Raw genomic sequence first — 57,671 nt, 5'->3', positions numbered from 1 at the left:
GTGCAGAGCGACTGGGTGAACAGTCACCTCGCCGCCCAGCTGCCCGCGGTCGTCGTCTCGGTCGAGCACCGCCTCCTCGACCCGGATACTCCGCTGTCGGCGGCCGTCGACGACGGCTGGGACGTACTCCGGCATGTGGTGCGGCATGCCGCGCAGTGGGGCATCGACCCGGCGCGGACCGCCGTCTTCGGTGAGAGCACCGGCTCGATGGTCACCGCGCTGGCCGCGATCCGGGCCAGGGAGTCCGGCCTGCCCTTGCGGGCTCAGGTGCTCGCCAACTCCCCTGTCGACCTGACCTCGGCGGGATTCGACCACGCCTCGATGCGCCAGCACGCCAACAGCCCGGCCCTCACCCTGACGCAGATGCGCTTCTTCCAGCAGCTCGCCGTTCCGCCGGGAACGGATCCTCGCGCGTTGTCACCGCTGTACGCCGACGACCTGAGCGGGCTGGCCCCAGCGCTCGTAGTGGTGCCGACCATTGATCCGGTGGCCGATCACGGCCGCTGCTACGCCGAACGGCTGCGGGCGGCCGGGACGCCCGCGCGGCTCACCGAATATCCGGGCGCGACGCACGCGTTCCTCAGCATGCCGGGCGTGGTGCCGCAGGCCAAGGCCGCGCGGGCGGAGATCGTCGAGTTCCTCCGCGAAGCCTTCGCCGGGTGACCGCGCTGGTGAGCAACTTCTCCCTGTTTGTACAGGTCTCTGGGGAATGGGGCAAGCATGTGGGGGTTCTCGTGATCATGATCGTGATCATCATTGCGGTAACGCTGGACGTGGCCGACCTGCCATTCCGGGCCTGACCCACAGCTGGGAAGCTCAACTCCCCCGCGCCCGCCATGGGTGCGGGGGCGTCTGCATGTCACGGAAGCTGCGAGTTCGGCGAATCAAAGAGCTTGAAGGCGGCCACGATGTTGGTGTCGAGAACGCCCCGCTCATGCCAGGTCACAGGCGGGTCCCGTCGAACGGATCGCGTAGCTCGTCATCGATCATCGTGTCCAGATCGGCCACACCTCGTCCCAGTCAATAGCCGGGGCCGTGGCGAAAACGGCCTGCGCATCAGCCGTGGGAACGAACCGGCGCACGCTCACCTCGGTCGGTCGAGGCCTCGGAGCATCCATGGCTCACTTGTACCCCTGCGTTCCACGGCGTAGCACGCCGGGCAGGTGACCGAGATCCGGCCGGACATGACCACACCCCCGAGGGGCCGCAAAACGCTCGATACCATAGCGCTTCAGCCGCCGGCATACATGCGAACGACCTGGAAAGGCGTGATCGAGATGCGGGTGCTCGTCTCGGTGGACATGGAGGGAATCGCCGGGGTGATCCGAGCCGATGAATGTTCACCGGCGGACGTCACAGGTTACGGAGTGATCGGAGCTCGCTGATCACGTCTGCGCCGGAGGGCGCGTGATCCGGGTCCACCAGCCACTGCAGCATCAGACCGGTCAGCAATGCCAGCGGCACGGAACCGCCGAGCCCTTCGCGTCCCTGGCGCTGCCCTTTGGCGAGGTGTTCACGTACCTCTGGTGATCGCTCGGCCTGCACTACGGCCTCGAGTTGGGCCACCCACAACGCCCGATGAGTGGTGAAGCTGTCGATCAGCGTCTGCCAGCGCTCTTCCGGCTCATCGGACGGGGCGCGACGGTCGAGTTCGGCTCCGAGCTCGTCAACCGCTTCCACCAGGGCTTGGGTGAGCAGGGCATCTTTGGAGCCGAAGTGGTAGCCGATGGCGGCGTGACTCACTCCAGCGGCCGAGGCGATGTCCCGGACGGTCGTGCGAGCCCAGCCGCGTTCGATCAGGCATCGCTTGGCCCCGGCCAGCAGATCCTCTCGGTTTCCCATACAGCGCAGCATACCGAAGAACTTGACCAAACGGTCTATCCATTTGGTTTGACCAAATGGGCAAGACGCGATTACGGTCATCTCCATGACCAAGACGACGGTTCTGATCTCGGGCGCCAGCGTGGCCGGGCCCGCCCTCGCCTACTTCCTGCACCGCGACAGGTACGAGGTGACCGTGATCGAGCGCGCCCCGCACCTGCGTGACAGCGGCTACGCGGTGGACTTCCGCGGCCAGGCACTCGGCGTACTGGAGGAGATGGGCATCCTCGCCGAGGTCCGGGCGCACGACACGAAGATGCGCGGCACCACGCTGGTGGACGAGACCGGCGCCGAGATCGGGCAACTGCCCGCGGAGGCATTCGCCGGCGAGCTGGAGGTGCCCAAGCAGGAACTGACCCGGATCCTGCACCGCATCACCGCGGACAACGTGGCGTACGTGTTCGACGACTCCATCAGCGCGCTGACTCAGCATGAGTCCGGCGTCACGGTCGAGTTCGAGCGCGGCGCCACCCGCGACTTCGACCTTGTGATCGGCGCCGACGGCGTCTACTCCAAGGTCCGACGGCTGACCTTCGGCCCGCACGCCGACGCGCTGCGGCACCTGGGCCTTTCCGGAGCCGGGTTCAGCACCCCCAACTACCTCGGGCTCGACCGCACCGGGCTGCTCCAGCAGACCCCGAACACGGCGACCTACATGTTCGGCCTCGACGCGGCGGCCCCTCTCACGGTCAGTCTTTCCTTCGCCACCACCTCCCCCGCGCTGGACCGCCGCGACCGCCAGGAGCAGGAACAGGCCGTGCGGGCCGCCTTCGCCGAGCACGGCTGGGAAGCGCCCCGGCTGCTGAAAGCGATGAGCGAAGCCGACGACTTCTACTTCGGCTCCTCCTGCCAGGTCCACCTGGACCGCTGGTCCCACGGCCGGGTCACGCTGCTCGGCGACGCGGGCTACTGCGCCGCGCCCACCAGCGGCATGGGCACCTCACAGGCATTGATCGGAGCATGGACGCTCGCCCGCAGCCTGGCTGAGGCGGACGGCGACCACAAGACCGCCTTCGCCGCGTACGAGGCGGAACTGCGGCCTTACGTCACGGAGAACCAGGCGAAAGGCCAGCAAGCCGCGGCAATGTTCGGAGGGCACGCCACCCCGGCGGGCTCCGAACCGCACACAACCTAAACCGCCCCGCCTGTCGACGACTCAAGCTCTGACCGGCGGCGGCGTTGTCCACATCAAGGACAGCCGGGGCGAACTCACGAACGCCGCTACCATGACGATTTCACCGCCCCTGGGTCACCAGGGCCGCTACGCTGGGTGTCGACTTGACCACGAAGAAGATGTTCGGTCGGAACAGGATCCTCTGGTGACGCGCCCTCGCCTGCCCTCTGGTCGAAGTCGGGAAGTACGAAGATGGTCATCATGAGCATGAAGCGGCAGGGCGAAGTCTTGAACGAACTGGCCATGGCGATCCGCGACATGCGAATTCCAGACGCGCCGCACATCCAGGAGGCTTCGGTTGAGCCGTACCTTGATGCCGATGGCGAGGCAGCACTCCGAGCTGTGATCATTATGGACACGCCCGACGAGAACGGGTGGCCGGCCGAATTTACCCATGCGTTGCGTAGGGAGGTGAACAAGCTTGCCACTCAACGCCAGATCGATGAGCACGTCTACGTCAAACTGTTCACCCCGGAAGAATTCCAAGCGCGGGAAGACGTCGACGAGCCGCTCGAAGACAACAGCACAGGCGTTATTGACCAGGCCCTGACCAGGGACCAGCAGGACTGGCCGTGAGGCGAGACTTCAAGGCAGACGACTACCTCCATCTAGCCGACACCCTCGCAGGCCGTACCGCCGGGCGCGGACGTCCTCGGACCGCCTACCTGAGGCGTGCTACCTCAACGGCCTACTATGCGCTCTTCCACGAGCTCGTACAGCATGGCGCGGACTACGACCCTGCCGGTCGCCTGCGCCTTTGCCCATGGCATGCACCGCGACCGGTCGGCTCGCCGTCCACCACCGGCAATGCCGCACAGGGGACCGGGACGCCTTGTCGTGATCGCTCACGCTCGATGTCCCGGCCCGCTCCTAACCAGGGTTCGCGGGCGATCCCCGGGCTCACCCCGGCAGGCCGGTCCCGCCGCCGACGCTGATCACCAGATGTGCTCCTTCTGGGTTCCGCCGGCGAGCAGGCCGGTGCCGTCGCACTCGACGATCGGCACCGGGCCGCGGATCACCGCCAGGCTGGCGTGGTATCCGCGTGGCGGGTTGAGGGACAGCAGCGTCGCCTCCCCCTGTTCGGTCAGGACGCGCACGGGCTCTCCCGTGCCGAGAACGTCCACCTGGTCGGGGGCATGGTCGAGGCCGACTCCCAGGGCTTTCAGCACCGCCTCCTTCCTGGTCCAGAGCCGCAGGAACGCCGACGCCCGGCTGGGCGGGTCGAGCGCGGCCAGGGCCCGGGTCTCCCGCTCGGTGAGGGCGACGCCGACGAGTTCGCCTATGTCGAGGGTGTGGTCGATCGCCTCGACGTCCACGCCGACCGCCTCGACCCCGACGCCGACCGCCACGACCAGGCTGTCCCCGGCGTGCGAGACCGACAGGACGGGGGTCGAGGCCCAGGAGGTTGACGGGGCGCCGGTCCCGGGGGGCAGGCGTGGCCGGCCGTGCGGGCGCCCACACCGGTCACACGACCGATCCAGCGGCACCAGCTCGGGGGCCACGTCGAGCATCCGGCCGACGACCAGGCGCAGCAGCGCCGCGGCGGTGAGGAACCTCGCGCGGTCGGCGGGGCGGCGGTACTCCTCGTACCTGGCCCGTTCGGCGGGGTCGAGCAGCGCGGCGAGGCTGTCCCTGGCGTCCGCGACGCGCGCCCACCACACGCTCACGACGGGCGCACCGGGCCGCACGGCCCGCGTCCCGGCGGGCACGGACAAGGCGGCCTGCTTCTCGGCAGGTACGGACAGGGCGGCCTGCCCTTTGGAGGGCAGGACCTCCGGGGTGTCCTCCGCCGGTGCGGCGCTCATGAGTGTTCTCGGCGGAGGAACGTGGCGGGCAGGTCGCGGGTCACCTCGACGCCGCGGTCCGCCAGCCACGCGGGCGCGTACAGCGTCTGCGTGTAGTTGCCGCCGGAGTCGGGGCAGACGCAGACCGGGGAGGTGATCTCCGGGTGTTCGGCCAGGTAGCGGGTGCAGGCGGCGAGTACGGCCCCGCTGGAGCCGCCGAGCCTGATCCCGGTCGTTCCGGCCAGGGCGTGGCAGTGGGAGACGGCATCGGCGTCGTCCACGATGACGACGTCGTCCCAGTCCCCCTGCCGCAGGAACGCCGACGGCCGCGACGCCCCGATACCGGTCAGCAGCCGGGTGCCCGCCGGGTCGGCGAACACCCGGGACCCCGGCACGTCCACCGCGATCACCCGCGCCTTCGGCCGCCGCTGGCGCAGGTACCGGCCGAGCCCGGCGAGGGTGCCGCCGGTGGACACGGCCACGAACACCGCGTCCATCGACCCGGGTGCCTGCTTGTGCAACTCCGGGCCGGTGCCCTGATAGTGGGCCAGCGGGTTGGCCGGGTTGTGGTACTGGTCGGTCCAGACCAGGGCGGGGTCGGCGGCCAGCAGCGCGGCGACCCGGTCCAGGCGGGCCGACAGGTAGCCGCCCTGGGCGTCGCGCCGGCTGACCTCGGACAGTACGGCGCCCAGGCCGGTCATCCGTTCGGCCAGCACGGGCGACAGGCTGGGGTCCACCACGGCGGTGAACGAGATCCCGAGCGCGCGGGCCGCGGACGCCAGGGCGACGCCGAGGTTGCCGGATGTGGACTCGACCAGGGCGGCGCCCGGCTCGTCGAGCCGGTCGGCAACCGAACGCAGGAGGCTGAGAGCGGTGCGGTCCTTGATGGAGCCCCAGGTGCCGGCCCCTTCGAGCTTCAGCCGTACGATCACCCGCCGGCTTTTTACCTCGGCACCCACGCAGACGAGCGGGGTGGGCGGCGTACCGGCCCCGAGCCGCCGCAGCTCCTCCCGCACGCTCCCGCCCCGGACCCCGAGGACCGCCCTCCCGGAGGAGGCGGCCACGGCGGTCGCGGTCGCGGTGGAGGTGGAGGCGGCCACGGTGGACGGCGCGCTCATCGGGCCTCCCCCGCCCTGCCGGTCCGGTGCGCCTGCTCCGTCTGATCCGTCTGCTCCGTCTGATCTCTCTGCTCCGTCTGCTCTGTCTGATCTGTCTGATCCGCTCGGTCGAGCCAGCGCGCGATGTGGGCGGCCAGTTCGTCCACGTGCGGCGGGGCCATCACGTCCAAGTGGCCGTGGCGGAACCGGCCGACCGGCACGTCCCCGCCGCGTAGCCGGCGCCATTCGCGCAGGTACGCCTCGTGCGTGAGACCGCCCTTGGCGTCGTGCCCATCGCCCATCAGGTCGTCGGTGAGCATGATCTCGACAGGCACGGCAGCGGGCCGCGGCCGGTCGAGCTGGGCGGCCTCGGCCATGCCGCGCCAGAGCCGCAGCCGGGGGGCCCAGTCCTCGTGCAGATCCTCCTCGGTGATCGGCCGCCCGTCGTTGTCGTCCACGACGGCCGCCAGCACCTCGGCCAGCTCGGCCCGCAACTTGCTGTCGCCGCCGACGGCCGGCTCGGCCGACATCGTGCCGTCGCCGTTGCCACCGACGCCACCGGCGGCCAGGGCAGCGAGGAGTGCTTCGCCGCGTCTGAGCAGCCGCAGGTGCAGCGGCTCGTCGACGGCGGGCAGGCACGGGTCGAGCAGCAGCAGCTCAACCTCCTCACCCAGGTCACGCAGCCGGGCCGCCATCTCCCACACGGCCCCGGTCCCGCCGCACCAGCCGAACAGCCGGTACGGCCCCGCAGGCTGCGCGGCCCGCACCTCGGTCAGGTACGCCTCCGCGAGCCGCCGGACAGGGGTGGCGGCGGCGTCCTCGTCCACGAGCCCGGGATGCTGGAGCGCCACGAACGGGCGATCCCCCGGCAGCCGCCGGGACAGCTCGTGGTACCAGTGCACGCTGCCGCCGCCCGGATGCACGGCGAACAGCGGCGCCCGCTCCCCCGACGCCCGGAACCACACTGCCGCCCGGCCCAGCCCTTCCCGCACCACGCCCGCGCCGCCGCTCGAGGGCGCCGCGCCTGCGCCGACGCTCGCCCCGGCCAAGACCCGTGGAACGGTGTCCGTGCCGGGCGAGACGGCCGTCGTCCCGGGAAGAGCCGCCGTACCGGGAAGGGAGGCGAGAGCCGCCGCGAGGGCGGCGACCGTGCGGTGGAGCATGATGTCGCGGGCCGTCACTCGGACGCCCGCGCCCGCCTCAAGCCGCGCCGCCGCCCGCATGGCCGCCAGCGAGTGCCCGCCGAGCTGCAGGAAGTCGTCCTCCCTGCCGATCGCGTCCACCCCCAGCACGGCCGCGAACGCCTCGGCCGCCACGCGTTCCAACCCGTCCCTGGGCGGCGCGGACGCGGTGCGCGGGTCGGGACGGTGCCCTCCGGGAGTGGGCAGGGCGGCGCGGTCCACCTTGCCGCTCGCCGTCATCGGGAACGCGTCGAGCGCCACCAGGTGGTCGGGCACGAGGTGCGCCGGCAGCAGCCCGCCGAGGTGGGCGCGCAGCTGTGACACGTCGATGGTGCCCGGCATGACGTACCCGACCAGCCGCCGGTCGCCCGGGGTGATCTCGCGGGCCGCCACCGCGGCCATGCGGACGTCCGGGTACCGGTTCATGGCCGCCTCGACCTCGCCCGGCTCGATGCGGTGGCCGCGGATCTTGAGCTGGTCGTCCATCCGCCCCAGGAAGTCGAACCCGCCGTCCGGCCGCAGCCGGGCCAGGTCGCCGGTGCGGTACAGCCGCGCGCCGGGTTCGGGGCCGTAGGGGTCGGGGACGAACCGGTCTGCGGTGAGCGCCGGCCGGCCGAGGTAGCCGCGGGCCACGCCGGGGCCGCCGATGTGCAACTCGCCCGGCACGCCCAGCGGGACCGGCCGGCTGAGGTGGTCGAGTACGTACGCGGTGGTGTGGGCGATGGCCGGGCCGATGGGGACGGGCCCGGTGACCGGCCGGCCGGGATCGAGGAGACGGCAGGTGGCGAACGTGGTGGTTTCGGTGGGTCCGTACCCGTTCACCAGGCGGGTGGCCGGAAGGGCGCGGCGGGCGCGTTCGAGGTGTTCGGCGGAGACGGCCTCGCCGCCGGTGATGAGGGTGCGCAGGCCGCGCAGGCCGGTCAGGTCGTCGTCCATCATCAGCTTGAACAGTCCGTGCGTGACGAACGTGCAGGTCACTCCGTGCCGGGTGATCACCTCGCGCAGCTCGCGGGCGTCCAGCAGGCCGGGCGGAGCGACGACCAGTCGGCCGCCGTGCAGCAGCGCGCCCCAGATCTCGTACGTGGCGGCGTCGAACGTGATCGGCGAGTGCAGCAGTTGCACCTCTCCGGGGCCGAACTCGGCGTAGGTCTGGCCGGTGACCAGCCGGACCACGCCCCGGTGCGGGACCGCCACGGCCTTGGGTCGGCCGGTCGAGCCCGAGGTGTAGATCAGATACGCCAGGTCGTCCGGCGTGACCGGCGCGAGCGGCGGCCCGGCCGGGCCGTCACCGGTCGTCTCGGTCGTCTCGGTCGTCTCGGTCGTCTCGGTCGTCTCGCCGAGGAGGATCGTGTCCGGGTGCCCGATGGCGCTCGCGAGGTCGGCGGAGGTGATCACGAGCCGGGGCGCCGCATCGGTCAGCAGTTCGGCGAGCCGGACGGGCGGGTCGGTGGCGTCCAGGGCGAGGTACGCGCCGCCCGCCTTGAGCGCGGCCAGGACGGCCATGATGAGGCGGGGCGAGCGGTCCAGGCAGATCCCGACGACGTCTCCCGGCCGCACGCCCCGGCCGGCGAGCCGGTGCGCCAGGCGATTCGCGGCGGCGTCGAGCTCCGCGTAGGTCAACCGCTCCGGCTCGCCTCCGCGGGAGACCGGAGCGAACTCGACCGCGATCGCGTCCGGCGTCCTGGCCACCTGTGCGGCGAAGAGCTCGTGGATCGACAGCCCCGGCAGGGACGGCGCAGCGTCTCCGACTGCCGGGGCGCGGCGATGTTCGGCCGACGGGAGCAGGTCGGCCTGCGCGTCCCCGTCCGGGTCGGCCGTCATCGCGGCGAGCACCGACGCGTACAGCGCGGCCAGCCGCTCCCCCCACGCCGGGCGGACGGCGCGCGGCGAGGCGGACAGCACCACCGCGCCGGGCTCCGTGGACACCACCAGCGCGAAGTCGGTGGCGCTGCGGTCGTCGGTCTCGGCCAGGTCGAGCGCGTCCCGGTCCAGCACGTGGAAGTCGAGATAGTTGAACAGCACGTCGATCAGCGGCTCGTCCGGGCTCCACCGCCGCTGCATCTCCGGCGCGGGGAAGCGGCGGTGCGGCCACAGCGCCGTCTCCTCCGCGAACACCTCCCGCACCAGCGCGCGCCAGGTGGCCGCGCCGGTGCCGGTCACGAACGGGACGACGTTCAGGAACATGCCGCGCGCCCGATCCCCACCGGCCACCTCGGGCCGCCCGTTCACTCCGAGCCCGGTACGGAACGCCCGCTGCGTGGTCACCATGCTCATGACGCGCACATGCGCGGCCAGGAACACGCTCTTGAGCGGCGCCCCGGCGGCCTTCGCCAGCGCACGCAGCCCCGGCATCAGCTCCCCGACCGGCACCCGCAGGTCATAGGGGAACGGATCATCGGCGCAAGCCCCCGACTCGCCGGCCGACGGGAGACCGTCCGCAGCGGGGATGTCAACGCTGGGGATGTCCGCGGTCCACGCTTCGGGAAGCCGGAGACGCTCGAAGCCGCGCACCCGGCTCTCCCAGAAGTCGCGTTGCTCGGCCGAGGCGAGCGCGGCCCGTTCCAGCCCGACGGCGTCGGCGAACCGGACGGGACACGGCGCCGGCTCGGACACCGGCCGGCCGTCGCGGACCGCCCGGTACACCTCCAGCAGCTCGGTCAGCAGCGAGTTGTGGCTCCAGCCGTCGAGGATCGGATGGCATTCCACCCAGCCGAGTCGCCATCGCCGCTCGTCGAGCCGCTGGGCGTACAACCGCCACAGGGGCGCGCGCCCCAGGTCGAACGGCTGCCGCCGCTCCCGGTCGAGCGCGGCGGCCGCGGCGGCGCGCTGTTCGGCGGGGGGCAGCGCGGTGAGGTCCTCGACGGTGATGTGCGCACGAGCTTCGGTGTGTACGAGCTGCATCGGCTCGGAGTACGCCGCCAGGTCGAAGGAGGTGCGCAGCACGTCGTGCCGGGCGGCCAGCGCCTCGGCGGCCTTGGTCAGGGCTCCGAGCGAGAACGGCCCGTCATCGCGTACCAGGTAGGAGGTGACGTTGTGGTATGGGCTCAGCTCGCCATCGGCGGCCAGCTCGACCAGCATGCCGGCCTGCACCTGGGTGAGCGGGTACGCGTCGGCCACCGACGGTGGCAGCAGCGCCCGGTCGGCGGGACGGACGTGGACGAACGGCGCCGAGGTGACGTGTCCGGCGGACGTTCCGGGGGTCATGACGGTGGCCAGGGCGGCGGGGGTCTGGTGCCGGAACACGTCCTGCACGCCCGCCTCCCAACCGGCCTCGCGCAGCAGCCCGATGGCCCGCAGCGCCCGGATGGAGTCGCCGCCCAGCTCGAAGAAGTTCCCGTGGACGCCGACGGCGGGCAGGTCCAGCGCGGCGGCCCAGGCGTCGGCGGCGGCCCGCTCGGCCGGGTCGCGGGGCGCCACGAACGCGTCGTCCGCCTCGGCGGCCCGGGGCGCCGGAAGGGCGGCTCGGTCGAGCTTGCCGTGCGCGGAGACGGGCAGCGCGTCCAGCGTCACCACGAACGCCGGCACGAGGTAGGCGGGCAACCTCCCGACCAGCCACCCCCGCACCTCCCGGCCGTCCAGCCCTCCGCCACCGGCCCCCGCCGCACGAGGACCATCCGCACAAGCACTGTCCTCACAAGAGCCGTCCGTACGAGAGCCGTCCGCACAAGCACTGTCCTCATGAGAGCCGTCCGCACGAGAGCCATCCGCACGAGAGCCGTCCGCACAGGCCGTGCCGACCACGTACGCCACGAGCCGGTCGTCGCGCACGATCACGGCCGCCGCCCCCACCCCCGGATGCTCCAGCAGCACCGACTCGACCTCCCCCGGCTCGATCCGGTGCCCCCGGATCTTCACCTGGTGGTCCCGCCGCCCCAGGTAGTCGAGCGTCCCGTCGGCCCGCCGCCGCACGACGTCCCCGGTCCGGTAAAGGCGCCCCGCCCCGAACGGGTTCGGCACGAATCGCTCGGCCGTCAGTCCCGGCCGCCCCAGGTACCCCCGCGCCAGCCCGACCCCGCCGATGTGCAGTTCCCCCGGCACGCCGACCGGCGCGGGCTGCATCGCCTCGTCCAGGACGTGCACGGCGATGTTGTCGATGGGCCCGCCGATGGGCACCCGCGCCTCGGCCCACCCGGGCCGGCACGCCCAGGCGGTGACGTCCACGGCCGCCTCGGTGGGCCCGTACAGGTTGTGCAGGCGGGCGCTGAGCAGGTCGTGGAAGCGGCCGGCCAGGTCGGTGGGCAGCGCCTCGCCGCTGCACATGACGTCCCGCAGCGAGGTGCACGCCCCGACACCGGGCACGTCCAGGAACGACCGCAGCATGGACGGCACGAAGTGGCAGACGGTCACCTGTTCGCCGACGATCAGGTCGCGCAGGTACGCCCCGTCGCGGTGCCCGCCGGGCGCGGCGACGACCAACCGGGCGCCTTCGGCCAGCGGCCAGAAGAACTCCCACACCGACACGTCGAACCCGAACGGCGTCTTCTGCAGCACCGCGTCGGCCGGGGTCAGCCGGTAGGCGTCCTGCATCCAGTCGAGCCGGTTGGCGATGGCCCGGTGGGAGACGACGACGCCCTTGGGCCGCCCGGTCGAGCCGGAGGTGTAGATGACGTACGCGGCGCCGTCGGGGTCGCGCGGCACCGGCGGCGGTGTCGCCGGGAACGCCGCCAGGTCGAGCCCGTCGAGGACGACGGCGTCCGGCGGGCACAGGTGAGCGTGCGCGGCGCTGGTCAGCACCACGTGGGCGGCCGAGTCGGCGACGAGGTAGGCGATCCGGTCGCGCGGGTACTCGGGGTCGATCGGCACGTACGCGGCCCCCGCCTTGACGGTGGCGAGCAGCGCGGTCACCAGGTCGGCCGAGCGGTCGAGGCAGACGGCGACCCGGCTCTCGGGCCCGGCGCCGCGCGAGCGCAGCAGCCAGGCGAGCCGGTTGGCGGCGGCGTCGAGCTCGCCGTAGGTCATGGTCCCCGCGGGCGTGACAAGGGCGACGGCGTCGGGGTCGCGGGCGGCGCGGGCGGCGAACCTGTCGGGCAGGCAGTGCGCGGGCCGGTCCACGGTGGTGGCGTTCCAGCCGGTCAGCAGGCGTTCGCGTTCTGCCGCGGAGGTGAGGGCGATCTCGCGAACGGGCACACAGGGGGTGCGGCCGGCCCGGCGCAGGAACGTGACCAGGTGCCCGGCCAGCCCTTCGGCGGTGGCCCGGGTGAACAGCGCCGTCGGATAGACGAGCGCGCCGCGCAGCGACCCATCGGGCCGCAGGGTGAGGTCGAGGGCGATGTCCACGCGGGCGGGCGACCAGCCGACCGGCTCCTCCGCGACGGCCAGGGGCCCGGCGGAGCGGGCGGCCGCCGTGTCCTCGCGGTAGGTGAGCAGGGCCTGGAACAGCGGGTTGACGGCCAGGTCGCGGCCGGGGCGCAGCTCCTCGACGATCCGCTCGAAGGGCACGTCCTGGTGGTCGTAGGCCTCGGTGACGGCGGTCAGCGCCCGGCCGACCAGGTCGCCGAACGAGGGCTCGCCGGACAGGTCGCCGCGCAGCACGAGCGTGTTGGCGAAGTAGCCGGGCAGCCGCTCGAACTCCATCCTGCTCCGGCCGGCGACGGGGGTGCCGACGGCGACGTCGTCCGTGCCCGCGTACCGGCCGAGGACCGCCCAGAAGGCGGCCAGCAGCGTCATGAACGGCGTGGCCGAGCGGCGCGCCCCCTCGGCCAGCGCGGCGGCGGCCTCGGCGGCGGGCACGTCGAAGGTGACGACGTCGCCCGTGGCGTCCCACTCGGCGGGGCGGGTGTGGTCGGCGGCCAGCTCCAGCGGGGCGACGCCGGCCAGCCGCCGCGTCCAGTAGCCGAGCTGGCGGGCGGCGGCCGGACTTGCCAGGAACGTTCGCTGCCAGTCGGTGTAGTCGGCGTACTGCAGGGCGGGCGCGGCCGGGACCCCGCCCGCGTACTCCGCGCACAGCTCGTCGACCAGCACGTCCATGGTGACGCCGTCCACGGCGATGTGATGGCCGGTCAGCAGCAGTACGTGCTCGCCGCCGGGCAGCGCGAACAGCGCGGCGCGCAGCGGCCACTCGGCGGTCAGGTCGAAGGGCCGTTCGCCCTCCTGCGCGAGCAGCGCGTCCAGGGCGGGGCGCGGGCGGCGGGTGCCCGCGGCGACGATGCCGCGCACCCGCAGGTCCCGCTCCGCCGACAGGTCCACGCTGGTCAGCGGCACCTGGCCGGGCGGGTCGACGAGCTGGTACGGCTCGCCGCCGGATTCCGCGTACCGGGTGCGCAGGATCTCGTGGCGGGCGGCCAGGCCGTCGAGCGCGGCGCGCAGCCGGGCGGCGTCCAGCGGGCCGCGCAGCCGCAGCGCCACCGGGACCAGGTACTCGGTGCCGCCGGGGCGGATCCGGTCGAGCAGCCAGAGGCGGCGCTGGCCGGCCGACAGTGGCGGCGGGCGGTCTCGGTCGGTGCGGGCGGCGATGAGTGTGGGCTTGGAGCGCCGGCTCCGGTCGAGGTAGCGGCGCACCAAGAGCCCGGCGTCCGGCGGCGTCGTGGTCGTCATGCTTGGTCTCCTTCGGAGAGCAGGGACATCGTCTGCTCCCGCGTCCAGTGGGAGATCTCCTCCGTGATGGCGTGCTCCAAGAGCTCGCCGAGCACGGCGACGGTGCGCGCCTCGAAGATCTGACGCAGGGACAGGGGCAGGTCGAACGCCTCGCGCAGGCGCAGCAGCACCCGCGAGGCGAGCAGCGAGTTGCCGCCCAGGACGAAGAAGTCGTCGTCGCGGCCGACCCGTTCCAGGCCGAGGACCGCGGCCCAGACGTCGGCGACGTACTCCTCCATCTCGGTACGTGGCGGTGTGTAGCGGTTCGCGGGCTGGGGGCGGCTCCAGTCGGGGTCGGGCAGGGCCTTTCTGTCGGTCTTGCCGTTCGGGGTGTGCGGCAGGGCGGGCAGCTCAACCCAGGCGTCGGGCACCATGTAGTCGGGCAGCCGTTCGCGCAGGTGGGCGGCCAGGTCGACGGGGGTGACGCCGGGTTCGGCGACGACGTAGCCGACGAGCCGCAGGTCGCCGAGCGGGGAACGTCTGGCCTCCACGACGCCGGTGCGCAGCCCAGGGCAGGTGGCCAGGACAGCCTCGATCTCACCGGGCTCGACCCGGAAGCCGCGGATCTTGATCTGCCGGTCCGCGCGGCCGACGAACTCGATGATCCCGTCGGCGCGGCGGCGCACCAGGTCGCCGGAGGCGTACATGCGGGCACCTGGCAGTGGCGCGTACGGGTCGGGCAGGAAGCGGGCGGCGGTCAGGGCGGGCGCGCGGTGGTAGCCGCGGGCGACGCGGCTGCCGCCGACGTACAGCTCGCCGACCACGCCGTGCGGGACGGCCGACAGGTTCGCGTCCAGGACGTACGCGCCGGTGCCGGGCAGTGGCCGGCCGAGCGGGACGAGCGTGTCGGGGGGTTCGCCGAGGTCGGTGACGGTGTGGGCGGTGGTGGCGATGGTGGCCTCGGTTGGCCCGTAGCCGGTGTGGAAGCCGGCGGGCAGGCCCGTGGCGGCCCACATCGCCGCGTCGGCGTAGGTGACGGCGTCGCCGCCCACGCTCATCAGCCGCAGCCCGGCCAGCCGGCCGTCGCCGGGGCGCAGCGCGGCGACCAGCTCGCGGTAGTAGGCGGGGGTGACGTCGAGTACGGTGACGCGGCTGCGGGTGAGCTGGTCGGCCAGGTCGCCGGGCAGAGTGGCACGGGGGTCGGCGACCACGACGGTCGCGCCGGCCATCAGGGTCGCGGCGATCTGGTCCAGCGAGGCGTCGAACGTCACGGACGCCATGAGGGCGAAGGCGTCGCCGGGTGCGAGGCCGTAGGCGCGGGCCTGGACGACGCAGTGCTGGGCGTAGGAGCCGTGCTCGACCTGCACGCCCTTGGGACGGCCGGTGGAGCCGGATGTGAAGATCATGTACGCCAGATCGCCGGGATCCGGCTCGGGCAGGGGCACGTCGGGCGGCGCGCCCTCCGCCACGACCGGCACGGCCACGACGGACCCGAACAAGCCGGACCCGTCCGTCACGACGGCGACCGGGGCGATGTCGGCCAGCAGCGCGGCGAGCCGTTCCGGCGGCGAGTCCGCGTCCACCGGCACGTACACGCCCCCGGCCCGCAGGATGCCGAGCAGAGACACCGCCACCAGCGACCCGCGCGGCAGGCACGAGGCCACGCACTCCCCCGGCCGCACCCCCGCCGCCACCAGCCGCGCGGCCAGGTGCCCCGACAGCCGGTCCAGCTCGGCGTAGGTGTAGGTCCCGGTCCCGCCGTCGCCGCCCGCCTCGGTGAGGGCGACCGCGCCGGGCGTGCGGCGGGCCCAGTCGGCGACCGCGGCGGCCACCAGCGGGGTGGCGAACGGCTCGTCCGGCTCGTCCACGTCCACCAGCCGCACGTCCGACGGCCGGGCGGCGGGGTCGGCGGCGCACGCGCCGAGCAGCAGCAGGAAGTGCTCGGCCAGCTGGGCCACGGTGCCGGGCTCGAACAGCGCGGCCGCGTACTCGAACTCCGCCGTCCACTCCCCGTCGCGCCCCTCTCCGAGGGTCAGCGTCAGGTCGCACATCGCCGCCCGCCGCGTCACCGGGAACGGCCCGACGGCCAGCCCGTCCAGCCGGTACGGCGTCAGCGCCGTGTCCTCGACGGCCAGCATCGCGTCGAGCAGCGGCACCCGGGACAGGTCGCGTTCGACGCCGAGCGCGTCCACGAGGTCCTCCAGCGGCACGTCGCGGTGATCGAGGGCGGCCAGCACACCTTCGCGAGCCCGGTCCACGAGGGTGCCGAAGTCCGGCTCGCCGGACAGGTCGGCGCGGGTGAGCATGGTGTTGACGAAGCAGCCGATGAGGTTCTCGACGGCGCGCAGGTCCCGCCCGGCGACGGGTGCGCCGACCAGGAACGACGTGCGGCCGGTGTAGCGGCCGAGCAGCGCCTGGAAGGCCGCCAGCCAGGTCATGAACGGGGTGGCGGCCCGTTCGCGGCCCAGGTCGAGGACGGGGCGGGCGACGCCGGCCGGGATCCGGAAGGCGTGCACGGCGCCGCGCGGGTCGCGCACCGGCGGCCGGGGCCGGTCCAGCGGCAGGTCGAGCGCGGGCACGCCGGCCAGCTCCGCCCGCCAGCGGGCCAGCCGCCGTCGGCGGGCCTGGCCGGCTTCGGGACCGTTCTCCCAGATGGCGTAGTCGGCGTACTGGACGGGCAGCGGCTCGGGGGTCGGCCGCTCGCCGGCGCGCAGCGCGTTGTAGGCGTCGCCGAGCTCGCGGGCGATGACGTCGAGGGAGCGGCCGTCGCAGGCGATGTGGTGGGTGAGCAGCAGCAGCACGTGGTCGTCGGTGCCGATCCTGGCCAGCGCCACCCGCAGCGGGGCCTCCGCGGCCAGGTCGAACGGGCGGGCGACCCACCGCTCGACCAGCTCTGCGGCCTGCCGCTCGGGGTCCGGGCGGCCGGACAGGTCCACGCGGTACGGCTTGAGCGGCGTGGGCGGGTCGACGACCTGGCGGGTCTCGCCGTCCGCGGCCTCGTACCGGGTGCGCAGGACGGCGTGCCGGTCGCGTACGGACTCGACGGCGGCCAGCAGGGCGGCCTCGTCGAGCGTGCCGCGCAGGCGGAGCGCGATCGGGGCCAGGTACTCGGTGCCGGCGGGGTCCATCGCGTACATCAGCCACATGCGGCGCTGCGCGGCGGACAGAGGCACGTGCTCCCCGGCTGCGCCGGGTGCGGATCCGGCGGTCGCGTCCAGGGCGATCTCAACGGTGCCGGCCAGCGGTTGCGCGGCGGCGGGGACCGGGCCGGGCGGCTCGGGCTGGGCGGGCTGGGCGGCCGACAGCCGCCTGGCCAGCTCGGCCACCGTCCGCGCGTCCAGCAGCGCCCCCATCGTCACCGGCACCGTGAACGTCTCCCGCAGCCGCGACACCGCCCGCATGGCGAGCATCGAGTTGCCCCCGGCGGCGAAGAAGCTGTCGTGCACACCGACCCGCTCCAGCCCGAGCACATCGGCGAACACCGAGGCGATCACCTCCTCGGCCGGGTCGCGCGGCGCCATGTACTCTCCGCCGCGCGGGACGAACAGCGCGGCGTCCGGCGCGGGCAACGCCGCCCGGTCCAGCTTGCCGCTAGGCGTGTACGGGAAGCGGTCCAGGACCACGACGGCGTCGGGCACCATCGGCTCGGGCAGCCGCTCCGACAGGTACAGCCGGAGCTTGTCCACGGACAGGTCGGGCCGGCTGGCCGGCAGCACGTACGCGATGAGGCGGGTGTCGCCGTGCGGGTCGGCCCCGGCTGCGACGGCCGCGGCGGTCACGTCGGCGTGGGCGGCCAGGACGGCCTCGACCTCGCCCGGCTCGACGCGCACGCCGCGTACCTTGACCTGGTGGTCGAGGCGGCCGAGGAAGTCGATCGCGCCGTCGGCCCGCCAGCGGGCCAGGTCGCCGGTCCGGTACACGCGGCCGCCCGGCGGGCCGTACGGGTCGGGCACGAACCGGGCGGCGGTCTGGGCGGGGTTGTACAGGTAGCCGCGGGCCAGGCCGTCCCCGGCGACGCACAGCTCGCCGGGCACGCCGACCGGCACCGGGCGGGACTCCGCGTCGAGGATGCGGATCGCCGTATTGTCGATCGGGCCGCCGATGGGCACGGTCCCCTTGCCGGACAGGTGGCCGCCGGTGGTGACGCCCGGCCGGTACGGCCAGGCGGTCACGTCGATGGAGCACTCGGTCGGCCCGTACGTGTTGTGCAGCTCCGCGGGCACCCGGGCGGCGAGCCGCGCGCACAGGTCGGCGGTCAGCGGCTCGCCGGCGGAGAACACCAGGCGCAGGGCTGCGCAGCCGGACAGTCCGGGCTCCTCGGCCAGCAGGCCGAGCATCGACGGGACGGCCTGGAGCACGGTCACGCCGTGTGTGGCGGCGTCGGCGACGATCAGCGCGGGGTCGCGTTCGGCGCCCGGGGAGGCGAGCACGACGGTACCCCCGACGGCCAGCGGGGCGAAGATCTCCCAGCCGGCCGCGTCGAACGCGATCGTGGTCTTCTGCAGAACCCGGTCGGCCGCGGTCAGGGCGTGCCGGCGGACGGTCCACAGGACGCGGTTGACGATGCCGCGATGGGTGATGACCACACCCTTGGGCGTACCGGTGGACCCGGACGTGAAGATCGCGTACGCGGGGGCATCCAGATCGACCTGCGGCGCGCCCGCCAGGGCGGGTGAAGCACCAGGAGCGGGTGCGGGGTCGAGAGCGGGCGGGGCGTCGGGGGCGTTCAGGTTCGGCGGCGGGATGACCAGCGGCGGCCGGGTGGCGAGCCGCGCGGCGAGGTCGCCGTCCGTGACGATCGCCGCCGCCCGCGACTCGCGCAGCACCGCGGTCAGCCGTTCCGCCGGGTGCCCGGGGTCCAGCGGCACGTACGCGGCCCCCGCCTTCAGCACGCCCAGCAGCGTCACCATCAGCGCCGTCCCGCGCGGCAGCGCGACCGCGACGAGGTCTTCCGCCCCGATCCCGGCGGCCCGCAGCCGACCGGCCAGGGCACCGGCCGCGGTGTCCAGCTCGGCGTAGGTGACCGTATGCGTTCCGTCGGCCAAGGCGGTCGCGCCGGGTGTGACCGCCGCCTGCCGCTCGAACAGGGTGTGCAGCGGCAGGCCGGGACGGTCGGCGGCGGTGGCGTTCCAGCCGGTGATCAGGTCGTGGCGTTCGGCCTGGGTGAGGAGGTCGACGGTGTCCAGCGGCCGGCCGGAGTCGTCGAGGACCTGGCCGAGCACGGACACGTACCGCTCGGCGAACGCCTCCATGGTGGCCCGGTCGAACAGCCCGGTCGCGTACTCCAAGCTCCCGGTCAGGGTCCCGTCGCGGCCCTCGGCGACCTCCAGGGTCAGGTCGAACTTCGCGGTCCGCGGCGCGACGGGCACCTCGGAGACCTCCAGGGCGCCGAGCCGGGGAGTGGCGGCGCGGGCGTTCTGGTAGGAGAACATCACCTGGAAGAGCGGGTTGCGCGAGGCGTCGCGTTCGGGGGCGAGTTCCTGCGCCAGCCGCTCGAACGGCAGCGCCTGGTAGGCGAACGCGCCGAGCACGTCGTCGCGGACCCGGTCGAGCAGCTCGCCGAACACCCGGGCGCCGGCCAGGTCGCCGCGCAGCACCACCGTGTCGACGAAGAACCCGATCATGGTCTCCTCGTCCGGCGTGTCACGCCGGGCGACGGGCGTGCCGACGACGGTGTCGTCCTGCCCGCAGTAGCGGCCCAGCAGCAGGTGGAACGCGGCCAGCAGCACCATGTACGGGGTGGCGCCGCGCTCGCGGGCCAGCGCCCTGACCCGGACGGCCAGCTCGCCGGAGAGGCGGAAGCCGAGGGTGCGACCACGCCGGTCGCGCACCGGCGGGCGGGGCCGGTCGGCGGGCATGGCGAGATCGCGCAGCCCGGCCAGCCGGTCGCACCAGTACCGCAGCGCCTCGGCGTCGTCGGGCTGCCCGCGCTGGCCGACGGCGTGGTCGGCGTACTGGGCGGGCAGCGGCGGCAGGTCCGGCGCGCTCCCGGCTGCGGCGGCTCGGTAGCGGGTGTCCAGCTCGTCGGTGAGCAGGGTGAGCGACCAGGCGTCGCAGGCGATGTGGTGGACGGTGAGCAGCAGCACATGCTCGTCGGGGCCGAGCCGCACCAGCGTGGCCCGCAGCGGCCACTCCCTGGCCAGATCGAACCCGCGCGCGGCCTCTTCGGCGAGCAACGCGTCCAGCCGCCGGCCACCACCCGAGGCGGTGTCGCCGGAGGCCGGGCCTTGGCGAGCCAGGTCATGGCGGGCCAGGGGCAGCGCCGTCGCCGGGTCGACGACCTGGCGCGGCTCGCCGTCGCGCAGCTCGTACCGGGTGCGGAGCACGTCGTGCCGGGCGACCAGCCCGTCGAGGGCTTGGCGTAGCGCGGCGGGGTCGAGCCGGCCGCGCAGCCGCCACGCGATCGGGGCGACGTAGTCGGCGCCGCCGGGAAATATCCGGTCGAGCAGCCACAGCCGTTCCTGCGCGTACGACAGGGGTGCGTCCTGACGCCGGACGGCGGGCACCTCGGACGCGGTGGCGGGCGGCGGCTCGGCCTCGGTCCCCCGCGCGGTCAGCGCCTCGAACATCCGGGCCCCGAGGAGTTCGGCGAACCCGGCCACGGTCGGCGCCGCGAACAGGTCCCGCACCCCCACGGTGACGGGCAACCGGGCACGGACCTTGGCGACGGCCTGGGCGGCGGTGAGTGAGTTGCCGTCCAGGTCGAAGAAGGAGTCCTCGGCGCAGCACCCGGTCAGCCCGAGCACGGCCGCGAACACCTCCGCGACCAGCTCCTCGATCGGCGTGCGCGGCGGCGTGCCGGTCCGGGCGGGCGCGAGGGCGCCGTCGCCGGGCTCGGGCAGCGCGGCGCGGTCCACCTTGCCGTGCGGGGTGACGGGCAGCTCGGGCATCGGTACGTACCCGGCCGGGATCATGTGCTCGGGCAGCCGTTCGGCGAGGTAGGCGCGCAGCCGGGCGGCGTCGGGCGCGGCCCGGCCGGGGACCGGCACCAGGTACCCGGCCAGCCGGCCGGCCGCGTCGAGGCGGGCGGCGGCCTGGGCGACGTCCGGGTGACCGGAAAGTACGGCCTCGATCTCGCCCAGCTCGACGCGGTGACCGCGAATCTTCACCTGTCCGTCGACGCGGCCGAGGAACTGCAGCCGCCCGCCGGAGTCGAGCCGGGCGTGGTCGCCGGTGCGGTAGGCGCGGGCGCCGGGCGGCCCGGACGGGTCGGGTACGAACCGCGCGGCGGTCAGCGCGGGCCGCCCGTGGTAGCCCTGGGCGACGCCGGGGCCCCCGATGACGATCTCGCCGGCCGCGCCGAGCGGCACCGGGGAACCGCCGTCGTCCCAGAGGTGGACGCGGTAGCCGGCCGGGGGCGCGCCGATGGGCAGCGCGGCCCGGCCCGTCGGCACCGTACCGGCGGCGGTGTCGAAGTAGCTGCCCCAGGACGCCTCGGTGGGACCGTACTCGTTGATCAGCGTCAGGCCGGGGGCGCGGTTGGCCAGGTCGTCGAGCAGCGCGACCGGGCAGGACTCGCCGCCGGTGACGACCGTGGAGATCGCGGCGAGGGCGGCGGAGTCGTGTTCGAGCAACGCTCTGACCAGGTGCGGGCCGCAGACCACGTGGCTGGGGCGGTGCTCGCGGGCCAGGCGGGCCAGCTCGTCCAGGTCGGCGCGGGGGCCGGGCGGCGGCAGCAGCAGCTCGCCGCCGGAGCAGAGTGTCCAGGCCGCGAAGGACAGGAACACGTCGAACGTCGGCGACACCGGCAGCATCAGCCGGCGCGGCGGCTCGGCGTAGGCGCGGCGGCCGGTGACGGCGCTGAGCACGTTGGCGTGGGTGAGGACGACGCCCTTGGGCGTGCCGGTGGAGCCGGAGGTGTAGACGAGGGCGAGCGGGTCGGCGGGCGTCACGGGCACGGCCGGACGACCGGCGGGCCGGGCGGCGATGGCACCGGCCTCGTCATCCAGCCGCACCACCCGCACACCGTCCGACCGCACGCCATCCGACCGCACACCGTCCGACCGCGCGCCGTCCCCCCGCACACCGTCCAGCCGCACGCCGTCCCCCCGCACATCGTCCAGCCGCACGCCGTTCAGCGGCCCGGCGGTGACGAGCAGGCGGGGGCGAGCGTCGGCGAGCATCGCGGCGACCCGCTCGCGCGGGTGGTCCGGGTCCACGGCCAGGTAGTGGCCGCCGGCCTTGGCCACGGCCAGCATCGACACCAGCAGCGACACGCCGCGCGGCAGCCGCACCGCGACCAGGTCGCCGGGCGCCGCGCCGGCCGCGACGAGATGGTGGGCCAGCCGGTCGCTCGCCGCGCTCAGTTCGCCGTACGTCATCCGCTCATCTCCGCAGGTGACGGCGGGGTCGCCAGGCGGGCGGGCGTCCACCAGGTCCGTCAGGGTGCCGGGGGCGGGCACGCCGGCCGGTCCCTCGACGGCGGCGGCGCCGTCGAACACCGGCAGTTCGGCCACGGGCGCCGACGGGTCGGCGACGGCGGAGGCGAGCAGGGTGCGGTAGTGGGCGGCCAGCCGGGCGGCGGTCGCCTCGTCGAACAGCGCGGTGCTGTACTCCAGGTAGCCGGACCAGCCGCCGTCCGCGCCGTCGCTGACCGAGAGCGTCAGGTCGAACGTGGTGGAGCCGCCCGCGGGCCGCGGCTCGCGGCGTACCCGCAGGCCGTCGCCCCAGTCGGGGTCGTCGTCGCCGTCGGGGTTCTGGAAGGCGAACATCACCTGGAACAGCGGGTTGCGGGACGGGTCGCGGCGGGGTTCGAGCTCCTGGACGAGGCGCTCGAACGGCAGGTCCTGGTGCTCGTGCGCGTGCAGCAGGTCACGCCGGGTGCCGTCGAGCAGTTCGGCGAACGCCGGGCGGCCGGACAGGTCGGCCCGCATCACCACGGTGTTCACGAACAGGCCGACGACCTCGTCGAACTCCGGTCCGGACCGCCCGGCGAGCACCGTACCCACGGCGACGTCGTCGGTGCCGGCGTACCGGCCGAGGAGCACCTGGAAGGCGGCCAGCAGCGCCATGAACGGGGTGGCGCAGTGCCGGGCGGCCAGCTCGGTGACGGCGGCGCGCAGCGGGGCGGCCACCTCGAACCGCAGCGCGGCGCCCGCCGGGGACCACACGGGCGGGCGGGGCCGGTCGGCGGGCAGGTCGAGCGGCGACAGCCCGGCCAACCGGTCGCGCCAGTACGCCAGGTGGGCGTCGTCGCCGGTCCGGTCGCGCTGCCGGGCCACGTGGTCGGCGTAGCGGGCGGGCGGGCCGGTGAGGGCGGGTTCGGCGCCCGCCGACAGGGCCCTGTAGAGGTCGGCCAGGTCCTTCTGGAGCACGTCCAGCGACCAGCCGTCGATCGCGATGTGATGGGCGACCAGGGCGAGCAGGTGCTCGTCCGGGGCGAGTTGGAGCAGGCCGGCGCGGCAGGGGGCGGCGTGTTCGAGGTCGAAGCCGGCGCTCACCAGCCGCCGCAACCACGCGCGGGTCTCGGCCTCGGCGTCGCGGCCGGCGGGGAGGCGGGCGACCGTGACGGTGACGGCCTCGGCCGGCATGACCTCCTGAACGGGCTCGCCGCCGTCCCAGGCGTAGCGGGAGCGCAGCGACTCGTGGCGTTCGGCGAGCCGGCGCACGGCGGCCAGCAGGGCGTCGTGGTCGAGGCGACCGGTCAGGCGGAGCACCAGTGGCACGTGGTAGGCGTCGCCGCCGTCGCCCATCTGGTCCAGCAGCCACAGACGTAGCTGCGCGGACGACAGCCGTGCCCGCTCCCCGGCCGGCACGGGCGCCCACTGCCCCGCGACACGCCCCTCGATAACCCCGCCGCCGGACTCCGGGACCGCGGCGGCGGCAGGAGCGAGCGTGGCGGCGGCCACGGCCTCGTCGAGCCAGGCGGCGAACGCGCGCACCGTACCCGCCTCGAACAGGGCGCGCAGCGGCACCTGGACTCCCGCGTGCCGGGAGGCGCGGAAGATCGCCTTCGCGGCGGCCAGCGAGTCCCCGCCACGCGCCAGGAACGCGTCGTCCCGCCCTACGCGCTCGACCCCGAGAACGTCCTGCCAGGTGTCGGCGACCAGCTGCTCGGTCGCGGTGACCGGCGGGGCGTACGGCGGCGCGCCCAGGTCGGCGCTGGGCGCGGGCAGGGCGGCCCGGTCCACCTTCCCGCTGGCCGACACGGGCAGCTCGGGCAGCGTGACGAACGCCGCCGGGATCAGGTACGCGGGCAGCGTCGTCGCCAGGTGCGCCCGCAGCTCGTCGGCCGGTGGAGCCTGCCCGTCCCGGCCCACCACGTACGCGGCCAGCCGGGGCGGCGTCCCGAACGGATGCACGACGCACGCCCGGACCCCGGGGTGGGTCCGCAGGGCGGCCTCGATCTCGCCCGGCTCGACCCGGTGCCCGCGGATCTTCACCTGGTGGTCGGTCCGGCCGAGGATCTCCAGCCGCCTGTCGGCGGTGCGCCGCGCCACGTCGCCCGACCGGTACAGTCGCGCACCGGGCACGTGCGGGTCGGGCACGAACCGGTCCGCGGTCAGCGCGGGCCGCCCGAGGTAGCCGCGGGCCAGCCCGGCGCCGCCGATGTACAGCTCGCCCTCGTCGGCCGGCTCCAGGTCGTCGTCCAGCACGTGCAGGCTCGTCGCGGCGAAGGCGGCGAATCCCGCGAAGCCGTGCGCCGGGTCGCCGGTCATGCGGCCGCCCGCCGACCAGACGGTGGTCTCCGTGGGGCCGTACAGGTTCCAGACGACCGCGCACGATTCCCGCAGCCGCTCGGCCAGGTCGGCCTCCAGTTTCTCGCCGCCGGACCAGGCGGTGAACCCGGGCGGCGGCCGCCAGCCGGAGTCCAGCAGCATCCGCCAGCTCGTCGGCGTGGCCTGCAGGTGGGTGGCCCCGGAGGCGTCCAGCAGCTCGCCGAGCAGCCGCGGGTCACGGGCCTGCTCGGCACTGCCGATCACCACCCGCGCGCCCGCGACGAGCGGCAGGAACAGCTCGGCCACGGAGATGTCGAAGCCCGCGGTGGTGACGGCGGGCAGCACGTCGGAGGCGGTCAGTCCGGGCCACGTCAGCATCGAGGCCATGAGGTTGGCGACGGCGCCGTGCGTGACCAGGACGCCCTTGGGCGCGCCGGTGGAGCCGGAGGTGTAGATCAGGTAGGCGATGTCCTGCGGGTCGAGCGCGACCGCCGACGCCTCAAGGGGGGCGGCGTCGGGCATGGGGTCGTCGGTGTAGAGGGACGGCAGTCCCAGGCTCTCGTGCGCGCGGGTGGTCACCAGCAGCCGCAATCCCGCGTCGGCGGCGATCCGGCTGATCCGGGCCGGCGGGTGCGACGGGTCGAGCGGCAGGTACGCCGCCCCCGCCCGGTGCACCGCCAGCAGCGCCACGAGCAGGCCGGCGTCCCGTTCCAGCAGGACCCCGACGAAGTCGCCGCGCCCGACCCCGGCGGCGCGCAACCGGGCGGTCATGAGGGAGACCCGCAGGTCCAGGGTGGCGTAGTCGAGCAGCGTGCCCTCATGCTGCACGGCGATCGCGTCGGGCGTGCGCCGTGCCTGCGCCCGCACCAGGTCGGGCAGGGCGGCGAAAGGTCGGGATGGCATATGTCTTACCTCTCGAGGTCACCGCTCGGCTGCAGCGAGCGGTCGGGAACGGGTTCCGGGCCAGATTCCGGGCCGGCGTCCAGTTCGGGGGCCCGGCGGATGGCGGGGGTGAGGGTGACGACGGCCGCGACGATGGCCATGACACCCGCGAGGGTGAGCGCGGCGCCGGTGACGCCGATGCCGTCGAGCAGCCATCCGGCCAGCAGTGACCCCAGGGGCAGCACGCCGAAGGCGAGTGTCCCGATGGCGCTGCCGACCCGGCCGAGCAGGTGCTCCGGCGTGATCCGCAGCTGGTATGCGGCGACGGCGACGTTCCACACGGGCCCGACGAAGCACAGCACGCCGAACGTCAGCCCGAGCGCGAGCGGCCCGTCGACGACGGCGATGAGCGGCATGAGGGCGGCCCACAGCCAGTTCGCGCCGATGACGACGGTCTTCATGGACAACAGGCGGGTGATCTTGGGGGCGGCGAGCGACCCGGCGACGCCACCGGCGCCCGCGCCCAGGAACAGCAGCCCGATCGCGCCGGGTGAGGCTCCGTCGCCGGTGGCGGCCACGATGACGATCAGGTTGAGGCTCTGGAACAGCAGGTTGCTGGCGGCGATGGCGAGCACGGCCGAGCGCAGGAACGGCTGCCGCCACAGCCAGGCGATCCCGGCACGCAGCTCGGCCAGCGGGTTCGGCGCGGGCTCCCCCGCTGCCGGGACGGCGCGGAAGGTGCCGCGCAACGCCAGCGACGTCACGATCGAGACCAGGTACGTGACCAGGTCGAACGCGAACGGCAGCCATCGTGCGAACCCGAACAGCGCGCCCCCGACGGGCTGGCCGAGCAGCAGCGCGCCACGGATCCGGGCCTCGTTGGCCGACAGCGCCTCGGGCAGCTGTTCCTGGGACACGACGTGCCGGATGGCGGCCTGCTCGGCGAGCTGGTGGCCGACGGTGAGCACGCCTTCGACGAACGCGACCACGACGAGCTGGGCCAGCGGCGGCCGGCCGGCGGTGAGCGCGACCACGATGCTGCCCAGTGCCAGGAACCGGCCTACGTCGCAGAAGACCATCACGGCCCGCCGGTCGAGCCGGTCCACCAGGACGCCGGCGGGCAGCTGCGCCAGCAGGTACGGCAGTCCGGCGGCGAACCCGACGACGCCCGCCTCGGTGGCGGAGCCGCCGAGGGCCAGCACGAGCATCGGCATGGCGATGGCCGAGGCGTGCGAGCCGAGCGCGGAGGCGGCGCCGCCGATCCAGAGCAGCCGGTAGGAGCGGTTGCCGCGCAGCGGGGCGGCGCTCACCGGTCCGGCCCCAGCAGGCACCATTCGAGCACCGCCAGCGCGCCGGCCAGCTTCCCCTCGGCCTGCTCGAACGCGATGCTGTCGGACCCGTCGAGCACCTCGGCGTCGACCTCCTCGCCGCGGTGGGCGGGCAGGTCGTGCATGAAGATCCCCTGCGGGTGGGCGGCCATCACCTCGGCCGTCACCCGGAACGGCGCGAACACACTGCGCCAGTCAGGGTCGGGCTTGGTCGTGCCGGTCGTCTGCCAACGGGTGGTGTAGACGATGTCGCACGGCTTCATCGGCGTGGTCATGTCGTGCTCGACGGCGAGGAAGCCGCCGCGCGCCTCGATGCCGCGCCGGCCCGCCGCCAGCACCTCGGGGTCCAGACCGTAGCCGGGCGGGGTGCGCAGGTGCAGCTCGATGCTGCCGTAGTGGGCGAGAGCGAGAACGAGCGCGGCGGCGGTGTTGTTGCCCTCGCCGATGTAGGTCAGCCGCAGCCCGTCCACGCTGCCGAAGCGGCGGTGGATGGTGGCCAGGTCGGCGAGCGCCTGGGTGGGGTGCTCGCCGGCGCTCATGGCGTTGATCACGGCCATCCGGTCCTGGGCGGCGAACGCGCGCATCTCCGCGTCGCTGCCGGCGGTCCTGGCCACCAGGGCGTCGAGCATGCCGGACAGCACGCGGGTGGTGTCGGCCACCGACTCGCCGGTGTTCTCCTGCAGGTCGGCGGGGCCGTAGGCGATGATGTCGGCGCCGAGCAGCTGCGCGGCGCGGGAGAAGGCGGTGCGGGTCCTGGTGGAGGTGCGGCGGAAGTAGACGCCGACCGTGCGGCCGGACAGCGGCCGGTCGCAGCGGTGGTGCCCGGAGCCGTACCACGCGGCGCGCTCGACGATCCGGCGCACGTCGCCGGAGCCGAGGCCGGCCATGGAGATCAGGTGTCTGACGGACATGACGACGGCCTCCTCACGCGATCGCGTCGCCGGCGGTGGCGGTGGCGGTGGCGGTGGCGGTGGCGGCGGAAGTGGCGGCGGTGGCGGTGGCCGCCATGCGCTCGCGCAGGCTCTTGGGGCGCATGTCTGTCCACACCTGGCCGATGTGGGACAGGCAGGCGTCGCGGGTGCCCTCGACGCCCTCGGCGTACCAGCCGGCGGGCAGCTCCTTGCCGGCGGGCCAGATCGAGTACTGCTCCTCGTCGTTCAGCACGACGCGGTAGGTGCGGCCGTCGTCGGTCTCGTCGTTGCTCATGATCGTGCTCCCATCGGTTCTGTCGGGTTGGGGGTGGTTCATCGGGGCAGCGGGATGCCGCGGCCCTCGCGCATCGCGATCCGATACACCTCTGTGGCCAGCGCGATGTCCTCGATCGCCAGGCCGAAGGGGTTGACCAGGATGACGTCGTCGGGGTGGTAGCGGCCCGGGTGCCGGCCGGCGAACACCTCGCCCAGCTCGGCGTCCACGCGGCGGACGCCGGCGCCCGCGTGCTCGCCGGGGCCGACCACGCGCCCGGCCCGATGCATGCGGCCGAGCAGGCGGTGCTCGTCGTCGCGGACCAGGGCCCAGTCGTCGACCAGCAGGGTGCCCGCCTCGACCACCACGTCGGGCAGGACGTCGTCGAGGGAGACGTTCACCACGACGCAGCCCTTGCTGAGCCAGTCGTAGGCGATGTAGCCCTGGGTGGTCGTGGTGGCGGGGATGACCAGGTCGGCGCCGAGCACGGCCTCGTGGGCCGTGTCGGCCAGGGAGATGCGGATGCCGTACGCGCGCAGCAGGGCTTCCACCCCGTCGGCGAGGGCGGCGGCCCGGCCCGGATCCTGGTCATGCAGCACGATGGCGGCGGTGCCGGGCAGGGATCGGGCCAGCAGTTCGATGTGTGTGCGGGCGATGGCGCCGGCGCCGATGACGCCGACGGTGATGACCTTCTGCGGCAGCAGCGCCTGGGCGCTGGCCACGGTCACGCTCGCGGTCCTGAGGGCGCTGATGTGGGCGGAGGCCATGACGCAGCGGATGCGCGCGGTCTGGCGGTCGAAGAGCATGGTCAGGCCGCTGGCGCGGGGCAGCCCGCGTTCAGGGTTGTCCAGGCAGCCATTGATGATCTTCGTGCCGGCCATCTCGAACGGGCCGCCGACGTAGCCGGGCATGTTCAAGCTGCGGGCGGCCGCGCCGGAGGGGCTGGTCCAGCCGAGATAGGCCTCGGCCGGCAAGGTGGTCTTCCCCTCGGCCTGCAGGACGAGGGCCTCGCGCACGATCTTGACCGGGTCGAGGCGCTGGCAGGCCCACCTGGTCTCTTCCTCGGTGAGGTACCAGAGTGCGGTGGCGTCGTTGTTCACGCCGGTAAGTCTGCGAAGGCCGCCTATCGGGCGGGCTTCGCGCCGCTAAGCGGGCGGACTTAGCGAGCGCTTAGTGCGAAGAAAGCCCGTGCCGATTGAGTATGGGGCAGAGCAGATCTTCGAAACCACGAAAGCAGGCGTCATGCTCAAGCGGCTGATCACCCCCGCCCTCATCGCTGCCTCCCTCGCGCTGCCGGCCGTCGTACTCGCCGCCGGGACGCACGCCGCGCCGGCCGGCCACGTGGTCGCCGTCGGCCCCGGCGACGACGTCAACACCCACTGGGGCTGGGACCCGACCCACTCCTGACGACGCCTCCGCTCATCCCCCGTACCTCGTCACCCATCGGAGCCGACATGTCCGTGCGAATCGACGACGGGCCGGAACTGACCTCCCCGATCGTCCGTCCGCGATCACTGCGGATGATCGCTGTCTACCTGGCGCTGGTCGTGGTACCCGTCGCCCTCATCTGGTTCACCCTCCGGCACGGCCTCTCCACCCCGGGGCGGCCGTCCGGCGGGCCGGCCGCCCCCGGCGTCCCCGACGTCTTCCCCAGGCTGCTGATCGCCGTGCCGGTGATCCTGGCCGCCTGCCACCTGTGCGGCCGCCTGTTCCGGCGGCTCGCGCAGCCCTCCGTCATCGGCGAGATCATCGCCGGTGTGCTGCTCGGCCCGTCCGTGCTGGGCGCCCTGTGGCCCGCCGGGTACGCCACCCTGTTCCCGCCCGGCCTGGTCTCGACGCTGTCCACGCTGTCGCAGGTCGGCCTGATCTTCTTCATGTTCCTCGTCGGCTACGAGCTCGACCTCGACCTGGTCCGGCAGCGCAGCTACACCGCCGCGGTGATCAGCCACGTCAGCATCGTGGTGCCGTTCCTGTGCGGGGTGCTGCTGGCGCTCGCGCTGTATCCGGTGCTCGGTTCCGGCGGGGTCGGGCAGCTGGCGTTCACGCTGTTCTTCGGCATCTCGATGAGCATCACCGCGTTCCCGGTGCTGGCCAGGATCCTGTCCGACCGGGGCATGAGCCGCACGCCGGTCGGCGTGATGTCGCTGACCTGCGCGGCCGTGGACGACGTCACGGCCTGGTGCGTGCTGGCCGCCGTGGTGGCGGTCACCCGCAGCGCCGCCGCGGACGTCGCGCTGGTCACGGCGGGGATGTCGGTGGGCTTCTTCGCGGTGATGGCGTTCGGGGTCCGGCCGCTGCTGCGCCGGCTGCTCGGTCCCGGCGGCCTGCTGCCCGAGGCGGCCGTGCTGCCGGTGGCGCTGGCGGGCGTGATGCTGTCGGCGCTGGCCACCGACGCGATCGGGATCCACTCGATCTTCGGCGCCTTCCTGTTCGGCGCGATCATGCCGCGCGGGTCCCTGCCGGTGCGGCGGGCCGCCGGGCAGCTGCACGGTCTCACGGTGACACTGCTGCTGCCGCTGTTCTTCGTCTACACCGGCCTGCACACCGAGTTCGGGCTGCTCGGCGCCGACGGGCGGCTGTGGGCGTGGTGCCTGCTCATCACCGCGGTCGCGGTGCTGGCCAAGGCCGGCGGCTCGACGACGGCCGCCCGCGTCTCGGGCATAGGCTGGCGTGACTCGCTGTCGCTGGGCGTACTGATGAACTGCCGGGGGCTGACCGAGCTGGTGGTGCTGAACATCGGGATGTCCATGGGCGTGATCAGCCCGACCGTGTTCACCATGCTGGTGTTCATGACGCTGGTCTCCACCGTGATGACGGCGCCCTGCCTCGACCTGCTCCGCCGCCTCAAGCACGACTCCTGACCGGCTCCTGACCGGCTCCGCCGTCTCAAGCACGACTCCTGAAACTGCTCCGTCGCCCTAGGCGCGACTCCTGACCGGCTGGCGCAACGCCAGCCGGTCGCGCAGGCCGTCGGCCTCGACCGAGTCCAGGCCGGCCAGCAGCGCCCAGGCGGCGCGAGCGGCGTCCTCCGCCGCGTGCGCCCCCTCCGCCGAGGCCAGCCCATCGCTCGCCTCGGCCAGCCCGACCAGCGCCCGGGCCTCGAACGGCGGCAGGCCCAGGCTGCGGAAGACCTCCACCGCCTCGCCCAGCCGCCCGGCCGCCTCCCCGAACCTGCCGCGGACCAGCGCCAGCTCGCCCAGCTCGTGCCGGACCCGGCCCTCGACCAGCCGCTCCCCCACCCGCACGGCCAGGGCCAGCGACTGCTCCAGGGTCATGTGCGCCTGGTCGTGACGGCCCTCGCGGACGTAGACCTGGCCGAGGCCGTACAGCATGTACGCCTCGCCGATGTGGTCGGCACCGTCCCTGACGATGCGCAGCGCCAGCGTGAACGACCGGCCGGCCCGGTCGATCTGGCCCTGCCGCAGGGCGCTCTCGCCCAGCCGGTAGAGCACCTGCGCCTCCGAGCGGCGGCTGCCCACGTCCCTGGCGATCTTCAAGGCCCGCTCCAGGTACGTCTCCGCCGCGGCGTACTCGCCGCCGTCGAGCAGGGATCGCGCCAGGTTGCTCAGCACGTGGGCCTCGCTGGTGCGGTCTCCGACGAGCTTGAAGACCTCCAGCGCCTCGCCGTACCGGCGGATGGCCTGCTCGGTATCGCCGCGCAGCGAGTCGACGTAGGCGAGGTTGCGCAGCACCAGCGCCCACCCGTGTGGCTCGTTCTGCTCCTTGAACAGCCGCAGCGCGGGTTCGAGCGCCTCCAGGGCGGCGTCCGGCTCAAGCTGGAAGATGCGCAGGCTGCCCAGGGAGTACAGCATGGCGGCCACGCCGCGCGGGTTGGCCTTCCTGCGCACCACGCCGAGCGCCAGCTCGGTGGTGGAGCGCCAGTCGTCGAAGTAGCTCCTGGCCTCGAACAGCGTCTCGGCGGCCAGTGCCAGGTCCCAGCAGAGCTCGTCGAACCCGAGCTGCGCGGCCTGCCGGACGCCCGCGACCAGGGCGGCGCGCTCGCCGTCCAGCCAGTTCATCGGGTGTGGCGAGAGCCGTTCGAGCAGCGCGGGCGGCGGCGACCAGCGGGCCTCGCCGCTGTGCAGGATGGTGTAGTCGCCGCCGTACTCGCGGCGGTGCGCCTCCTTGGCCAGCGCGAGCCAGGCCGACAGGGCGCGGCGCAGGCTCGCGGTGCGATCCGCGGCGCCGTCCTCGGCCAGCGCCCGGTCGCGGGCGAAGGTCCTGATGAGGTCGTGGAAGCGGAAGCGGGGCGCGCTCTTGGCCGGGCCGGCGCCGGCGTCCACGAGCTGGGCGTCGACCAGCGCCTCCAAGAGGTCCTCGGCTTCGGCCGGATCCTCGTCGAGCAGGCAGGCGCCCACCCAGCCGGGGAAGTCCGGGGTCTCCAGCAGCGACAGCAGGCGCAGCAGCCGCTTGGCCGGGCCGGGCAGGCCCTGGTAGCTGACCTCGATGCTGGCCCGGATGCCGAGGTCTCCGTGCTCCAGCTCGTCGAGCCGGCGGTTCTCGTCGCGCAGCCGGTCGGCGAGCCGGCCCAGCTGCCAGTGCGGACGGGAGGCGAGTTTGGCCCCGGCGATGCGGACGGCCAGCGGCAGGTGCCCGCACAGCTCGGCGAGGGCGGCGGCCTGCTCGGGCTCGTCCCGGACCCGCTGTTCGCCGAGGATGCGTTCCAGCAGGGTGACGGCCCGGCCGCTCTCCAGGACGCCCAGCTCGATGCGGCGGGCGCCGGGCAGGCCGGTCAGCCGGGTGCGGCTGGTGACCACCACGGCGCAGCCGGAGCTGCCCGGCAGCAGCGGCGTCACCTGCGACTCGCTCATCACGTTGTCGAGGAGCACCAGCATGCGCCGCTCGCCGAGCCGGCTGCGGTATATCTCGGCCCGCTCGTCGAGGGTGTCGGGGATGGCGGAGCCGTCCACGCCCAGGCCGCGCAGGAAGCGTTCCAGAATCTCCAGCGCTGACGCGGGCCGGCCGCTGCCACCGCGCAGGTCGGCGAACAGTTGCCCGTCGGGGAAGTGCTCGCGCACGTCGTGGGCCACCTGCACGGCCAGGGTGGTCTTGCCGACGCCGCCCCGGCCGCTGATGACGATGGTCGGCACCGTACCCGACGCCTCGCCGCCGTCCGGGCCGGTCAGGGTGTCCACGATGTCGGCGAACGCGCCGGTGCGCCCGGTGAAGTCGCCGATCGCGGCGGGCAGCTGGCGCGGGATGACCTGGACGGCCGCCATGGGCGTGTCGCGGGGCGCGGTGGGCTGCTGCTCGGCGACCGCCTCGTCGCCGATGTCGCCGTCGCCGCGCAGGATGGCCTGCTCCAGCCGGCGCAGTTCGTCGCCGGGCTCGATGCCCAGCTCCTCGACCAGCGTCGCGCGGGCCATACGGTACGTCTCCAGCGCCTCGGCCTGCCGTCCGGACCGGTAGAGGGCGACCATGAGGTGGGCGTAGAGGCGTTCCCTGAGCGGATGGTCGCGGACCAGGACGGTGAGGTCGCCGATGAGGTTGGCGTGGCGGCCGAGCGACAGCTCCAGGCGCAGCCACTCCTCGACGGCGGCCAGGCGGCGCTCCTGGAGCTGCAGCGCGCCGCCACGGATGATCCGGCCCTGGAGGCCGTCGAGCGCGGTGCCGTACCAGAGGCCGAGCGCGGACTGCAGCTCGGTCACCGCCTCCTGCGGTTTTCCGGCCTCGACCAGGGAATACGACTTCGTGATTAATTCTTCGAACTGATGGGCGTCAATATTCTCGACAGGAATATTCAAGATATAGCCCGGCGATCTGGTGCTGATGACGTCGGTCAATCCCAATGCGGAAAATGTCCGGCGGAGCCCCGAGACGCATATGTGGATCTGCACCCTGGCCGTGCTCGGCGGCTCATCGTCCCAGATGGCGTCCAGCAGGCGGTCCATGGAGATGACCCGGTTCGGCTCCAGGGCGAGCATCGCCAGAATGACCTGCGGGCGTGCTCCAGTGAGTGGTATTCGGCGACCCTCTGCCAGTACCTCTAATGGCCCCAGGATCCGAATGTGCATGGGCACCCCTATACCCTGTTATTGGATGCTCTCTCGTATATATCCCATTTTCGTCGGCATGTCTGCGGATATGGGACTGCCGAAACGGCGACGGTCCGGGCGGGAGGCGGCGGGCCCCCCGCCCGGACCGGGCGGCGATGGGATGATCAGTCGAGGTAGACGGCGTCGGTGGTCTCGTAGGTCTTCTCGGTCAGCAGGTCGGAGACGCCGGAGTAGGTGAGGTTCACGATCGAGCGAGTGATGCCGTCCGTCTGGATGGGCATCGTGCGGTGCAGCGTGGTGTCGGTCTTGAAGAAGTACGACTCACCGCTCTCGTGGTGGTAGGTACGGATCGGGCCCCGCGTCAGGCACCGGTTCACGGCCGGGTCCTGCTTGTTCCACGGCGTGTGCGGCACGCACTGGAGCAGGCCGCCGTGCTCGGGTGCGGGCGCCTGGGAGATGAAGATCCAGGCGAACTCGTGGTCGCCCCAGTGCCAGCCGTGTGTGTCGCCCACCTGGGTCTGGTGGGTGCCGGTGATCTGCTCGTCCGGGTAGGTGCAGTCGAACACCGGGGCCCCGGCGATGTCGCCGAGCAGCCCGCGGAACGCCGGCACGTGGTAGAGCGCGGTGAACAGCGTGCTGTGCGAGGCGAACAGCGAGTTCGGCAGGCTGCCCAGCCGCCGCGGCGTGTTGCCGGTCACGGCCACGCGGATGTCGATGCGGCGGGTGTTGGCCGCCGTCAGCATGGTCGTCTCCTCCTGGAGGCGGCGTACCATCTCGTCGGGCAGCAGCCCGGTCATCCGCGCGTAGTGCTCGCGTGAATACTGCACCGCGGCCTTCTCCACCGCGTCCGCGCGGGTGGCCAGGTGCTTGGACAGCAGCGTGTCCAGCTCCTCGACCACGTCGTCCCGTACGGTCGCGGGCGGCCGGTTGCCGGCCTCGAGCAGGGTGGTCGCGGCGCCCTCGGGGGTCAGGGTCTGCATGGTCTCTCCTTGTCGTCGCGGCGAACGCTGATGCGCTTTCGGCGGTGGCGTCAGGTTCTAAGCTCGGACCGAGCCTCGCCCGACCGGCTATCACCGCCCTTTCGCCACGGCATCGCGCCGATAAGGCAGGCCCTCAAGCGGGAAACGGGGAAGCTGCGGGGAGTGAACTTGGTGGCCTTGGCCAACCGGCGCGCGCGGATGTGCGGATGTGCGGAATCAGGGGTCGTTCCATGTGGGGTTTGGCCAAGATGGTGATGCCCGCAGCACGCAGAGGCGGAAGCGCTTGAGGAATGGAGGCTGGGCCATGGCTTTGCGTCCGGACCAGCGCGGCGAGCGCAGCCGGCTCATGGAGGCCGAGATCGGTATCAGCGGCGGGGATACGGTAAGCGAACTGGCGTAGGGAGGCGACTCACTACACATAGATGAAAGTTGTTACCCATCTATGCGTAGTGTCAGGCGCATCATAGACGCAGAGCAAGCGGTCTTAGCTTTCCGTGACGGCCACTTCTTCCCGGAGCGCCCAAACGAAGTCCTTTGACGCGAAAACGGCGGCACCCGTAGCAGGTGCCGCCGTATCACGATCAACAGTGGATCTGCTCGCGCTTACTCGAACACCACGTCGTAGGTGGAAGAGCTGGGCGAGATGCTCAAGCCGTCGTCCCGCTCCAGCAGGCCCGCGCCTCGACGGTACCCACCAACGCGAAACTGCCACCCTGTGCGGCGATACCTGCGAGGGGATGCCGTATTGGCGACGTCGTTCGACCCGTCCGATAACAGTTGCGCGAAGGGTGCTGCGCTCTGTCTTTTCAGGTCTGTCCTACACGCTGGGCAGGAAGCCGCCGACGCGGCCGTCGAGGTAGTACTCAAGTTGGGAGTTCACCCCAGTGCCGGCTCAAGACCGATTTTGGTAGGGGGACGTCAGCGAGATCGGTGTACGGGCGATCTCAAGTGCGGTTTCCGGGAACCGCCGCCCGGCTGGATAGTAGCGGGATCTGGTCCGGCCCACCGACTCCAGGACTCCCGCCGCGACGAGGTCGCGGAGGTCACGCTGGGCTTGCTGGGTGGTCAGCGCCTCGGTGTGCTCGTGGCGTAGCCGCCGAACGCGTCCGGCCATCGCCACCTCATGCAGAGCCGAGATCACCCGTTCGTCGAACGCCTCGCGCTCGACGAAATCCGAGAGGATCGTCCAGACTCTCCCGGACTGATGGAGGCGGGCTCGAACAGTCTGGGCCTGCTGGTGGTAAGCCGTCAGGTTGAACCTAATCCAGCTGTGGACCTCCTGGTCGGGTAGGTAGGTGGCACCGCGGGCGCCGAGCTCGCGGTAATACTCCCAGGTGTTGCCCGGACGGCCGAGCCATGCCTCGATGGAGGAGAATTCGGGAGCCAGGACACCCTCCCGAGCGATCATCAATGTCTGCAAGGAGCGAGACATTCGCCCGTTCCCGTCGCTCCACGGATGGATCGACACCAGATGCAGATGGGCCATCGCGGCGCGCACCAGCGGATGCGTCCCATCCTCAGCGTTCAACCAGTCGATGAGTTCCGACATCAGCGCCGGAACCTCGGCCTCGCCGGGGGCCGTGTAAGCGGCGATACCCGGGTCGCGCGCGTCGGTGACATAGACAGGCCCCCTACGCCACTGGCCAGCCGGCTTCCTGGCGCTGTGCCGATGCCCCTGGAGTATCCAGTGGAGCCCGTTCAGCAATCCCTTGCCGTAGGAGAAGTCCTCCACGTCGTGGAGGGACTGGATGTAGGTCATCATCCGCTGATAAGCCAGTGTCTCCTCGCGATCCTCCTCTGACACCTCCACATCGCGCTCCCCTTCCATCAGATCCGCGACATCGATGGTGGAGACCCGAAAGCCCTCGATCGAGTTCGAAGCGGCGACAGCGTCGGCGGTGAGGAACTTCCGCAGGCCGGCTGTCCACTTCGCCGGAGCTCTCACCTGATGGCGCAGCTCATGACGCATCTGCTCTATCTCTTCGAGGACCCGCTGGTCCTCGGAATCCAACGCCGGAGTCGGGAACAACATAGAGCAATAATACAGTGACACAATCACTGCGTCATTGCTGGGCACCTGCTCGTCCAGCCATGACGTCACCGTCACCGTCGAGGAGAGCCGTCAGTCGTCGCTGCGGCCCGAGGCGGGGGCCACCCTGTCGATGGGCAGGTGCGCCGAAATCACCCCTCCCGACAGGGCATGTGGCGCTTGCTCGTCCCCTTGAGGAGAAGGAGGGAAGGACCGCGCCCGGCCGCCTGGAATCGTCTGCGCCCGAACATCTGGTCATGATCTCCTCGGTGGAGATCATCAGATCGATATCTGGAATGAGCTCTTCGACATGGCTCAATCGGTCAACGGGGAACGCGCGGGCGAAGCCCGCGCCCCAAAGACAAACGTCCGGAGCGAAGCGGAGGCCCTTCAGGGGTCGCGGCCCCGGCGCGACTGGAGACAGCGCCTGAGACCCCAAGCGCGAAGCGCCCCTATGAAGTCCTTTGACGCGGAAACGGCGGCACCCACACCGGGTGCCGCCGCATCGTAAAACAGTGGAGGTGGCGGGAATCGAACCCGCGTCCTTCAACCCCAAGACAGGGCTTCTCCGGGCGCAGCCTGCTGTGCTTTTCTCAGCCCCGGCAATCACGCAGGCGTGTCGCCGACGGGCTCAGCCACTGTTTGATTTCCCGCTCTCCCCCGTGGCCGGGTTGAGCGGTTGAGCCTTCTAACGATGCCAGATCCCGGGCCGAAGGCACTCCCGGGCTGACAGTGGTTACGCTACTTAGGCAGCGAGGGCCAGGGAACCCTGGCCGACCACAGTGCGCTTAGAATTGGCACTTGTTGTTTGCGGTCACAGTGTTAACGAGGTTATGTCCGCAGTCCTCGGCCCGCTTCACCTGACTTGCAAAGTCGAAGTCGAAGCCAGTCACCCCCATGTGCAGTTGTCAACACGGCCCCGAAGAGCCGAGCAACATGACCTTACATGCTTCAACACCTGCGGCGTCAACTTGATTCCCTAGACGCCGAAACCCCCGGAAACGCGTAGGCGTTCCCGGGGGCCGACCGGCAGGGTCGAGCCGGTCCGGACGGCAGGACTTCCCCCGAGATGAAGTCCTGAACTCATCACGGCGACTGCACCCGCAACCCCCCGAGCGGGGCAGTCACTGGGTAAGACGCAGCCAGCCACCCGAACGGTTGCCTAGAGTGACAAGAAATCACTTAGCGTCGCGCAGGCCGGAGAAGAAGTCGCCCGCGACCGCCGCGGGATCGTAGTTCTTGGCCATGACGGCTATCGCCACGTCACCCTGCCAGCCCACGAACCAGCCCATCCGCTTCTCCTGGTCGCCCGCGGCCGTCACGCCGTAGACCTGGCCGCGGCCGGCCTGGGCGGGCGAGCCGGTGGCGCCGGCGAGCATCATGGCGGTCAGTGCCGTGCGCACCTTGGGGTCGACGGCGACCGGTTGCGACGGCTTGACCGCGACCGTCTCCGTCGAAGGGTCGGGCGTCTTGGGGTCGGTCACCAGCACCGGCGGGTGCCAGGTGCCCGAGGCGATCGCCCCCGCGACGAGGGCCATGCTGAGCGGGCTGACCTCGACGTTCTGGCCCGCTATGGCCCTGGCCTTGTCGGCGTCGCTGGTCAGCTCGGGCAGCGAGCCGCTGAACGACTTGAGCGGCAGCCGCCAGTCCTTGCCGATGCCGAGCGCCTCTGCACTCTTTTTCAGGGCCGTGGCGTCGACGCGCCGGGCCAGCGAGGCCAGGGCGGTGACGCAGCCCTTGGCGAAGTTGTCCTTGAACGTCGGCGAGGCTCCGGCGACCTGGCTCGCCGTCACGAAGTGCGCGCCGCCCACCGTCCGCTCGGCCGGGCAGGCGAGCTTCTGCTTGGTCTTCATCCCGGCTGTGAGCAGCGCGTCGGCGGCCACGATCGAGAAGGCGGTGCCGGCCGGGAACTTGCCGGCCAAGGCGTCCTTCTCCTGGTTGAGGCCCTTCGTGCCCACCGCCAGGATCTCGCCCGTCGACCGGTCGACCGCCACCAGCGCGCTGGTCTCCGTCTGCGCCACGGCGACCTCGGCGGCGCGCTGCTTGGCGCTGTCGATCGTGGTGCGTACGGGTACGTTCTTGCGGCCGGGCCACTCCTTGAGCTGCGCGACCTCGTTGTCGGTCTTGATGTCGAGGATGATCACCCTGGTCTGCGTGGATCCGGTGAGATAGTCCTGATAGGCCCGCTGGAGCCCGCTCTGTCCGTAGGAGTCGCCCGCCCGCTGCGGGCCGCCGAGTTTCTGCTCGGTCTCCGGGGTCAGCGCGCTGACCTTGCCGACGATGTCCTTGGGGTCGTCGGGCGCGACAGGCTGCTTCTGCGGTCGGGTGATGAGCTGCGGGATCTTTTCGAGCCTGTCCTTCAGCTCGCGGTAGCGTACGGCGCCGAAGTTGGCGAGCGGGACGAACTGCCTCGGCGGCGACGACCTGATGCGGCTCAGCAGCCGGTCCTGGGCGAACCCGGTGTACGCCGAGAGCTGCTCGACGACCTCCTCCGCCTGGTCACCGAGCTGCGACGGCGTGACGCCGACCACGTAGAGGAACTGAGGGCGCTGCAGCGGCGTGCCGTTGCGGTCGACGACCGACTGGCGGGGGTTCGAGTCGGTGGACACGGCGAACCGCTGGCCGTCCTTCAACTGCGGGTGGAGCACGGAAGGCGACCAGCGCACCCTCCACTGGCCGTTCACCAGGTGCAGCGGGAGCACGCCGTCGTACCCCCAGAGGGGGTTGTTCTCCCCCAGGTCGACCTCGGCGCGGAAGTCGGCCCGCGTCTGGTCGCCGGCCAGGCTGATGCTTTTGATCTTGAATCGGAACGAGGCCGCGTCGAGCTCCGCCTTCGCGTCCGACAGCGCCTTGCGTACGGTCGCCCGGTCACCGTCGGTACGGCCGGCGGCCAGGTCGTAGTCCTCCGACTGCCAGCCCACCAGGAAGTCCCGCACGGCATCGTGCGGGGAGGACTCCTCGAAGCAGGCGGTCAGCGACATGCTCGCGACGGCCAGCGTGACGGTCGCGGCCAGGCCGCGGCGTACGCGGCCCAGGCGTACGGGACGGTTCATCGGTTGCGATGCCGCACTGCCCGGGCCATCTCGCGCTTGGCCTGCTGCTCCGCCAGCGTCTGCCGCTTGTCCCAGTCCTTCTTACCGCGGGCGATGCCGATCTCGATCTTGGCCCGGCCGTCCTTGAAGTAGAGCGACAGCGGCACGATCGTCAGCCCGCCCTCCTTGGTCTTGGCGGCGAGCTTGTCGATCTCCTTGCGGTGGAGCAGGAGCTTGCGCTTGCGACGGGCGGCGTGGTTCGTCCACGTCCCCTGGGTGTATTCGGGGATGTGGACGTTCAGCAACCACGCTTCGCCATCGTCGATGGAGGCGTAGCCGTCGGTGAGGGACGCCCGTCCCTCGCGCAACGACTTCACCTCGGTGCCCTGCAGCACGAGCCCCGCCTCGAAGGTGTCTTCGACGTGGTAGTCGTGCCGGGCACGTTTGTTCTGGGCGACGACCTTCCGCCCGGTCTCACGTGGCATGCTCCGACCTTACCGGCGATTCGTCAGACCCTGAGGTAGCGGCGGAGCGTGACGAAGGATGCCAGCACACAGATGAACACACCGATCACCATGGTCAGCGTGATCACCGAGGCCACCGAGTCCCAGCCGAGCTGACTGCCGAACGCGAAATAACGCGCGATCTCCTCGAACAGGAAGACCTTCGCGACGATCAGCATGACGGCGGCGATCACCCCGCCCATCAGCCCGGAGATCACGCCCTCCATGACGAAGGGCAGCTGGATATAGAGGTTGGACGCCCCGACCAGCCGCATGATCCCGGTTTCTCGACGGCGGTTGAAGGCCGACAGCCGCACGGTGTTGCCGATCAGCAACGCCGCCGCCAGCACAAGGACGATGGCCACCGCCAGCGCACCGGATCTGAGCTTGTCGAGCAGCCCGAAGAACTGGTTGACCAGGTCCTTCTGGTTCGTCACCTGCGACACGCCGGCCTTGCCCTGGAGTGCCTGCACTATCGGTTGATAGTTGTTGGGGTCCTTCAGCTTGACGCGGAAGGACGTGGGCATGTCGTCGACCTTGGTCGCTTCGACGAGCAGCTTGTTGGCGGCATAGGACTTCTGGAAGTTGGCGTAGGCGTCGGCCTGGTTCTCGTAGATGACCTGTTCGACGCCGGCCATGCCCTGGATCTCGCCCTGGAGTTCCTTGGTCTGCTGGGCGCTGATCTGCTTGCCCTTGCAGCTGGGCATGGTGGGGTTCTTGCCGCACAAGAAGACCGATACCTCGACCTTGTCGTACCAGAAGCCCTGCATCATCGTGACCTGGGCGTTGATCATCAGGCCGATGCCCAGCATCGCCATGCCGACGGCCACGGTGATGACCACCGCGATCGTCATGGTGAGGTTGCGACGGAGGCCGATCCAGACCTCGGAGAAGATGAAGTTCGCCCGCATGTTCTGTCTACTGCTCCCTGTCAGTACGCCTGGCCGTACACGCCACGCGACTGGTCGCGGACGATCTTGCCGTCCTCCAGCTCCACGACACGCTTGCGCATGGAGTCGACGATGGCCGCGTCGTGCGTGGCCATGACGACCGTAGTGCCAGTCCTGTTGATCCGGTCGAGCACCTTCATGATGCCGATGCTCGTCGCGGGGTCGATGTTGCCCGTCGGCTCGTCGGCCAGCAGGATCATGGGCCGGTTGACGAAGGCGCGGGCCATGGCGACGCGCTGCTGCTCGCCGCCTGACAGCTCGTCGGGCATCCGGTGGGCCTTGCCTTCCAGGCCGACCAGCTCGATGACCTCGGGCACCACCTTGCGGATGAACCGCCGCGGCTTACCGATGACCTCGAGCGCGAACGCCACATTCTCGTAGACGTTCTTGTTCGGGAGCAGCCTGAAGTCCTGGAACACGCAGCCGATGCGGCGGCGCAGGTGCGGCACCTTGAAGTTGGACAGGCGGGCCAGATCCTTGCCGGCGACGTGAATCGCCCCGGAGTTGGGCCGCTCCTCCTTCAGAACCAGACGCAGGAAGGTGGACTTGCCTGATCCCGAAGGACCGACGAGGAACACGAACTCGCCCTTGTCCACGTCAACGGAGACATGGTCGAGAGCGGGCCGGTTCTGGTTCGTGTAGACCTTGGTGACATTATCGAAATGGATCACGAGAGCATCACGGCATGCCAGTCTAGGGGTCAGGACGGAAGCGAGGGTGGCACATGCCCACTTCCCGCCACACGCCTATCGGGGACGGCTTTCTTTACTGATGATCGACGTTCCGATTGGCCAGAGCACAGTCTAGGGGGAAGACTGGCATGGAACGTCCATAACGGAAACAAAACGATTGTGCGGCTAGACTTGGGGCTGACATGAGTTGCCAACACCTCGTATGCGCGCAGTGCGCCCACCCCGTGATCGAGGGCCGCTGCCCCCTGTGCCGTGCCAACCGCGAGCGGATGCACAACCACGGCTTCGCCGGGCTGTCACCCGCCCTTATCCTGCTGCTGCTGGTCGTGCTGCTCTTCCTGGCCCTGGTGCTCAAGCACCTAAGCGGGCTCTGATTCCTGCCGGCGCATCCAGCGGATCTCCGACTCGATGAACTCATCGATGTCGCCGTCGAGAACGGCGGTCGGGTTGCCCGCCTCCGTGCCCGTGCGCAGATCCTTCACGATCTGGTAGGGGTGCAGCACATAGTTGCGGATCTGCGTGCCCCATGACGTGGTCGAGGCGCCCCGCAGCTCGGACATGCGCTCAGCCTCCTCCTGCCGCTTGCGCTCCAGCAGCTTGGCCTGCAGCACGTTCATCGCCGAGGCGCGGTTCTGGAGCTGCGAGCGCTCGTTCTGGCAGGAGACCACGATGCCGGTCGGCAGGTGGGTGATGCGGACCGCCGAGTCGGTCGTGTTGACGCCCTGGCCGCCGGGTCCCGACGAGCGGTAGACGTCGATGCGGAGCTCGTCCTCGTTGATGTCGATGTGGTCGGTCTGCTCGACGACCGGCACGATGTCGACCCCGGCGAACGAGGTCTGGCGGCGGCCCTGGTTGTCGAACGGGCTGATGCGGACCAGACGGTGGGTGCCATGCTCGCCACGGAGCGTGCCGTAGGCGTAGGGCGACTTGATCGTGAAGGTGGCCGATTTGATGCCGGCCTCTTCCGCGTAGGAGGTGTCGTAGACCTCGGTCGGGAAGCCCTTGCGCTCGGCCCACCGCAAGTACATCCGCAGCAGCATCTCCGCCCAGTCGGCGGCGTCGACGCCACCGGCCTGCGAGTTGATGGTGAGCAGCGCCTCGCGCGCGTCGTAGGGGCCGGACAGGAGGGTGCGGACCTCCAGCGCGCCGATGTCGGACCGGAGGGAGGCCAGCTCCTTGTCGGCCTCGGCCCTGGTGTCCTCGTCGCCCTCCTCAGCGGCCAGCTCGTAGAGGACGCTGAGGTCGTCGAGGCGGCGCACCAGCCCTTCGACGCGGTTGAGCTCACCCTGCATGTGCGAGAGCTTGCTGGTGACCTTCTGGGCCTGCTCAGGGTCATCCCACAGGTCGGGCGCGGCTACCTGCCCCTCCAGCTCCTCGATCTGCTTGCGCATGGCGCCGAGGTCGAGCACGTCCTGGATGCTCCGCAGGGTGCCCGCGAGCTCGTTGATCTCTTCTGCTGGATCGATACCTGCCACGTTTCCTTAGGGTACGCGACCCTCGCGGGCCCGAATAACATGGCCACGTGCGTAGTTACGGTCGGCGGAAGGTGCTGGCGCTCGCCGCCGGCCTGCTGGCCGCGGCGGTCGGCTGCTCGGCCGCGCCACAATCCGAGCCCAGTCAGGTGGCGGCGACCACGGCGAAGCCCGTGACCCCGACGCCCTCGGCGGAGACCCCGCTGATCACGCCGGCCGACGCGGCCAAGGCGTTCGCCACGTTCACCGCCACCGACGACCTGCTGCGCGCCGGGGGCGACCTGCGGCTGGCAATGGAGCTGACCCGCGACGCGGAGGCGCAGCTCACCTCGTCCGCGTTCCTGTCGACGGGCAACCGGCCGCCGCGCTACACGTGGGGCGCGCCGACGCTGTTCGTCCCGCGGTTCAAGCAGAGTGAGACGGCGGCCTGGTTCACGGTGCTGGCCACGCGCAACGGCCATCCGACGCTGCTGACGTTCGCCAATGCCGACGCCAAGACCGACGACTGGCGGCTCAGCTCGGCGACGCAGCTGCTGCCGGGGCAGGACCCGCCCCACATCCAGCTCGACGCTGAGGGCTACGCGACGGCGCTGGCGCCCGACGACAAGAGCATCACCATCAGTCCGCAGTTCATGGGCCCGCTGCACGCCACGGTGGCGGAGGCGGGCGAGACGGGCGTGGCGGCCGGCCTGCTCGAACGAGGTCCCTACACCACGGACGTGGCGGAGCAGATCACCACCGACCGGGAACGGGCCAAGATCGGCGGGTTCAGCTACGACTCGATCTTCAGCGCCGGCGACTACCCGGTCTACGCGCTGCGCATGGTGGGCGGCGGGGCGCTGATCCAATACGCGATGACGCGCACGACGACGACCACGGTGGAGACGGACAAGGCCGACTTCGTCCCGGTGCCTGAGTCGGCCCGCTGGCTCTATCACAACGACAGGGCGCGCCGCTTCCTGAAGACGACGGAGATCAACCAGTACGCGACGGTCGTCCCGCCATCCGGCACCCCGACCCCGGCCGCCATCGTCGCCCACACCGGCGCCCTCACCAAAGCCGTAGGCGGCGACCCCTAAACCCATTTTCTTTCTTTACGGCAGGCACGGTGGGCCCCACCCGCCGCACGGGCTGAGCCCTGTCCAGGGACACGCTCCTCCGGTGGAGGTGGTTGAGCGCCGTGACGTGCGCAGTCTTGGCCATGGCCTTCCACACAGTGGCGGCAGGAGCGTGGTCGCTACGCGTAGGTCTCTCGTAGGCGTTGGAGGGCCTTGTGGGAGGGGGTTCCGGGGGCGGCGGTGTAGAGGACCAGGCGTTGGTCCGCGCCGACTATGGGGAGGAAGTCGCAGTCGAGTTCGATGGGGCCTGCGATGGGGTGGGTCATGTGCTTCGTCAGGGTGCGCTGGACCTCGATGTCGCGGGTCGCCCACAGCTCGGCGAAATGAGGACTTCGCTGTTTCAGGTCGTCGACCAGGGATCTGATGTCGGCGTCCCCTGGGTAGCGGCCGGTGGCTCGGAGGTCGGCCACGCACTTGCGGGCGAGTTGGAGCTTGTCGGCCGGCGTGGCCTGAGTGCCGAAGAGCCAGCGCAGCGTGTTGCGTTCTCGGGATGGCGTCTCTGACAGGTCGCCGATAAGGGCGACCAGCATGCGGTTCCAGGCGAGTACGTCGTAGCCGGCGTTGATCACCATGGCCGGGACGTCAGTGAGGCGGTCCAGCAGGCGCCGGACGTTGGCGGGCACCTCGCGTGCGGGCTCGGCGCGGGCCGGGGAGCGGTCGGCCAGCCGGAGCAGGTAGTCGTGCTCGTCGCCCGTCAGCCGCAACACCCGGCCGAGCGCGGTGAGAACCTGGTCCGACGGGTGCGGGCCGCGGCCCTGTTCCAGCCTGATGTAGTAGTCGACGGAGATTCCCGCCAGCAGCGCGACCTCCTCGCGGCGCAGCCCAGGGGTCTGACGGCGCGGGCCGGGCGCCAGCCCGACCTCGGCGGGCTGGATCCGGCTCCTCCGGCTACGCAGAAAGCCGCCGAGTTCCTCCCTGTTCATCCCCACCATGATGACCCAGCCCATCCGGGCCTGGTACTCCGAGTCCCAGCCCTGGCGGTGCCTACCCGCCCGGTACGGCCCCGGACCAGCATGTCCGCATGACGATCCTGGTAACCGGGGCCCGTGGACACGTGGCCCGGAGCCTCATACGGCAGCTCCTGGCGGCCGGCGAGCAGGTCCGCGCCGCCAGCAAAGATCCCGCCGCCACCCACCTGCCCACCGACGTGGAGGTGGTCGAAGCGGGCAGTGCGGCACTCGCGCTGGACGGCGTCGACCGGATATTCCTCTACGCCGACCGGCAGGGGCTGGACGCCTTCCTGACGAAGGCCCGCGAGGCCGGAGTGCGCCACGTCGTCCTCCTGTCGGCCGCTCTGGCGGACCCTGCGGCCACGGACGCGATCGCCCGCATGCACGGCGTGGCGGAAGAGTCGGTGACCGCCTCAGGGCTCTCCTGGACCGTCCTGCGGCCCGGCGCCTTCGCCACCAACACCCTCGGATGGGCGCCGGAGATCATCGCGGAAGGCAGGGTCAGCAGCCCGTTCCCTGACACCCACTCGGCTCCCATCCACGAGGCCGACATAGCCGAAATCGCACTGAAAGCCCTGACGGAAGATGGCCACGAGAACGCCGTCTACAAGTTGACCGGCCCCGAATCCCTCACGCAAAGCGACCAGATGAACACGATCGCGCGAGTGATCGGCAGGCCGATCGAGTGGCACCTACAGGACTTGGAAACCCACCGCCAGGCTCTGTCCCGCTGGGGCTCGCCGGAAGTAGTGGAGTCACTCGTTCAAAACTCCATAGCGGCCATAAACACACCAGAAACGCCATCAACCACATTCACCGACCTAACCGGCAAACCCCCAAGAACCTTCGCCCAGTGGACAGAAGACCACAAGCACGCCTTCACAACCACAAACTAGCCAGACGTTGAGGGCCAAGACGCGACCACGGCCGGGGCCAAGAATGCGCACGTCACGGCGCTCAGCCACCTCCACCGGAGGAGCGTGCCCCTGGACAGGCCCCAGCGCCGTACGGCGGCTGGGGCCCACCGGGCCTGCCGTAAAAGATCGAAAAGGTTTTAAAGCGATCAGCCCTCCGTGTGGGGAAGGCTACTTGAGGCCACCAGGGTGCGGATGGCGCGGAGGGCCACGGACAGCGTCGCCAGGTCGAAGTTGTCGCTTTCCCAGATTTCCGAGAGCGTCTGGCGGGCCCTGTGGACCGCCGCCGAGTTCGCCTCCGTCCAGCGGGCCAGGCGCTCCTCCGGAGACAGCCCAGGCGTGCTGTGGGCCAGCACATCGCGGGTCAGCGAGGCGTGGGCCGCGTACAGGTCGTCCCTGAGTGCCGCCCGCGCCATCGAGTTCCAGCGGTTGTCACGCGGCAGCGCGATCACCCGCTCCCTGAGGAGGGCCAGCTGGAGGCGGTCGGCGAGGTCGAAGTACACCTCCGCCGCCTCGTTGACCGGACGCCCCGTGAGCGACGAGATCTCCACCAGGTCGAACGTCGAATAGGCGGGCACCATGGCCGCCACCCGCTCCGCCAGCTCCATCGGCACGCCGCGGGCCGCGAAGGAGTCGCGGCGCTCCTCGAAGGCCGCCAGGTCGGGCCCGGCGAGCAGCTTCGGGATGTGGGCGAGCAGGCCGTTCACACCCTTGACGAAGAAGCTCACCGAGCCGGCCAGGTCGAGCGGCGGGCGGCGGTTGCCGAGCAGCCAGCGCGTGCCACGCTCGGCCAGTTTCCTGGCCTCCAGCAGCATCGCGATCTGGATCGACGTGTCGGCCTTGTTGTCCAGCGCTTCCACCGCGCGGTGGAAGCTGGCCAGGTCGAACACCTCGCGGGCGACGAGGTAGGCGCGGACGATGTCGGGCGTCGAGGCGCCGGTCTCCTCGCTGAAGCGGAACATGAACGTGGTGCCCATCGAGTTGACCAGCTCGTTCACCACCGTGGTGGTGATGATCTCGCGGCGCAGCGGGTGGGCGTCCATGTACGGCCGGAACCGTTCGCGCAGCGCCGATGGGAAGTACGACACCAGCCACGAGGCCAGGTAGGGGTCGTCGGGCAGGTCGGAGGCGAGCAGTTCGGCGTCGGCCACCAGCTTGGTGTAGGCCAGCAGCACCGAGAACTCGGGCGCCGTCAGACCCTGCCGGGCCTGGCGGCGTTCGGCCAGGATCTTGTCCGAGGGCAGGAACTCCAGCTCCCGGTTGACCAGCCCGTCACGCTCCAGGCGCCGCAGGTAGCGGGAGTGGATGTGGAGCATCTCGGGGGCCTGGGCGCGGGTCGCGGCCAGCACCACGTTCTGGGCGTAGTTGTCACGCAGCACCAGGTCGGCGACCTCGTCGGTCATCGAGGTGAAGACCTGGTTGCGCTGCTTGTCGGTCAGCTCGCCGTCGCGGACGACCTGGTCGAGCAGGATCTTGATGTTCACCTCGTGGTCGGAGGTGTCGACCCCGGCCGAGTTGTCGATGAAGTCGGTGTTGACCAGCCCGCCGCCGCGCGCGAACTCGATGCGGGCCAGCTGGGTGAACCCCAGGTTGCCGCCCTCGCCGATGACCTTGCAGCGCAGGTCTCCGGCGTCGACCCGGAGCGAGTCGTTGGCCTTGTCGCCCACGTCGGCGTTGGACTCGGTGCCCGCCTTGACGTAGGTGCCGATGCCGCCGTTCCACAGCAGGTCCACGGGGGCCCGGAGGATGGCGCTGATCAGGTCGTTCGGCGCCATCGAGGTGACCGCCGCGGGGATGGAGAGCGCCTCGCGGATCTGCGGCGTGATCTTGATGGACTTGGCCGTACGCGGGTAGACGCCGCCGCCCGCCGAGATCAGCTCGGTGTCGTAGTCCGCCCAGGAGCTGCGGGGCAGGTCGAAGAGCCGTTGCCGCTCGGCGAAGCTGCGGGCGGTGTCGGGGTCGGGGTCGATGAAGATGTGCCGGTGGTCGAAGGCGGCCACCAGCCGGATGTGCTCCGACAGCAGCATGCCGTTGCCGAACACGTCGCCCGACATGTCGCCGACACCGGCCACGGTGAAGTCGGTGGTCTGTATGTCGGTCCCGATCGTGCGGAAGTGGTACTTGACCGACTCCCAGGCGCCGCGCGCGGTGATGCCCATCGCCTTGTGGTCGTAGCCGATCGAGCCGCCGGAGGCGAAGGCGTCACCGAGCCAGAAGCCGTACTCCTTGGCCACGCCGTTGGCGATGTCGGAGAACGTCGCGGTGCCCTTGTCGGCCGCGACCACGAGGTAGGGGTCGTCGCCGTCATGCCTGACCACGTCCGGCGGGGGCACCACCTTGCCGTCGACCAGGTTGTCGGTGACGTCGAGCAGCCCGGAGATGAACATCCGGTAGCAGGCCACGCCCTCGGCCAGCATCTCTTCGCGCCCTCCGCCCGCAGGCGGACGCTTCATGACAAATCCGCCCTTGGACCCAGTGGGCACGATAACGGTATTTTTCACCATCTGGGCTTTGACCAGTCCGAGGATCTCGGTCCGGAAGTCCTCCATCCGGTCCGACCACCGCAGCCCGCCTCTGGCCACCTTGCCGAAGCGCAGGTGCACGCCCTCGACCCGGGCCGAGTACACGAAGATCTCGTACTTGGGCCGCGGCAGCGGCAGCACGCTGATCGCCTGCGGGTCGAACTTCAGCGAGATGTACGGCTTGCGGCGCCCGCCGACGGTCTGGAAGTAGTTGGTACGCAGCGTCGCCTGGATCATCTCCAGGTACGCCCGCAGGATCCGGTCCTCGTCGAGCGAGGCGACCTCGTCGAGCGCGCCCAGGATCTCCTCGTTGAGCGCGTCGGCCAGGTCGGTCCGCACGTCGTCGCCGCGCCGGGGGTCGAGCCGCGCCTCGAACAGCCGCACGAGCAGCCGGGCCAGCCGCACGTTGCCCGTCAGCACCCGCTCCATGTAGCGCTGGGAGAAGGCGGAGCCCGCCTGGCGCAGGTATTGGGCGTAGACGCGCAGGATCTCGACCTGCTCCCAGGTCAGTCCGGCCCGCAGGACGAGGGCGTTGAAGTTGTCGGCCTGGACCTCGCCCTTCCACAGCGCGATGAGGCCGTCCTGGAAGAGCCGCTTGAAGTCCTTCCTGTCGACCTCGTCGTTCGGCGTGTAGCGCAGGCCGAAGTCGTAGATCCAGGCGTTCTTGGTGGCGGGGTCGTTGTCCCTGTCGATCTCGTACGGCCGCTCGTCCACGACCTCGACGCCGAGTCGCTGGATCAACGGGAGAGCCCGCGACAGCGAGATGGGCGAGCCCAGTTTGTAGATCTTCAGCCGCCGCTCACCCTCGGCCGCGTCGTACGGCTCATAGAGGTTGAGGCCGATCTCGTTCTCGTCGGCGCCGACCAGTTCCTCCAGGCGGCGCAGGTCCACCACGGCCATCTGCGGAGGGAAGTCGGCCTTGTAGCCCTCGGGGAAGGCCGACTGGTAGCGCCTGGTCAGCTTGGGGGCCTCCGCCTCGGAGGTCTGCTCCGCCAGCGCCGTGGCCAGGTCGTCCTCCCACGACCGGGTGATCGCGGCCAGCCGCGACTCCAGCTCCTGCACGTCGACGCCCGGCGGCGGCAGCTGCCTGCCGCGCTCGCCGCGGATGACCACGTGCAGCCGGGCCAGTGCGGACTCACCGATCATCGCGCTGTAGTCGAGCGTCTTGCCGCCCAGCGCCTTGAGCAGGAGCTCCTGCATCTTGTAGCGCACCTGGGTGGTGTAACGGTCGCGCGGCAGGTAGATCAGGCAGGAGATGTAGCGGCCGTAGTCGTCGCGGCGCAGGAACAGCTTGACCTGCTTGCGCTCGCGCAGCCGTAGCACGCCGAGCGCGATCGGCAGGAGCTGGTCGAGCGAGGTCTGGAAGAGCTCGTCGCGCGGGAAGGTCTCCAGGATCTCGATCAGGTCCTTGCCGTCGTGGCTGTCGGGGGCCAGCCCGGCCTGCTCCAGCACGTCGGCGAGCTTGCGCCTGAGCACCGGGATCCTGGAAATCGACTCGCTGTAGGCCACGTGCGTGAACAGGCCGAGGAACCGGCGCTCGCCGATCACCTCGCCCTCCGGCGAGAACAGCTTCACCCCGATGTAATCGAGGTAGGCCGCGCGGTGCACGGTCGCCCGGGAGTTGGCCTTGGTGATGATCAGCAGTTGCTTCTCGCGCGCCTTGGCGCGTACCTCGGGGGGCAGCACGGAGAAGCTCTCCGAGCCGATCTTGTCATCCCGCAGGATGCCCAGCGCCGCGCCGGGCAGCGCGCGCAGCGCGTCGCCCTCGTCGGTCTGCTCCAGGCGGTACTCCCGGTAGCCGAGGAAGGTGAAATGCCCGTCGGCGAGCCAGCGCAGCAGGTCGAGACTGTCCTCGACCTCCGCGGGCTCCAGCGGCGGCGGGTTCAGCGTGAGGTCCTCGGCGGTCTGTACGGCCACCCCTCGCATCTTCCTGAAGTCCTCGACCGCCTGCCGTACGTCGGACAGAACCCGCTGAAGGTCGGCCTCCAGCCGCCCGAGCACCTCGGGGTCGGTCTGCCGGTCGATCTCGAAGTGCATCCAGGACTCGACCAGCATCTGGCCGGTGACGTCCTCCTCGCCCCGGCCGAGCATCTTGCCGGTCATGTCACGACGTACCCGCATCTGCGGGTGGACCACCAGGTAGGTGTTGATGTCATGCCTGGCGAGCTCCATCGTCACCGAGTCGACCAGGAAGGACATGTCGTCGGTGACCACCTCCACCACGGAGTGTCCCGGGTCCCAGCCGTTCTCCTCGAGGGTCGGCGTGTAGACGCGGACCATGGCCCTGCCCTGGGGACGTACCTCGGCCAGCTGCTTCTGCGACATCGCCGGGCCGTAGACGTCAATGGGGCTGCGGTCGAGCAGGTCCTCCGGCGCGATGTGCCGGTAGTAGACGCGTAGGAAGGCCAGCGCGTCCTCGGGGCTCACATGGTCGCTGCCCGCCGCGCATCGTTGCGCGGCTCGCTGGAGCAGCTCATCCTTGGCCTCGTCGAGCGGCATTTCGCTCTCACTCCTTTGTGAGGGTTCGCCATGGCTTGTCACAGCCAGGCCCTTAGTTCCCACAACAGTGGGAAGTAGTGCAGGCGGGTCCTGCCTCGCAGGTAGGGGGCACCCGTCGAGCCGCCGGTGCCCGATTTGGTGCCGATCTGCCGTTCGACCATCTGCACGTGGCGGGTCCGCCACTGGGCGGCGGTCTCGTCGTGGGTCAGCAGATCTTCGGCCAGTTGCCACAGGTCATCGTGCGACCCGCGGTCCCTCGCCACGGCCAGCAGCGTGTCCATGATCTCGTCGTCGGAGACCGGCAGCCCACGCTGGGAGAGGGCGGTGAGGTAAGCATCCCACAGTGTCGGCTCGGCGAGCCGGCGGCGCAGCCTGGTGAGCTCGGCGTCGTCGGCGTCCCTGAGCCGGCCGAGGTAGCTCGGATCCTTCAGCCCCGACAGGAACTCCAGTTCGCGGAACTGCACCGACTGGAATCCACTCGCCGGGGCGAGCCTGGCCCGGAACTCCAGAAAGTCCTGGGGCGTCATCGTCTCCAGCACGTCGACCTGCTCGATCAGCACCCGCTCCACCGCGTGCACCCGCTGGAACACGTGCCTGGCCTGCCAGAGCTCGCCCTGGAACATGGCCTCGCGGCCGGCCTCCAGCTCGTGCAGCAGCAGCTTGAACCAGAGCTCGTAGACCTGGTGGATGGTGATGAACAGCAGCTCGTCGGGCGCCTCGGACTGAGGCCGTTGCTGGTCGAGCAATTCGGGCAGGCGAAGGTAGCCACCATAGGAGAGCCGGCCGCCCTCCTCGCCGAATCGCCTGTCGGGAGGAACGGCCGCATCACCGTCGATGCCCACCGAACACCTCCCCAAGCCGCCCGGTCTGTTCGACCGGGCGTATGCGCCTCGCCGTACCGATATCACCCGAAAAGGGGAAAAAGGTCAACGTGACATCGACATCGGCGGGTCGTCCTCAGCAGCTGAGGGCAGGTGTTTGAGCTCGTCGAGTCGGCTCGGAATCTCGGCCATGTCCTGGAGCTCCGCCTGGCACCTTGCGCATGTGTCGAGGTGGCGCTCGAACTCCTCTAGTTCCTCTTCATCGAGGACACCGAGGACGTAGGCGGCCACCCCTTCATGCATTACCCGGCTACCCCCTTGTCCTGCAGAAGCACACGGAGAGCCCGGATCCCGTAGTAGAGCCTGGACTTCACCGTGCCCGGCGGAATCCCCAGAATCTCCGCCGCTTCACTTATCGTACGGTCCCGAAGGTAGGTCTGCTCAATGACTTCCCGGTGTTCGTCTGACAGGCTCCGCAGCGCGTCAGCGACCACCATGGCCGAGAGCGCCCGCTCCGAGCCGTCAGGCACCGCCAGCATGTCGACTTCCGGCGGCTCGACCTCGTGAGGCCGAACACTCTTACGCCGGCGACCGTCGATGACGATACGGCGGGCCACTGTCAGTAGCCATGCCCAGATGAGGCTGGGCTCCCATTGCAGTCTTGCCGAGTGACGCCAGGCTCTAACGATCGTCTCTTGAACGACGTCTTCGGCCCATTGAAGATCGTTCCCGGTCGACTTGCGTACGTGGCGCAGCAGAGGGCCGCCGAACTCCTGGTAGAGCACCGCAATGCGGTGTTCCGCCTCGGCATCCGCACTCTCTAACCTGCCGGCGAGATGACCTAGCACGGGGCACATCTTTACACCTTCGTTATCACTCCGGTAGCCACTCCGATAACTCCAGTCATTTCTGACTATTTGGACCCCTTGAGTGAACCGGTCCCCGAAGGCCCGCGTACCTCCGATCATGCACAGGCTTTTGCGCGGCGAACTGCTCATGTTCGGCGGCTTCGCAGTGGCTGCCACGGTCACGATCCTGCTGGTCCTGCCACCAGGAAGCTCCGCAGGATCCACTCAGTACACGCAGTCGGCCGCCGGTCCCATCGGGCCGGCAGACCGCGACCTGCTAGTCAGAGTACGCCAGGCGGGCCTCTGGGAGATTCCTGTTGGCCAATGGGCCCAGACACGGGCCGAGTCAGCGAGCGTGAAAGAGACCGGGAAGCACCTGGTCGAAGATCACACGAAGCTGGACGAGGCGACTCGCGCGCTCGCCGCGAAACTCGGCGTGCCCATCCCAGACGTGGCCAATGCCGATCAGCAGAGCTGGATGGCCCAGCTGTCCGCGGAGAAGGGTCCCGCCTTCGACAAGGACTTCGCCAACCTGTTGCGTGCCGCGCACGGCAAGGTCTTCGCCGTCGTGGCAGATGTGCGGGCGGGGACTCGCAACACCGAGATCAGGAAGTTCGCCAACACCGCCAACACGGTGGTGCTGAAGCACATGACGCTGCTGGAAGGCACTGGCCTGGTCGACTTCGGCGACCTTCCCGAGCCCCCCACGCCCTCACCGGTTCCACCCGTCGCAACGGCGGTCGATACGAGGAGACAGTAATGAGGAGATCCAGACGCACGGCCGCGGCCGTGTCCGCCCTGGCCGTGATGGCCAGCGGCCTGGTGTCCGCGGCCGTGATCGGCGTCGGTCCGGCGCTTGCGGACCATTGCGATCCGGCACAGCAGAGCAACCAGCAGCCGTCTCAATCACCGACGCAACAAAGGCGACAGCAGCAGGCCCCGGACAACCAGGACCAGCAGGGTCAGCAGGACAACCAGCAGCAGGACAACAACCAGGACCAGCAGCAACAGGACCAGCAGGGTCAGCAGGACCAGCAAGGTCAGCAGCAGCAGGACCAGGGCCAGCAGCAACAGGACCAGCAACAGCAGCAAGATCAGCAGCAGCAAGGCGGCGGAGCCCTCTTGGCCGCGCCGACCCCGGAGCCGGGAACGCAGGACACCGGTAACGGCCAGGACCAGCAGAACAACAACCAGGACCAGCAGCAGCAGGACCAGCAGGGTCAGCAGGACCAGCAGGACCAGCAAGGTCAGCAGCAGCAGTTCCGCCGCCGGGGCAACAACAACAACCAGAACCCGACGAAGAGCCCGTCCGCGTCCCCCTCCCCCACCGAGAGCGACCACGACGAGGGCGAGTGCGCCGACCTCGGCCCGTTCGTCGAGGACTTCGTCGACATCCGCCAGGTCGGCCGCGGCCAGCTCGCCAACCCCCAATTCGGCAGGAACGGCTCTAGGGGCACCTTCGTCTCCGCCTGTGGGACGAACGGCAACAAGCACAACAACCCTGACAACTTCATCGTCGCTCCGGGCGTGAGCAACGGCGCTCACCACCTGCACGACTATGTGGGCAACCTGACGACGGACGGGTTCTCGACGGACCAGAGTCTCGCCGCGGGAGGCACCACCTGCCGGTTCGGCGACAAGTCGACCTACTTCTGGCCAGTGCTCCGCGACCGCAAGGTGGACGTCAACACCAACGACCAGGACGGCAACGTCGGCCAGGTCCTGCAGGCCCGCCAGGTGACGCTCCAGTTCCGCGGCAACGCCTCGTCCAGGGTGGTCGCGATGCCGAGGTTCCTGAGGATCATCACCGGTGACGCGAAGGCGGCCACGAACGGCGGAGCGAACGCGAAGGCCGCGTGGACGTGTACCGGCTTCCAGAACCGCATCACTAATAACAAATATCCACTCTGCCCACGCGGCAGCCAAGTCGTCCGTATTCTAGACTTCCCAAGCTGCTGGGACGGACAGAACACCGACAGCGCCAACCACCGCACGCACATCGTGTTCCCGGGCCAGGGTGGCGCCTGCCCGCAGGGAACGAAGGCCGTCCCACAGCTGCGCATGTCCCTCACGTACTCGGTTCCACAGGGACCGTCCTTCGCCGTGGACGCGTTCCCTGAGCAGAAGCACAATCCGGTGACCGATCACGCAGACTTCGCCAACGTGATGTCTGACCAGCTCATGAACTTCGTGGTCAGCTGCATCAACCGCGGACGTCGTTGCTGACGTAGATCGGCCCTCCCGAGTCGCACCCTCAATCGACGACCATGGAGGGAATCGATGCTCCACAGAAGACTGCCCCGGCACGCTCCGAGCAAGCTGGACTCCAGGTGGGTCCGGTTCGGGGTAAGCGCCGTGCTGGCCGCGTTGGTCCTGGCGGGGTTCGCCCTGACCAGGACCGACAGCGGGATCTCAGTGCTCGGCCAAGGGGTGGCTTTCCTCGAGTTCTACGCGGGCGTGTTCGCCCTGGTGCTGCTGAGCGCGACGGTCGGACTCGGCCTGCTCACCACCGAACGCGTCTTCCTGTCCCCGTCCAACAGGGTCAGGGCACAGCTGGCACACCGGGCCACAGCGATGATCGGGATGGCCTACCTGGTCACGCACATCACCCTCATGGTCAGTCTGGGGCATGCCCCACTGGCCGCGACAGTGGTCCCAATTGCCGGTATCTATGTGGGATTCGGCGCTGTAGCCTTCGACATGATGGTGATCATCGTTGTGTCGGGAATGGTTCGAGGACGGTTCGCGGTGACGGCCAAGCCATGGATATGGCGGACGCTCCACGCCACCGCGTACCTGTCCTGGCCCGTGGCCATCATGCATGGCCTGACCGCGGGCCGTCCTCCGGCACCCTGGGTGGCGTGGTCCTACATCGCCTGCCTCGCGGCGGTCGGTGGGGCGTTGCTCGTCCGAGTGCTCGCCACCACGCTCAGGCCGGCTCTCCAGCCGGAATGGGTGAAGACGATGGAAGTCGACACCTCACCGGTCGAGCGGCCGGTGGACGTCAACGCGCCGGTTAGCCTCGACGCGGCGCGCAGGAAGTACCGGGAGGCGGGATGAGACCGCACAGGAATGCCCAGGAGGCGCCAGAGTGATCCCGCATAGAGTCCCACGCGTGCTACGCGTGGGCCCGGCCCGGCTGACCGCCGGGCTGGAGCACACCAGACGGATCGATCTGCCGGCGCACCGGACGCTTCACGGCGAGCCGGTGTTGCGCGATATCGAGACGCTGATCGCCCAGGTGAACGAGGTCGACATGCGCGGCCGAGGCGGAGCGGCGTTCCCCGTCGGCCGCAAGCTGCGCGCCGTCGCCGACGCCGCCGGGGCACGCGAGAGTGTCGTGCTGGTCAACGGCTCGGAGGGCGAGCCGGCCAGCTTCAAGGACACCATGATGCTCATCCGCAACCCGCACCTCGTGCTCGACGGAGCGGTCCTCGCCGCCGAGGCCCTGCACGCGCGCGAGGTCGTCGTGGCGATCGGGTCCGGCGGCGAGGTGGCCGAGTCGTCGGTCTCCGCGGCCGTGGCCGAGCGCCGCGCCGCCAATGTGGCGGGCGGCCAGGAGAGCCACGTGAAAATCCGGGTGGTCGGCCTGGAGGAGCGGTTCATCTCGGGCGAGGGCGGCGCGCTGGTACGCGGCGTGAACGGCGACGTGGCCATCCCCAACGGCCGCAAGAAGCGCGCCGCCGAGAGCGGCGTGGACGGCCTGCCCACGCTGCTGTCGAACACGGAGACCTTCGCCCAACTCGCCCTGCTCGCCGAGTTCGGCCCCGAAGGATACGCCGAGTACGGCACCGCCAAGGAGCCCGGCACCGTCCTGCTCAGCGTGAGCGGCGGCGCCACCAACCCCGCCGTGGTGGAAGCGCCCACGGGCACCCCGCTGATCGACGTCCTCGACCTGTGCGAGGCGGAGATCGGCGACGGCGTCCTCATGGGCGGCTACCACGGCGCGTGGATGAGCTACGAGAACGCCCTCTCCGCGGTGATCTCGCGCGAAGGCATGAAGAAGATGGGCAGCGAGCTGGGTGCCGGGATCATCGTCCCGCTCGGCGACTCGACCTGCCCGCTCGGTGAGACCACCCGGGTGGCGGCTTACCTGGCCGCCCAGTCCTCGGGCCAGTGCGGCCCCTGCCGCCTCGGGCTGCCCGACGTGGCGCGGGCCCTGCTCGCGCTGGTCGAGGGCACCGGGTCCACGGACGCGGTTCGCCGCACCGTACGCGCCGTCGAGCGCAGAGGCGCCTGCTTCCACCCCGACGGCACCGCCAGGTTCGTCCTCTCCTCCCTGGACGCCTTCGAGAGCGACATCGCCCTTCACCTGGAGTACGGCTCCTGCGGCCGGCCGGTCCGCGGCGTGCTGCCCCTCCCGGAGCACGAGGACGAGCCCGAGTACCGCCTGGACGTGGACTGGACCCGTTGCGAGGGCCACGGCCTGTGCGCGCACCTGCTGCCGGAATTCGTGGAACTGGACGAATACGGCTTCCCGTCCTTCAAGACCGTGCCGGGCTGGATGGCGAAGGAGGCGCGTCGGGCCGTCGACATGTGCCCCGCGCTGGCCCTGCGCCTCAATGAGTCCATAGCGGTACGGGCGGGTTAATCCCCCGGACCGGGGGCCCCGGCCGGCGCGGCGGGGGGCGCCCCGCCCCCCCACGATAAAAAGAGGTGAGA

The 57,671-nt window shown here is 71.1% G+C and carries 36 protein-coding genes and 1 other RNA gene (1 of these 37 running past the window's edge); 13 read left to right on the top strand and 24 right to left on the bottom strand.

Going from position 1 to position 57,671, the window contains the following annotated elements; translation table 11 throughout:
• Positions 1-663, top strand: the 3' portion of a protein-coding gene (locus AB0L53_RS30930; RefSeq protein ID WP_364001155.1) for an alpha/beta hydrolase. 318 nt of this gene lie to the left of the window's left edge; 663 of the gene's 981 nt are visible here — the last part of the coding sequence; its start codon lies beyond the left edge, outside the window; its stop codon occupies positions 661-663.
• Positions 660-800 carry a hypothetical protein gene (locus AB0L53_RS30925; RefSeq protein WP_364001152.1) on the top strand — a complete coding sequence of 47 codons (141 nt, stop codon included), beginning with the start codon at positions 660-662 and terminating at the stop codon, positions 798-800. The genes AB0L53_RS30930 and AB0L53_RS30925 overlap by 4 nt, the downstream gene beginning before the upstream one ends.
• Before the next feature lie 553 nt (positions 801-1,353).
• Here the strand turns inward: AB0L53_RS30925 and AB0L53_RS30920 are convergent.
• The gene (locus AB0L53_RS30920; protein WP_364001149.1) at positions 1,354-1,929 is read right to left on the bottom strand and encodes a TetR family transcriptional regulator; all 576 of its coding nucleotides are present in this window, start codon (positions 1,927-1,929) and stop codon (positions 1,354-1,356) included.
• Between AB0L53_RS30920 and AB0L53_RS30915 the strand changes: the two genes are divergently transcribed.
• Together AB0L53_RS30915 and AB0L53_RS30910 are read left to right on the top strand one after the other, a co-directional pair.
• On the top strand, positions 1,928-3,016 hold the full coding sequence (locus tag AB0L53_RS30915; RefSeq protein WP_364001146.1) for an FAD-dependent monooxygenase: 1,089 nt from the start codon (positions 1,928-1,930) through the stop codon (positions 3,014-3,016). The two genes, AB0L53_RS30920 and AB0L53_RS30915, sit on opposite strands and share 2 nt — an antisense overlap.
• Before the next feature lie 240 nt (positions 3,017-3,256).
• Positions 3,257-3,631: a hypothetical protein gene (locus AB0L53_RS30910; protein WP_364001144.1), complete on the top strand. Its 375-nt coding sequence runs from the start codon at positions 3,257-3,259 to the stop codon at positions 3,629-3,631.
• A 359-nt stretch (positions 3,632-3,990) separates the two neighbouring features.
• Here the strand turns inward: AB0L53_RS30910 and AB0L53_RS30905 are convergent, their stop codons facing one another.
• From AB0L53_RS30905 to AB0L53_RS30870, 8 genes are read right to left on the bottom strand one after another with little or no spacing between them, the layout of a single operon-like run.
• Positions 3,991-4,860 (bottom strand): 4'-phosphopantetheinyl transferase superfamily protein, encoded by an 870-nt coding sequence (locus AB0L53_RS30905; protein WP_364001141.1) that lies wholly within the window; start codon positions 4,858-4,860, stop codon positions 3,991-3,993.
• Complete coding sequence (locus tag AB0L53_RS30900; RefSeq protein WP_364001138.1) at positions 4,857-5,957, bottom strand: pyridoxal-phosphate dependent enzyme; 1,101 nt, start codon at positions 5,955-5,957, stop codon at positions 4,857-4,859. Before AB0L53_RS30900 ends, AB0L53_RS30905 begins: the two co-directional genes overlap by 4 nt.
• Entirely contained in the window at positions 5,954-13,651 is a 7,698-nt protein-coding gene (locus AB0L53_RS30895) for an amino acid adenylation domain-containing protein (protein ID WP_364001135.1), read from the bottom strand. Before AB0L53_RS30895 ends, AB0L53_RS30900 begins: the two co-directional genes overlap by 4 nt.
• Entirely contained in the window at positions 13,648-25,191 is an 11,544-nt protein-coding gene (locus AB0L53_RS30890) for an amino acid adenylation domain-containing protein (protein ID WP_364001132.1), read from the bottom strand. Before AB0L53_RS30890 ends, AB0L53_RS30895 begins: the two co-directional genes overlap by 4 nt.
• 5 nt (positions 25,192-25,196) lie before the next feature.
• Complete coding sequence (locus AB0L53_RS30885; protein ID WP_364001129.1) at positions 25,197-26,480, bottom strand: MFS transporter; 1,284 nt, start codon at positions 26,478-26,480, stop codon at positions 25,197-25,199.
• Positions 26,477-27,409 carry an ornithine carbamoyltransferase gene (locus AB0L53_RS30880; protein WP_358557917.1) on the bottom strand — a complete coding sequence of 311 codons (933 nt, stop codon included), beginning with the start codon at positions 27,407-27,409 and terminating at the stop codon, positions 26,477-26,479. Before AB0L53_RS30880 ends, AB0L53_RS30885 begins: the two co-directional genes overlap by 4 nt.
• Before the next feature lie 13 nt (positions 27,410-27,422).
• Entirely contained in the window at positions 27,423-27,704 is a 282-nt protein-coding gene (locus AB0L53_RS30875; protein ID WP_364001127.1) for an MbtH family NRPS accessory protein, read from the bottom strand.
• A gap of 38 nt (positions 27,705-27,742) precedes the next feature.
• A complete protein-coding gene (locus AB0L53_RS30870) occupies positions 27,743-28,783 on the bottom strand; it encodes an ornithine cyclodeaminase family protein (protein ID WP_364001124.1) in 1,041 nt (346 codons plus the stop codon).
• 142 nt (positions 28,784-28,925) lie between these two features.
• Here AB0L53_RS30870 and AB0L53_RS30865 point away from each other — a divergent pair, with 142 nt between their 5' ends.
• Positions 28,926-29,090, top strand: a complete 165-nt coding sequence (locus tag AB0L53_RS30865; RefSeq protein ID WP_364001121.1) for a hypothetical protein — start codon at positions 28,926-28,928, stop codon at positions 29,088-29,090.
• Between the two features lie 47 nt (positions 29,091-29,137).
• Positions 29,138-30,544 carry a cation:proton antiporter gene (locus tag AB0L53_RS30860; RefSeq protein ID WP_364001119.1) on the top strand — a complete coding sequence of 469 codons (1,407 nt, stop codon included), beginning with the start codon at positions 29,138-29,140 and terminating at the stop codon, positions 30,542-30,544.
• A gap of 57 nt (positions 30,545-30,601) precedes the next feature.
• Here AB0L53_RS30860 and AB0L53_RS30855 read toward each other — a convergent pair whose 3' ends face one another.
• The 8 genes from AB0L53_RS30855 to ftsE form a co-directional block, all read right to left on the bottom strand.
• Positions 30,602-33,607 (bottom strand): BTAD domain-containing putative transcriptional regulator, encoded by a 3,006-nt coding sequence (locus AB0L53_RS30855; RefSeq protein WP_364001115.1) that lies wholly within the window; start codon positions 33,605-33,607, stop codon positions 30,602-30,604.
• A 236-nt stretch (positions 33,608-33,843) separates the two neighbouring features.
• On the bottom strand, positions 33,844-34,659 hold the full coding sequence (locus tag AB0L53_RS30850; RefSeq protein WP_358557933.1) for a hypothetical protein: 816 nt from the start codon (positions 34,657-34,659) through the stop codon (positions 33,844-33,846).
• A gap of 892 nt (positions 34,660-35,551) precedes the next feature.
• Positions 35,552-36,766 (bottom strand): Fic family protein, encoded by a 1,215-nt coding sequence (locus AB0L53_RS30845; protein ID WP_364001110.1) that lies wholly within the window; start codon positions 36,764-36,766, stop codon positions 35,552-35,554.
• Between the two features lie 435 nt (positions 36,767-37,201).
• Positions 37,202-37,585: a transfer-messenger RNA gene (ssrA, locus tag AB0L53_RS30840) on the bottom strand.
• 281 nt (positions 37,586-37,866) lie between these two features.
• Positions 37,867-39,741 carry a penicillin-binding transpeptidase domain-containing protein gene (locus tag AB0L53_RS30835; protein ID WP_364001107.1) on the bottom strand — a complete coding sequence of 625 codons (1,875 nt, stop codon included), beginning with the start codon at positions 39,739-39,741 and terminating at the stop codon, positions 37,867-37,869.
• Positions 39,738-40,205: an SsrA-binding protein SmpB gene (smpB, locus tag AB0L53_RS30830; RefSeq protein ID WP_357949212.1), complete on the bottom strand. Its 468-nt coding sequence runs from the start codon at positions 40,203-40,205 to the stop codon at positions 39,738-39,740. Before smpB ends, AB0L53_RS30835 begins: the two co-directional genes overlap by 4 nt.
• Positions 40,206-40,228: 23 nt before the next feature.
• On the bottom strand, positions 40,229-41,134 hold the full coding sequence (ftsX, locus tag AB0L53_RS30825) for a permease-like cell division protein FtsX (protein ID WP_364001103.1): 906 nt from the start codon (positions 41,132-41,134) through the stop codon (positions 40,229-40,231).
• A gap of 20 nt (positions 41,135-41,154) precedes the next feature.
• On the bottom strand, positions 41,155-41,844 hold the full coding sequence (gene ftsE, locus AB0L53_RS30820; RefSeq protein ID WP_049564761.1) for a cell division ATP-binding protein FtsE: 690 nt from the start codon (positions 41,842-41,844) through the stop codon (positions 41,155-41,157).
• A 203-nt stretch (positions 41,845-42,047) separates the two neighbouring features.
• On the opposite strand from ftsE, the gene AB0L53_RS30815 reads away from it, so the two are divergent.
• Positions 42,048-42,239 carry a hypothetical protein gene (locus AB0L53_RS30815; protein ID WP_225295827.1) on the top strand — a complete coding sequence of 64 codons (192 nt, stop codon included), beginning with the start codon at positions 42,048-42,050 and terminating at the stop codon, positions 42,237-42,239.
• Here AB0L53_RS30815 and prfB read toward each other — a convergent pair.
• Entirely contained in the window at positions 42,225-43,340 is a 1,116-nt protein-coding gene (prfB, locus tag AB0L53_RS30810) for a peptide chain release factor 2 (RefSeq protein WP_358550924.1), read from the bottom strand. The genes AB0L53_RS30815 and prfB overlap by 15 nt on opposite strands.
• Before the next feature lie 47 nt (positions 43,341-43,387).
• On the opposite strand from prfB, the gene AB0L53_RS30805 reads away from it, so the two are divergent.
• On the top strand, positions 43,388-44,416 hold the full coding sequence (locus tag AB0L53_RS30805; protein ID WP_364001098.1) for a hypothetical protein: 1,029 nt from the start codon (positions 43,388-43,390) through the stop codon (positions 44,414-44,416).
• Between the two features lie 158 nt (positions 44,417-44,574).
• Here the strand turns inward: AB0L53_RS30805 and AB0L53_RS30800 are convergent, their stop codons facing one another.
• Complete coding sequence (locus tag AB0L53_RS30800; protein ID WP_364001095.1) at positions 44,575-45,378, bottom strand: helix-turn-helix transcriptional regulator; 804 nt, start codon at positions 45,376-45,378, stop codon at positions 44,575-44,577.
• 98 nt (positions 45,379-45,476) lie between these two features.
• Here AB0L53_RS30800 and AB0L53_RS30795 point away from each other — a divergent pair, with 98 nt between their 5' ends.
• On the top strand, positions 45,477-46,301 hold the full coding sequence (locus tag AB0L53_RS30795) for an NAD(P)H-binding protein (RefSeq protein ID WP_364001092.1): 825 nt from the start codon (positions 45,477-45,479) through the stop codon (positions 46,299-46,301).
• Positions 46,302-46,468: 167 nt separating this feature from the next.
• Here the strand turns inward: AB0L53_RS30795 and AB0L53_RS30790 are convergent, their stop codons facing one another.
• From AB0L53_RS30790 to AB0L53_RS30775, 4 genes are all read right to left on the bottom strand, one after another.
• Positions 46,469-51,340, bottom strand: a complete 4,872-nt coding sequence (locus tag AB0L53_RS30790; RefSeq protein ID WP_364001089.1) for an NAD-glutamate dehydrogenase — start codon at positions 51,338-51,340, stop codon at positions 46,469-46,471.
• 38 nt (positions 51,341-51,378) lie between these two features.
• Positions 51,379-52,182 carry a tryptophan 2,3-dioxygenase family protein gene (locus AB0L53_RS30785; RefSeq protein ID WP_364001086.1) on the bottom strand — a complete coding sequence of 268 codons (804 nt, stop codon included), beginning with the start codon at positions 52,180-52,182 and terminating at the stop codon, positions 51,379-51,381.
• 84 nt (positions 52,183-52,266) lie between these two features.
• Positions 52,267-52,452 carry a zf-HC2 domain-containing protein gene (locus tag AB0L53_RS30780; protein ID WP_357949191.1) on the bottom strand — a complete coding sequence of 62 codons (186 nt, stop codon included), beginning with the start codon at positions 52,450-52,452 and terminating at the stop codon, positions 52,267-52,269.
• A gap of 11 nt (positions 52,453-52,463) precedes the next feature.
• Positions 52,464-53,018 carry a sigma-70 family RNA polymerase sigma factor gene (locus AB0L53_RS30775; RefSeq protein ID WP_357949189.1) on the bottom strand — a complete coding sequence of 185 codons (555 nt, stop codon included), beginning with the start codon at positions 53,016-53,018 and terminating at the stop codon, positions 52,464-52,466.
• Between the two features lie 109 nt (positions 53,019-53,127).
• On the opposite strand from AB0L53_RS30775, the gene AB0L53_RS30770 reads away from it, so the two are divergent.
• Positions 53,128-53,769, top strand: coding sequence for a DUF4142 domain-containing protein (locus AB0L53_RS30770; protein ID WP_364001081.1), 642 nt, complete (start codon positions 53,128-53,130; stop codon positions 53,767-53,769).
• Positions 53,770-53,915: 146 nt separating this feature from the next.
• Here AB0L53_RS30770 and AB0L53_RS30765 read toward each other — a convergent pair whose 3' ends face one another.
• A complete protein-coding gene (locus AB0L53_RS30765; protein WP_364001079.1) occupies positions 53,916-54,116 on the bottom strand; it encodes a hypothetical protein in 201 nt (66 codons plus the stop codon).
• A 15-nt stretch (positions 54,117-54,131) separates the two neighbouring features.
• On the opposite strand from AB0L53_RS30765, the gene AB0L53_RS30760 reads away from it, so the two are divergent.
• From AB0L53_RS30760 to AB0L53_RS30750, 3 genes are read left to right on the top strand one after another with little or no spacing between them, the layout of a single operon-like run.
• Positions 54,132-55,235, top strand: a complete 1,104-nt coding sequence (locus AB0L53_RS30760; protein WP_364001076.1) for a DUF1996 domain-containing protein — start codon at positions 54,132-54,134, stop codon at positions 55,233-55,235.
• Between the two features lie 54 nt (positions 55,236-55,289).
• A complete protein-coding gene (locus tag AB0L53_RS30755; protein WP_357949178.1) occupies positions 55,290-56,069 on the top strand; it encodes a hypothetical protein in 780 nt (259 codons plus the stop codon).
• Between the two features lie 55 nt (positions 56,070-56,124).
• Complete coding sequence (locus AB0L53_RS30750) at positions 56,125-57,600, top strand: ferredoxin (RefSeq protein ID WP_358446506.1); 1,476 nt, start codon at positions 56,125-56,127, stop codon at positions 57,598-57,600.
• Positions 57,601-57,671 lie beyond the last annotated feature (71 nt).

The organism is Nonomuraea sp. NPDC052129 (genome assembly GCF_040680095.1).
Classification (GTDB): Bacteria; Actinomycetota; Actinomycetes; order Streptosporangiales; family Streptosporangiaceae; genus Nonomuraea.
Note: the sequence above shows the minus strand (reverse complement) of the source record. Positions and strands in the feature narration are given on the sequence as shown.

Bases quoted from the DNA above. Each gene is read 5' to 3' on its own strand.
- AB0L53_RS30915 (WP_364001146.1), top strand. From the start codon at position 1,928: ATGACCAAGACGACGGTTCTGATCTCGGGCGCCAGCGTGGCCGGGCCC.
- AB0L53_RS30920 (WP_364001149.1), bottom strand. From the start codon at position 1,929: ATGGAGATGACCGTAATCGCGTCTTGCCCATTTGGTCAAACCAAATGG.
- AB0L53_RS30910 (WP_364001144.1), top strand. From the start codon at position 3,257: ATGAGCATGAAGCGGCAGGGCGAAGTCTTGAACGAACTGGCCATGGCG.
- AB0L53_RS30905 (WP_364001141.1), bottom strand. From the start codon at position 4,860: ATGAGCGCCGCACCGGCGGAGGACACCCCGGAGGTCCTGCCCTCCAAA.
- AB0L53_RS30900 (WP_364001138.1), bottom strand. From the start codon at position 5,957: ATGAGCGCGCCGTCCACCGTGGCCGCCTCCACCTCCACCGCGACCGCG.
- AB0L53_RS30895 (WP_364001135.1), bottom strand. From the start codon at position 13,651: ATGACGACCACGACGCCGCCGGACGCCGGGCTCTTGGTGCGCCGCTAC.
- AB0L53_RS30890 (WP_364001132.1), bottom strand. From the start codon at position 25,191: ATGCCATCCCGACCTTTCGCCGCCCTGCCCGACCTGGTGCGGGCGCAG.
- AB0L53_RS30880 (WP_358557917.1), bottom strand. From the start codon at position 27,409: ATGTCCGTCAGACACCTGATCTCCATGGCCGGCCTCGGCTCCGGCGAC.
- AB0L53_RS30875 (WP_364001127.1), bottom strand. From the start codon at position 27,704: ATGAGCAACGACGAGACCGACGACGGCCGCACCTACCGCGTCGTGCTG.
- AB0L53_RS30865 (WP_364001121.1), top strand. From the start codon at position 28,926: ATGCTCAAGCGGCTGATCACCCCCGCCCTCATCGCTGCCTCCCTCGCG.
- AB0L53_RS30860 (WP_364001119.1), top strand. From the start codon at position 29,138: ATGTCCGTGCGAATCGACGACGGGCCGGAACTGACCTCCCCGATCGTC.
- AB0L53_RS30855 (WP_364001115.1), bottom strand. From the start codon at position 33,607: ATGCTCGCCCTGGAGCCGAACCGGGTCATCTCCATGGACCGCCTGCTG.
- AB0L53_RS30850 (WP_358557933.1), bottom strand. From the start codon at position 34,659: ATGCAGACCCTGACCCCCGAGGGCGCCGCGACCACCCTGCTCGAGGCC.
- AB0L53_RS30835 (WP_364001107.1), bottom strand. From the start codon at position 39,741: ATGAACCGTCCCGTACGCCTGGGCCGCGTACGCCGCGGCCTGGCCGCG.
- smpB (WP_357949212.1), bottom strand. From the start codon at position 40,205: ATGCCACGTGAGACCGGGCGGAAGGTCGTCGCCCAGAACAAACGTGCC.
- ftsX (WP_364001103.1), bottom strand. From the start codon at position 41,134: ATGCGGGCGAACTTCATCTTCTCCGAGGTCTGGATCGGCCTCCGTCGC.
- AB0L53_RS30815 (WP_225295827.1), top strand. From the start codon at position 42,048: ATGAGTTGCCAACACCTCGTATGCGCGCAGTGCGCCCACCCCGTGATC.
- AB0L53_RS30800 (WP_364001095.1), bottom strand. From the start codon at position 45,378: ATGAACAGGGAGGAACTCGGCGGCTTTCTGCGTAGCCGGAGGAGCCGG.
- AB0L53_RS30795 (WP_364001092.1), top strand. From the start codon at position 45,477: ATGACGATCCTGGTAACCGGGGCCCGTGGACACGTGGCCCGGAGCCTC.
- AB0L53_RS30790 (WP_364001089.1), bottom strand. From the start codon at position 51,340: ATGCCGCTCGACGAGGCCAAGGATGAGCTGCTCCAGCGAGCCGCGCAA.
- AB0L53_RS30775 (WP_357949189.1), bottom strand. From the start codon at position 53,018: ATGTGCCCCGTGCTAGGTCATCTCGCCGGCAGGTTAGAGAGTGCGGAT.
- AB0L53_RS30770 (WP_364001081.1), top strand. From the start codon at position 53,128: ATGCACAGGCTTTTGCGCGGCGAACTGCTCATGTTCGGCGGCTTCGCA.
- AB0L53_RS30755 (WP_357949178.1), top strand. From the start codon at position 55,290: ATGCTCCACAGAAGACTGCCCCGGCACGCTCCGAGCAAGCTGGACTCC.